Origin of the sequence: Nocardioides sp. 503, from assembly GCF_004522095.1 — a bacterium.
Taxonomy (GTDB): Bacteria; Actinomycetota; Actinomycetes; order Propionibacteriales; family Nocardioidaceae; genus Nocardioides.
Window position 1 is genome coordinate 1 of sequence record NZ_SPUI01000013.1, and the last position, 44,740, is coordinate 44,740.

At 72.2% G+C, this 44,740-nt stretch carries 44 protein-coding genes, 1 tRNA gene, 1 rRNA gene and 1 other RNA gene; 22 read left to right on the forward strand and 25 right to left on the reverse strand.

Features of this window, described 5'->3' with window-relative positions:
* The first annotated feature begins 179 nt into the window (after positions 1-179).
* The 3 genes from rrf (at position 180) to E4622_RS22335 (ending at position 2,050) form a co-directional block, all read left to right on the forward strand.
* A 5S ribosomal RNA gene (rrf, locus tag E4622_RS22325) occupies positions 180-296 on the forward strand.
* Between the two features lie 95 nt (positions 297-391).
* Positions 392-1,369 carry a tetratricopeptide repeat protein gene (locus E4622_RS22330; RefSeq protein WP_245156161.1) on the forward strand — a complete coding sequence of 326 codons (978 nt, stop codon included), beginning with the start codon at positions 392-394 and terminating at the stop codon, positions 1,367-1,369.
* Between the two features lie 159 nt (positions 1,370-1,528).
* Complete coding sequence (locus E4622_RS22335; RefSeq protein WP_134742445.1) at positions 1,529-2,050, forward strand: DUF3145 domain-containing protein; 522 nt, start codon at positions 1,529-1,531, stop codon at positions 2,048-2,050.
* Between the two features lie 30 nt (positions 2,051-2,080).
* Here E4622_RS22335 and E4622_RS22340 read toward each other — a convergent pair whose 3' ends face one another.
* The 7 genes from E4622_RS22340 to E4622_RS22370 all read right to left on the reverse strand — a co-directional run bounded on the left by E4622_RS22340 (position 2,081) and on the right by E4622_RS22370 (position 9,060).
* On the reverse strand, positions 2,081-2,536 hold the full coding sequence (locus E4622_RS22340) for a hypothetical protein (protein WP_134742446.1): 456 nt from the start codon (positions 2,534-2,536) through the stop codon (positions 2,081-2,083).
* A 62-nt stretch (positions 2,537-2,598) separates the two neighbouring features.
* Positions 2,599-4,041 carry a carboxyl transferase domain-containing protein gene (locus E4622_RS22345; protein ID WP_134742447.1) on the reverse strand — a complete coding sequence of 481 codons (1,443 nt, stop codon included), beginning with the start codon at positions 4,039-4,041 and terminating at the stop codon, positions 2,599-2,601.
* Positions 4,041-5,294 carry a beta-ketoacyl-[acyl-carrier-protein] synthase II gene (locus E4622_RS22350; RefSeq protein WP_134742448.1) on the reverse strand — a complete coding sequence of 418 codons (1,254 nt, stop codon included), beginning with the start codon at positions 5,292-5,294 and terminating at the stop codon, positions 4,041-4,043. The genes E4622_RS22345 and E4622_RS22350 overlap by 1 nt, the downstream gene beginning before the upstream one ends.
* Before the next feature lie 11 nt (positions 5,295-5,305).
* Complete coding sequence (locus E4622_RS22355) at positions 5,306-5,551, reverse strand: acyl carrier protein (protein ID WP_134742449.1); 246 nt, start codon at positions 5,549-5,551, stop codon at positions 5,306-5,308.
* A gap of 39 nt (positions 5,552-5,590) precedes the next feature.
* Positions 5,591-6,592, reverse strand: coding sequence for a beta-ketoacyl-ACP synthase III (locus E4622_RS22360; protein WP_134742450.1), 1,002 nt, complete (start codon positions 6,590-6,592; stop codon positions 5,591-5,593).
* Positions 6,592-7,776 (reverse strand): acyltransferase domain-containing protein, encoded by a 1,185-nt coding sequence (locus tag E4622_RS22365; RefSeq protein ID WP_134742451.1) that lies wholly within the window; start codon positions 7,774-7,776, stop codon positions 6,592-6,594. Before E4622_RS22365 ends, E4622_RS22360 begins: the two co-directional genes overlap by 1 nt.
* Positions 7,777-7,854: 78 nt before the next feature.
* Positions 7,855-9,060 carry a helix-turn-helix domain-containing protein gene (locus E4622_RS22370; protein WP_245156162.1) on the reverse strand — a complete coding sequence of 402 codons (1,206 nt, stop codon included), beginning with the start codon at positions 9,058-9,060 and terminating at the stop codon, positions 7,855-7,857.
* Positions 9,061-9,236: 176 nt separating this feature from the next.
* On the opposite strand from E4622_RS22370, the gene E4622_RS22375 reads away from it, so the two are divergent.
* The gene (locus E4622_RS22375; protein ID WP_134742452.1) at positions 9,237-10,199 is read left to right on the forward strand and encodes an alpha/beta fold hydrolase; all 963 of its coding nucleotides are present in this window, start codon (positions 9,237-9,239) and stop codon (positions 10,197-10,199) included.
* Positions 10,200-10,453: 254 nt separating this feature from the next.
* Here E4622_RS22375 and aceE read toward each other — a convergent pair whose 3' ends face one another.
* Complete coding sequence (aceE, locus tag E4622_RS22380) at positions 10,454-13,177, reverse strand: pyruvate dehydrogenase (acetyl-transferring), homodimeric type (protein WP_245156163.1); 2,724 nt, start codon at positions 13,175-13,177, stop codon at positions 10,454-10,456.
* A gap of 265 nt (positions 13,178-13,442) precedes the next feature.
* On the opposite strand from aceE, the gene E4622_RS22385 reads away from it, so the two are divergent.
* The 6 genes from E4622_RS22385 (at position 13,443) to E4622_RS22410 (ending at position 20,595) form a co-directional block, all read left to right on the forward strand.
* Positions 13,443-13,883 carry a DUF3052 domain-containing protein gene (locus E4622_RS22385; RefSeq protein WP_134742453.1) on the forward strand — a complete coding sequence of 147 codons (441 nt, stop codon included), beginning with the start codon at positions 13,443-13,445 and terminating at the stop codon, positions 13,881-13,883.
* A gap of 73 nt (positions 13,884-13,956) precedes the next feature.
* On the forward strand, positions 13,957-15,576 hold the full coding sequence (locus E4622_RS22390) for an AMP-binding protein (RefSeq protein WP_134742454.1): 1,620 nt from the start codon (positions 13,957-13,959) through the stop codon (positions 15,574-15,576).
* On the forward strand, positions 15,573-16,037 hold the full coding sequence (locus tag E4622_RS22395; protein ID WP_134742455.1) for a peroxiredoxin: 465 nt from the start codon (positions 15,573-15,575) through the stop codon (positions 16,035-16,037). Before E4622_RS22390 ends, E4622_RS22395 begins: the two co-directional genes overlap by 4 nt.
* 166 nt (positions 16,038-16,203) lie before the next feature.
* Positions 16,204-16,278, forward strand: a tRNA-Val gene (locus tag E4622_RS22400).
* A 60-nt stretch (positions 16,279-16,338) separates the two neighbouring features.
* On the forward strand, positions 16,339-18,834 hold the full coding sequence (locus E4622_RS22405; protein WP_167736206.1) for an Ig-like domain-containing protein: 2,496 nt from the start codon (positions 16,339-16,341) through the stop codon (positions 18,832-18,834).
* Between the two features lie 204 nt (positions 18,835-19,038).
* Entirely contained in the window at positions 19,039-20,595 is a 1,557-nt protein-coding gene (locus E4622_RS22410; RefSeq protein WP_134742457.1) for an AMP-binding protein, read from the forward strand.
* A 199-nt stretch (positions 20,596-20,794) separates the two neighbouring features.
* Here the strand turns inward: E4622_RS22410 and E4622_RS22415 are convergent, their stop codons facing one another.
* Positions 20,795-21,115 carry an antibiotic biosynthesis monooxygenase gene (locus E4622_RS22415; protein WP_134742458.1) on the reverse strand — a complete coding sequence of 107 codons (321 nt, stop codon included), beginning with the start codon at positions 21,113-21,115 and terminating at the stop codon, positions 20,795-20,797.
* Between the two features lie 117 nt (positions 21,116-21,232).
* Here E4622_RS22415 and E4622_RS22420 point away from each other — a divergent pair, with 117 nt between their 5' ends.
* The gene (locus E4622_RS22420; RefSeq protein ID WP_134742459.1) at positions 21,233-22,351 is read left to right on the forward strand and encodes a Nif3-like dinuclear metal center hexameric protein; all 1,119 of its coding nucleotides are present in this window, start codon (positions 21,233-21,235) and stop codon (positions 22,349-22,351) included.
* On the opposite strand, the gene E4622_RS23275 is transcribed toward E4622_RS22420, so the two are convergent.
* Complete coding sequence (locus tag E4622_RS23275) at positions 22,323-22,667, reverse strand: hypothetical protein (RefSeq protein ID WP_245156164.1); 345 nt, start codon at positions 22,665-22,667, stop codon at positions 22,323-22,325. The genes E4622_RS22420 and E4622_RS23275 overlap by 29 nt on opposite strands.
* Between E4622_RS23275 and E4622_RS23280 the strand changes: the two genes are divergently transcribed.
* On the forward strand, positions 22,659-23,105 hold the full coding sequence (locus E4622_RS23280) for a C4-type zinc ribbon domain-containing protein (RefSeq protein WP_245156165.1): 447 nt from the start codon (positions 22,659-22,661) through the stop codon (positions 23,103-23,105). The two genes, E4622_RS23275 and E4622_RS23280, sit on opposite strands and share 9 nt — an antisense overlap.
* Positions 23,102-24,319 carry a bifunctional RNase H/acid phosphatase gene (locus E4622_RS22430; protein ID WP_134742461.1) on the forward strand — a complete coding sequence of 406 codons (1,218 nt, stop codon included), beginning with the start codon at positions 23,102-23,104 and terminating at the stop codon, positions 24,317-24,319. Before E4622_RS23280 ends, E4622_RS22430 begins: the two co-directional genes overlap by 4 nt.
* An 8-nt stretch (positions 24,320-24,327) precedes the next feature.
* On the opposite strand, the gene E4622_RS22435 is transcribed toward E4622_RS22430, so the two are convergent.
* Positions 24,328-25,785: an MFS transporter gene (locus tag E4622_RS22435; protein WP_134742462.1), complete on the reverse strand. Its 1,458-nt coding sequence runs from the start codon at positions 25,783-25,785 to the stop codon at positions 24,328-24,330.
* Positions 25,786-25,883: 98 nt separating this feature from the next.
* On the opposite strand from E4622_RS22435, the gene E4622_RS22440 reads away from it, so the two are divergent.
* Positions 25,884-26,621 (forward strand): TetR/AcrR family transcriptional regulator C-terminal domain-containing protein, encoded by a 738-nt coding sequence (locus tag E4622_RS22440; protein ID WP_209022060.1) that lies wholly within the window; start codon positions 25,884-25,886, stop codon positions 26,619-26,621.
* Between the two features lie 6 nt (positions 26,622-26,627).
* Here E4622_RS22440 and E4622_RS22445 read toward each other — a convergent pair whose 3' ends face one another.
* Positions 26,628-28,208: an MFS transporter gene (locus E4622_RS22445; protein ID WP_134742463.1), complete on the reverse strand. Its 1,581-nt coding sequence runs from the start codon at positions 28,206-28,208 to the stop codon at positions 26,628-26,630.
* 108 nt (positions 28,209-28,316) lie between these two features.
* Here E4622_RS22445 and E4622_RS22450 point away from each other — a divergent pair, with 108 nt between their 5' ends.
* The gene (locus E4622_RS22450; RefSeq protein WP_134742464.1) at positions 28,317-29,177 is read left to right on the forward strand and encodes a MarR family transcriptional regulator; all 861 of its coding nucleotides are present in this window, start codon (positions 28,317-28,319) and stop codon (positions 29,175-29,177) included.
* Here the strand turns inward: E4622_RS22450 and yaaA are convergent.
* A complete protein-coding gene (gene yaaA / locus E4622_RS22455) occupies positions 29,174-29,953 on the reverse strand; it encodes a peroxide stress protein YaaA (protein ID WP_134742465.1) in 780 nt (259 codons plus the stop codon). The genes E4622_RS22450 and yaaA overlap by 4 nt on opposite strands.
* A gap of 38 nt (positions 29,954-29,991) precedes the next feature.
* Here yaaA and E4622_RS22460 point away from each other — a divergent pair, with 38 nt between their 5' ends.
* The gene (locus tag E4622_RS22460) at positions 29,992-31,455 is read left to right on the forward strand and encodes an RNB domain-containing ribonuclease (protein ID WP_134742466.1); all 1,464 of its coding nucleotides are present in this window, start codon (positions 29,992-29,994) and stop codon (positions 31,453-31,455) included.
* Here E4622_RS22460 and E4622_RS22465 read toward each other — a convergent pair.
* From E4622_RS22465 to E4622_RS22470, 3 genes are read right to left on the reverse strand one after another with little or no spacing between them, the layout of a single operon-like run.
* A complete protein-coding gene (locus E4622_RS22465; RefSeq protein ID WP_134742467.1) occupies positions 31,452-31,898 on the reverse strand; it encodes an NUDIX hydrolase in 447 nt (148 codons plus the stop codon). The genes E4622_RS22460 and E4622_RS22465 overlap by 4 nt on opposite strands.
* Before the next feature lie 46 nt (positions 31,899-31,944).
* On the reverse strand, positions 31,945-32,100 hold the full coding sequence (locus E4622_RS22990) for a hypothetical protein (RefSeq protein WP_167736207.1): 156 nt from the start codon (positions 32,098-32,100) through the stop codon (positions 31,945-31,947).
* A 58-nt stretch (positions 32,101-32,158) separates the two neighbouring features.
* Positions 32,159-32,746: a sugar O-acetyltransferase gene (locus E4622_RS22470; protein WP_209022061.1), complete on the reverse strand. Its 588-nt coding sequence runs from the start codon at positions 32,744-32,746 to the stop codon at positions 32,159-32,161.
* A gap of 83 nt (positions 32,747-32,829) precedes the next feature.
* On the opposite strand from E4622_RS22470, the gene E4622_RS22475 reads away from it, so the two are divergent.
* The 3 genes from E4622_RS22475 to E4622_RS22485 all read left to right on the forward strand — a co-directional run bounded on the left by E4622_RS22475 (position 32,830) and on the right by E4622_RS22485 (position 35,434).
* Positions 32,830-33,669 carry a phosphatase PAP2 family protein gene (locus E4622_RS22475; protein WP_134742468.1) on the forward strand — a complete coding sequence of 280 codons (840 nt, stop codon included), beginning with the start codon at positions 32,830-32,832 and terminating at the stop codon, positions 33,667-33,669.
* An 81-nt stretch (positions 33,670-33,750) separates the two neighbouring features.
* Positions 33,751-34,281: a SigE family RNA polymerase sigma factor gene (locus tag E4622_RS22480; protein ID WP_134742469.1), complete on the forward strand. Its 531-nt coding sequence runs from the start codon at positions 33,751-33,753 to the stop codon at positions 34,279-34,281.
* A gap of 1 nt (position 34,282) precedes the next feature.
* Positions 34,283-35,434, forward strand: coding sequence for a hypothetical protein (locus tag E4622_RS22485; protein WP_134742470.1), 1,152 nt, complete (start codon positions 34,283-34,285; stop codon positions 35,432-35,434).
* Here E4622_RS22485 and E4622_RS22490 read toward each other — a convergent pair.
* Positions 35,431-36,282, reverse strand: a complete 852-nt coding sequence (locus tag E4622_RS22490) for an NAD(P)H-binding protein (protein WP_134742471.1) — start codon at positions 36,280-36,282, stop codon at positions 35,431-35,433. The genes E4622_RS22485 and E4622_RS22490 overlap by 4 nt on opposite strands.
* 268 nt (positions 36,283-36,550) lie before the next feature.
* Positions 36,551-36,921: RNase P RNA component class A (gene rnpB, locus E4622_RS22495), an RNA gene on the reverse strand.
* An 83-nt stretch (positions 36,922-37,004) separates the two neighbouring features.
* Here rnpB and E4622_RS22500 point away from each other — a divergent pair.
* Entirely contained in the window at positions 37,005-37,529 is a 525-nt protein-coding gene (locus E4622_RS22500; RefSeq protein ID WP_245156166.1) for a tetratricopeptide repeat protein, read from the forward strand.
* Here E4622_RS22500 and E4622_RS22505 read toward each other — a convergent pair.
* Genes E4622_RS22505 through E4622_RS22515 form a run of 3 tightly spaced genes read right to left on the reverse strand, consistent with a single transcriptional unit; the run spans position 37,459 to position 40,816 of the window.
* Positions 37,459-38,298 carry a transglutaminase family protein gene (locus tag E4622_RS22505; protein WP_209022062.1) on the reverse strand — a complete coding sequence of 280 codons (840 nt, stop codon included), beginning with the start codon at positions 38,296-38,298 and terminating at the stop codon, positions 37,459-37,461. The genes E4622_RS22500 and E4622_RS22505 overlap by 71 nt on opposite strands.
* Entirely contained in the window at positions 38,298-39,221 is a 924-nt protein-coding gene (locus E4622_RS22510) for an alpha-E domain-containing protein (protein ID WP_134742472.1), read from the reverse strand. The genes E4622_RS22505 and E4622_RS22510 overlap by 1 nt, the downstream gene beginning before the upstream one ends.
* A complete protein-coding gene (locus E4622_RS22515) occupies positions 39,215-40,816 on the reverse strand; it encodes a circularly permuted type 2 ATP-grasp protein (protein WP_134742473.1) in 1,602 nt (533 codons plus the stop codon). Before E4622_RS22515 ends, E4622_RS22510 begins: the two co-directional genes overlap by 7 nt.
* Before the next feature lie 104 nt (positions 40,817-40,920).
* Between E4622_RS22515 and E4622_RS22520 the strand changes: the two genes are divergently transcribed.
* Both E4622_RS22520 and E4622_RS22525 read left to right on the forward strand, forming a co-directional pair.
* A complete protein-coding gene (locus tag E4622_RS22520; RefSeq protein ID WP_134742474.1) occupies positions 40,921-41,106 on the forward strand; it encodes a hypothetical protein in 186 nt (61 codons plus the stop codon).
* A gap of 80 nt (positions 41,107-41,186) precedes the next feature.
* Positions 41,187-41,402: a hypothetical protein gene (locus E4622_RS22525; RefSeq protein WP_134742475.1), complete on the forward strand. Its 216-nt coding sequence runs from the start codon at positions 41,187-41,189 to the stop codon at positions 41,400-41,402.
* A gap of 8 nt (positions 41,403-41,410) precedes the next feature.
* Here E4622_RS22525 and E4622_RS22530 read toward each other — a convergent pair whose 3' ends face one another.
* The 4 genes from E4622_RS22530 to E4622_RS22995 all read right to left on the reverse strand — a co-directional run.
* Positions 41,411-42,586, reverse strand: a complete 1,176-nt coding sequence (locus E4622_RS22530; protein ID WP_167736208.1) for a PQQ-dependent sugar dehydrogenase — start codon at positions 42,584-42,586, stop codon at positions 41,411-41,413.
* A 43-nt stretch (positions 42,587-42,629) separates the two neighbouring features.
* A complete protein-coding gene (panB, locus tag E4622_RS22535) occupies positions 42,630-43,502 on the reverse strand; it encodes a 3-methyl-2-oxobutanoate hydroxymethyltransferase (RefSeq protein WP_134742477.1) in 873 nt (290 codons plus the stop codon).
* A gap of 123 nt (positions 43,503-43,625) precedes the next feature.
* Positions 43,626-44,087, reverse strand: coding sequence for a VOC family protein (locus tag E4622_RS22540; protein ID WP_134742478.1), 462 nt, complete (start codon positions 44,085-44,087; stop codon positions 43,626-43,628).
* A gap of 142 nt (positions 44,088-44,229) precedes the next feature.
* On the reverse strand, positions 44,230-44,740 hold a 511-nt coding region (locus tag E4622_RS22995; protein WP_167736209.1), incomplete at its 5' end, for an HNH endonuclease signature motif containing protein.

A 44,740-nucleotide genomic window follows, 5' to 3' on the forward strand; every position in this document is an offset into this window, starting at 1 on the left:
TACTAATAGGCCGAGGGCTTGCCCCACAAACCCTCAACCAAAACCACAAGCACCCACTGCGTGCACGCGTCCACTACAAGACCACCCCACCACCCGGGGAACACGGTCACCACACCCCCTCACAAAGAGGTCGCTGGTGAGCCGGTATCACCCCGGGCGGCATACTGGGGTCATAGAGTTACGGCGGCCATAGCGGCAGGGAAACACCCGGACCCATCCCGAACCCGGAAGTTAAGCCTGCCAGCGCCAATGGTACTGCAACCGAGAGGCTGTGGGAGAGTAGGACGCCGCCGGACAAACACCTCGTAGAGGCCACCGTCATGGTGGCCTCTACGCTATTTCACACACGTTCATGCGGCCGGGACGGTCGCAGCCGAAAGGGATGACAATCGTGGCTGAGGATCGTCGAGGCCAACGGCCCGCTCGCAGCACCGGGGGCGGTCGCCCCTCCTCGGGCAAGCCCTCGTCGGGGAAGCCGGCCAGCGGCGGCTCGTCGTCGGGGAGGCCGGCCGGTGGCCGAGCCTCCGCGTCCGGTGACCGTCGCACCGGTGGCAAGCCCACCGGCGACCGCCGGGGCGGCGGCAAGCCGTCGGGCTCGCGGCAGGGCTCCGGTCAGGGTCGCCCCGCACGCGCCGGCGACTGGAAGCGCTCGTCGGACGACCAGACGCCGCGCACCCAGGAGCAGTCCCTGTACGACGGTCCCGACCTGCCGCCGGAGATCACCGGTGAGGAGCTCGACCGCGCGATCGGCGCCCAGCTGAAGGGCCTTCCCGAGAAGCTCGCCAACCGCGTGGCTCGTCACATGGTGGCGGCCGGTCTCCTCGTCGACGAGGACCCGGAGACGGCCTACCAGCACACCCTGGCCGCTCGTGCCCGCGCGCCGCGGCTCGCGGTCGTGCGCGAGGCCGCCGGCGAGGCCGCCTACGCGGCCGGTCGCTACGCCGAGGCGCTGGCCGAGCTGCGCGCAGCCAAGCGGATGAACGGCGCCACGGCGTACCTGCCGATCATGGCGGACTGCCACCGCGCCCTCGGCAACCCCGAGCAGGCCCTCAAGCTGGCCAAGAGCCCCTCCGTCGCGAACTTCGTCCCGGAGGCCAAGGCGGAGATGACGATCGTCGAGGCCGGTGCCCGGCGCGACATGGGTCAGCTCGACGCGGCCCTGCGCACGCTGGAGCTCGCCCCGCTGACGTCGAAGAGCCGTGCCCCGTGGGTGACGCGCCTCCGCTACGCCTACGCGGACATCCTCGAGGCGGCCGGTCGCGAGACCGACGCGCTCACGTGGTTCCACCGCACCCACGCGGTCGACAGCGACGAGATGACCGACGCCGCGGAGCGCGCCGAGGCGCTGGAGAAGCGTCTCGGCGTCTGAGTCGGCGCTTCGTCCGAACGCTTCGGGGCGCCCTCTGGTGCTCAGGGGGCTCATGAGTCACAATGGGGACATAACTACACACGTGTCACACGATTGATCCGTTCATCGCATGCGAGATCGCTGGGGAAGGCGTAGCTCGCGCCGACGATGAAGGAGGTCATGGTGACCACACGCACTGCCACCCACGCGGCGACGAGGGGCGTTCTCTACGTCCACTCTGCGCCTTCCGCGCTGTGCCCCCACATCGAGTGGGCGGTCGGGGGCGTCCTCGGCGTCGCCGTGAACCTCTCCTGGACCCCGCAGCCCGCACAGTCCGGTGCCTACCGCGCCGAGATGTCGTGGGCGGGCTCCGCCGGCTCGGCGGCGCAGATCGCCTCGGCGCTGCGCGGCTGGAACCACCTCCGCTTCGAGGTGACCGAGGAGCCCACGTCGGCGACCGAGGGCACCCGGTTCTCCTACACCCCCGAGCTGGGCGTCTTCCACGCGGTCACCGGCCTCCACGGCGACATCATGATCCCCGAGGACCGGCTCAAGGCCGCGGTGGTCAAGGCCGCCCTCGGCGACACCACCCTGCTGGTCGAGATCGACCGGCTGCTCGGCAAGCCGTGGGACGACGAGCTGGAGACGTTCCGGCACGCGGGCGACGGCGCCCCCGTGCGCTGGCTGCACCAGGTGGTCTGAGGACGCACCCTCCGCTCGGCCGCGGCCGGGTTAGCGCGGACGCCGGAGCCGGAAGTGGGTGGGCCGGACGTGGGCCTTGCTGCCCTGGTCGAAGGTGCCCGCATAGCTGGTCACCAGCATCCTGAGGGTGAACCGTCCCGGAGCCACCGCGGCTCGGCACACCCGGAACCGGCGTACGGCGGCAGCAGGGTCCGACTCCGAGACGAAGGTCCGGGAGGCGACCGCCCGCCCGCGCGGGGAGAGCACCCGCACCTCGGCCGTCCAGGCCGTGCCGGGTGGGGTGACGCGGTAGGCGAAGCGGTAGCTGCGGCAGCCCCGGCGCAGGGTCTGGTCCGGCGCACGCACCCGGCCCCAGGTCGGCTCGTAGCCGACCGTCGAGCGCTCGCTCGAGGCGTCTGGAACGGCTGAGGAGGGCGCGGACGCGCTCGCGAGGCCGAGGGCCAGCAGGACCGGAGTCACCAGGGCGGCCAGGGCGGTGCGCACCATCGAGGCCTCCCGGCGTGTGGCGGACGTGAGGTACAACGTCGCGCCACGCGCCCGGTTATGCCTCAGAGGGGGATGTTGCCGTGGTTGCCGTGCAGGACGCCGTGCGTCTGCACCGCCTCGTCGATGGCCCGCGCGATCGCCGAGCGGGTGCGGTCGGGGGCGACCACCTCGTCGACGACGCCGATCTCCACGGCCTTGTCGACGCCACCGGCGATGCGCTCGTGCTCGGCGGCCAGCTCGGCCTCGACCTGGGGGCGGATGTCGGCGGACACCTCGGCCAGCTTGCGCCGGTGCAGGATGCGGACGGCCGCGACGGCACCCATGACCGCCACCTCGGCGCCCGGCCAGGCGAAGACCTTCGTGGCGCCCAGCGAGCGGGCGTTCATGGCGATGTAGGCGCCGCCGTAGGTCTTGCGGGTCACCAGCGTGACCCGGGGGACCACGCACTCCCCGAACGCGTGCAGCAGCTTGGCGCCGCGGCGCACGACGCCGTCCCACTCCTGCCCGACGCCCGGCAGGTAGCCCGGGACGTCGACGAGGACGATGAGGGGCACGCCGAACGCGTCGCACATGCGCACGAACCGCGATGCCTTCTCGGCCGAGAGGGAGTCCAGGCACCCGCCGAGGCGTAGCGGGTTGTTGGCGACGACGCCGACGGTGCGGCCGCCGAAGCGCCCGAGCGCGGTGACGATGTTGGGCGCCCACCGCGCGTGCAGCTCCTGGGTGGTGCCCTCGTCGAGCACCGAGTCGACCAGGGGGTGCACGTCGTAGGCGCGCTTCTTGGACTCCGGCAGCATCGACTCCAGGTCGCGGTCCTCGACGTCCTCGACGCGCAGGCTGCCCTGGGAGCCGAGCAGCGACGCCACGTCGCGGGCCCGGTCGAGCGCGTCCTGCTCGGTGTCGGACACGATGTGGACGACCCCCGAGCGCCGACCGTGCGGCTCGGGGCCGCCCAGGCGGAGCATGTCGACGGCCTCGCCGGTGACGGAGCGCACCACGTCGGGTCCGGTCACGAAGATCCGGCCCTCGGGCCCCAGGATGACCACGTCGGTCAAGGCGGGCCCGTAGGCGGCGCCTCCGGCCGCGGGACCCAGCACCACCGAGATCTGCGGGATCTTGCCCGAGGCCTGGGTCATGACGTGGAAGATCCGGCCGACGGCGTGCAGGGACAGGACGCCCTCGGCGAGACGCGCCCCACCGGAGTGCCACAGCCCGATGATCGGCAGCTGGTCGGTCATCGCGCGGTGGTAGGCGTCGACCACGACCCGGCAGCCGACGTCGCCCATGGCGCCGCCCATCACCGTCGCGTCCGAGCAGAACGCGACGACGCGGGTGCCGTCGACCAGGCCGATGGCCGCGATCATGCCGGAGTCGTCGTCGGGCGTGATCAGCTCGAGGGTCCCCTCGTCCATGAGCGCACGCAGGCGCGTGACGGGGTTGCGGGGGTCCTCCTCGCGGGGGACCTTGACCGGCTTGGGGACCCGCTCGGCGGTGGGCGCGCTCATCAGACCGAGCCGAACGCGACGGCGACGTTGGCGCCGCCGAAGCCGAAGGAGTTGTTGAGCGCCGCGATGTCGCCCGCCGGCAGGTCGCGCGGCTTGATGGCGATGTCGAGCTCGACCTGGGGGTCCAGGTCGTCGAGGTTGATCGTCGGGGGCACGACGCGGTGGTGCAGCGCCAGGACCGTGGCGATCGACTCGAGCGCACCGGCGCCGCCGAGGAGGTGGCCGGTCATCGACTTGGTGCTGGTGACCACGACGTTGTCGACGTGGGCGCCGAGCGTGGCGTGGAGCATCAGGCCCTCGGCGATGTCGCCCAGCGGCGTCGACGTCGCGTGCGCGTTGACGTGGAAGATGTCGCTGGCCGAGATCTCCGACTCGGCGAGCGCGCGCAGGATGGCGCGCGAGCCGCCGCGTCCGGCCGGGTCGGGCTGGGCGATGTCGTGGGAGTCGGCGGTGATGCCGGCACCGAGGACCTCGGCGTAGATGGTGGCGCCGCGGGCACGGGCGTGCTCCTCGGACTCCAGGACCAGCACGCCGGCACCCTCGCCGAGCACGAAGCCGTCGCGTCCGGTGTCCCAGGGCCGCGAGACCGTGGTGGGGTCACCGGCGTTCTTGGACAGCGCCATCATGTTGGCGAAGGCGGCCATCGGCAGCGGGTGGATCGCCGCCTCGGTGCCGCCGGCCACGACGACGTCGGCCCGGCCGAGCCGGATCTGGTCGAGGGCGAGGGCGATGCCCTCGTTGCCCGAGGCGCAGGCGGAGACCGGTGTGTTGACCGCCGCCCGCGCTCCGACGTACAGGCTGATGTTGGCCGCGGGGGCGTTGGGCATCAGCATCGGCACCGCGAGGGGGGAGACCCGGCGGGGTCCCTTCTCCTTCAGGATGTCGTAGTTGGCCAGCAGCGTGTTGACGCCGCCGATCCCGGAGGCCATGGCCACGCCGACGCGGTCGCCGTCGACGCTGCCCTCCTGGACGGAGCCCTCGAGGCCCGCGTGCCGCCAGGCCTCCATGGCCGCGACCATCGCGAACTGCGAGGACCGGTCCAGGCGGCGCGCCTTGACGCGCTCGATGACCTCGGTCGGCTCGACGGCCACGCGGCCCGCGATCTTCACGGGCATCTCCGCAGCCCACTCGTCGGTCAGCTCACGGATGCCGGAGCGCCCCGCGACCAGGGACTCCCACGTGCTCTCGACGTCACCGCCGACAGGGCTGGTGGTGCCCAGACCGGTGACCACGACTCGGATGCGGTTGCTCATGATGTGCTCTCTCAGGCCTGGGCGCGCTCGATGAACGCGACTGCGTCACCGACGGTCTTGAGGTTCTTGACCTCGTCGTCGGGGATCGAGACGCCGAACTTCTCCTCGGCGGCCACGACGACCTCGACCATGGACAGCGAGTCGACGTCGAGGTCGTCCACGAAGGACTTGTCGAGCTGGACGTCGTCGGCGTCGATGCCGGCGACCTCGTTGACGATCTCGGCCAGGTCGGAGCGGATCTCTTCGGTGGTTGCCATGGGGCTTCCTTCTCTTCGGTGGGTGGTGGGGTGGTGCGATCAGGGGACGACGACGACCTGGGCCGCGTAGGCCAGGCCGGCGCCGAAGGCGATGAGCAGGGCGGTGTCGCCCGACTTCGCCTCGCCGTCGGCGATCATCCGCTCGAGTGCCAGCGGCACGGAGGCCGCCGACGTGTTGCCCATCTGGGCGATGTCGCGGGCGATCTTGACGGTGTCGGGGAGCTTCATGGAGCGCGCCAAGGCGTCGATGATGCGCATGTTGGCCTGGTGGGGGACGAAGCAGTCCAGCTCGGAGGCCGGGACGCCGGCGCGGTCGAGCGCCTCCTGGCCGACCTTGGCCATGGAGAACGCCGCCCAGCGGAAGACGGCGTTGCCCTGCATCGTGAGGTGGGGCATCGACGGCTGGTCGCTGGCGATGACGTCGCGCCAGTCCTCGACCTGCCGGATGTGGTCGAAGTGCTCGCCCTCGGAGCCCCAGACGACCGGACCGATGCCGGGGGTCTCGCTCGGTCCGACGACCACGGCGCCGGCGCCGTCGGCGAAGATGAAGGCCGTGCCGCGGTCGGTGAAGTCCGTGATGTCGGAGAGTCGCTCCACGCCGATCACCAGCACGTGCTGGGCGGTGCCGCCCCGGACGAAGTCGTTGGCCATGCCGACCGCGTGGCAGAACCCGGCGCACGCGGCGGAGATGTCGAACGCCGCCGCGTGGTCGGTGCCGAGCTCGTGGGCGATCGCCGTGGCGATGGCGGGGGTCTGCATCATGTGGCTGACGGTCGCCACGACGACGCAGTCGATCTGGCGGGCGTCGATGCCGGCGCGCTCGAGCGCGATCCGGGAGGCGGCCACGGACATGGACTGCACCGTCTCGTCGGGCCCGGCGATGCGGCGCTCCTTGATGCCCGAGCGCTGCTGGACCCACTCGTCGCTCGACTCGATCGCGTCGACGATCTCGGAGTTGGGGACGATGCGGGTGGGGCGGTAGGCGCCGACCCCGAGGATCGCGGCGTGCGACGTGCCGGTCGTGGTGGCGAGCGTGGCCATCAGTAGCTCCCCACCGGGTGGATGCGGACGAGCGGCTGACCGGGGGAGACCGGGTCGCCGTCCTCGACGAGCCACTCGACGATCTCGCCGCCGTGGGCGGACTTGATGACGACCCGGTCGCGCGTGCTGGCGACGTCGCCCAGCGTGGCTCCGGCCTCGAGCACGTCGGTCTCGGCGGCGGCGCTGTCGAGGTGGAAGGTGCCCTTGCTGGGGGAGACCACCATCCGCCAGGTGGGCGTGGTGTTCATCAGCGAGCCCTCACCGTGCTTGTCGCAGAAGGCGCGGGCGTCGTCGAGCTGGTCGGGGGTCTTGAGGGCGAACGTCTCGACGCCCTTGAGCGCGCGCTTGGCGATGCCGGTGAGCGTGCCGGCGGGCGGCATCTCGAGGATGCCGGTCACGCCGAGGTCGGACATGGTGTCGAGGCACAGGTCCCACCGCACCGGGTTGGCGATCTGGCCCACGATGCGGCGCAGGACCTCGGCGCCGTCGTGGATGACGTGGCCGTCCTTGTTGGAGATCACCGGGATGCGCGGGTCGTGGACGGAGACCGAGCGGGCCAGCGCGGCGACGTGACCGACCGCCGGCGCCATGTGCTCGGTGTGGAAGGCACCGGCGACCTTGAGCGGCATCAGCCGTGCTTTGGCGGGCGGCGCCTCGGCGAAGGCGGCGAGCTGCTCCATGGTGCCGGCGGCGACGATCTGGCCCGGGCCGTTGTCGTTGGCCGGGGTGAGGCCGTGCTGGGCGATCGCCGCGAGGACCTCGTCGCGGTCCCCGCCGAGGACGGCGGTCATGCCGGTGGGGGTGGTGGCGGCCGCGCGGGCCATCGCCACGCCGCGCTCGCGCACCAGGACCATGGCCTGCTCGGCGGTGATCGTGCGGGCGCCGGCTGCGGCGGCGAGCTCGCCCACGCTGTGGCCGGCGACCGCGCCGACGCGCTCGAAGGCGTCCATCGGGTGGGGGAAGAGCTCCAGCGCGGCGATCAGCCCGGTGGCGACCAGGAGCGGCTGGGCCACCTGGGTCTCGCGGATGGCGTCGGCGTCGGCCTCGGTGCCGTAGTGGGCCAGGTCGAGACCGGCGACGGCCGAGAGCCAGTCGATGCGCGAGGCGAAGACGCGGTCCTCGAGCCAGGGAGTGAGGAAGCCGGGGGTCTGGGCCCCCTGGCCGGGAGCGACGATGACGAGCACACGTCCACTGTGCCGGGACGGGGCGGTCCGGCGCGTCTCCGGCACCCACCAAAGAGACCGTCGAGGTTTGTAGGGTTCCTACAAGTTTGCCGGACCCGCGTCGCGACCCGACTGGCGCCCGAGCACCAGCGCGATCTGCAGGGCCAGGGCGTCGCGCGGCACCGAGGGTGTGTAGCCGGTGGCGTCGGCCACCTGGCCGAGCCGGTAGCGGACGGTGTTGGCGTGCACGAACAGTGCCCGCGCGGTCGCCTCCAGCGAGGAGCCGGTGGCGAAGTAGGAGGTGAGCGTCTCGATGAGGGTGCCGCGCGCCCGCAGGAGCGGTACGTAGACCTCCTCGACCAGGTGCCGCCGGGCGTGACCGTCACCGGCGAGGACCCGCTCGGGGAGGAGGTCGCTGCTGCGCACCGGGCGCGGGGCCTCGGGCCAGCCGGCGGCCGCGCGGTAGGCCGAGAGCGCGGCCCGCGCGGACAGGTAGGCGTGGCTCAGGTCCTCGGTCACGGGTCCCACGACGATCGGCCCGTCGGCGACCAGCTCCACGAGCGCCTCGGCCGCTCGTTTCTCGTCGTCCACCCCGCCGAGCAGCACCACCAGCCGGTCACCCTGCACGGCGCAGAGCGCGTCGAGCCCCGCGACCCGGGCCCTGCGCCGTACCTCCATGAAGAGGTCGGTCTCGGTGCGCCGCTCGGGCATCGCGGCGAGCACCACCGCGACCCGTCCGCTGGTGCCCCACCCCACGGCACTGGCGCGCGAGAGCACCGACTCGTCGGTCTCGGCACGCAGCACCGCGTCGACGACGAGCGCCTCGAGGCGGGCGTCCCAGGCGCCGCGTGACTCCGCTGCCCGGGCGTAGACCTCCGCGGTGGCGAAGGCGACCTCGCGGGCGTAGCGCATCACCGCGGCATGGACGTCGGGTGCGTCCTCGGGCTCCAGCACGTCGTCGATGTTGCTCTCGACCACCTCGATCGACAGCCGCACCAGGTCGACGGTCTGCTGCAGCGTGATGACGCCGGCCAGTGCCCGGGGGGCCGCGCCGAAGACCGAGGACGCCAGCGCGGTGCCGCCGCTCTCGGCGGCCGCGTCGTCGGAGGGGTACCAGTCCACGAAGCCCTTGATGCCGGCCTGGATGATCGCGGCGACCCAGGACCGGTCCTCGGCGCTGAGCTCGCGGAACCACGCCATGTCGGCCTCCATGCGGGCCATGGCGGCGGTGCTGAGGGCGCCCGTCGACCGGCGCAGTGCGGTCGCGGCACGCGCACGGGGGTTGTTGGTGGAGCGACGGGGCACGCGAGGAGCCTAGGCCGTGGTCGTCCCCGACTCACCTCGCAGGGGGAAGCGCTCACGCGAGCAGCGGCGAACCCCCGTGCCGCAAGGGAAATTGCGGGTTTCTGGAGGTGGCCGACCTACCAACGGGGTCGGTCCTCTGGTTGAATCCTGCACAACGCCGAACCGAGGAGGCTCCGGTGGGGGGACCCCAGCACGAGGTGCAGTTCGTCACGATCCACGGACATCGGCGTGCCTACGTCAAGGTAGGACACGGGCCGGCGCTGCTGCTGCTGCACGGCCTGGGCTGCGACCACACGAGTTGGGAGCCGGTCATCTCGACGCTGGCCAAGCGCTACACCGTCATCGCGCCCGACCTGTTGGGCCACGGGCGGTCGGACAAGCCGCGGGCGGACTACAGCCTCGGCGGCTACGCCAACGGCATGCGCGACCTGCTGACCGTGCTCGGCGTCGACAAGGTCACCGTGGTGGGCCACAGCTTCGGTGGGGGCGTGGCGATGCAGTTCGCCTACCAGTTCCCCGAGCGCACCGAGCGGATGGTCCTGGTGGCCTCCGGCGGTCTCGGCCCCGAGGTGTCGACGTTCATCCGCGCGATCACCACTCCCGGCTACCACCAGCTGATGGGCGTCCTCACGCTCCCGGGGGTGCGGCACGTCGGCCTGGCCGGCATGCGCGCCCTCTACGGCACCGGCTGGAAGCTCACCCGCGACCTGCGCGAGGTCGCCGAGATCTACGACTCCTTCAAGGACCCGGCCGCGCGGGCCGCGATCCGCCACGTCGTGCGGGCCGTCGTCGACTGGGAGGGCCAGATCGTCACCATGGCCGACCGCGCCTACCTCACCGACGCGATGCCGATGTGCGTCGTGTGGGGCCGCGACGACCAGGTCATCCCGGTGCGCCACGCCAGCAACGCCGCCGCGCTCGCCCCCAAGGCGCGCGTCGAGGTCATCCCGAACGCGGGCCACTTCCCGCACAAGGACCACCCCGAGCGCTTCGCCAAGGTGCTCCACGAGTTCATCCGGAGCAGCCAGCCGGCGTCGTACAGCCGGTCGAAGTGGCGGGGCCTGCTCCGCAACGGCCAGGTGGGACCGCAAGGCCCCGTCGCCGCCCCGGTGGCGACCGTCACGGACATCACCGGCTAGGGCTGGTCGTCGGCTCACGGGGTTTCGAGACAGGCGCTGCGCGCCTTCCTCAACCCCCGGGGAGTCCGGGGTCGAGGAGGTTGCGCAGCAACCGTCTCGACACCCAGTGAGCCGGACGCCCCCTGGACGCGGGGGATCCGGCTCACCGTCGGTCGTTCGTCTCACCGGGTCTCGACACGCGCGGACGCGACCTCGTTCCTTGGTCGCGCGCGCTGCTCGACCACCATCGATCGGATCCGCTGAAGCGGCTCCGATCAGGCGTCGCCGCCCTCCTGCTTGACGCCGGCCACCGCGGTGGGGTCGTCGATGCGGTACTTCTCGAACGCCTTCACCACGACGTCGCGGTCGATCTCACCGGCGTCGGCCAGGGCCTGGAGGGCCTGGACCACGACGGACTCGGCGTCGATGTGGAAGAAGCGGCGCGCCGCCGGACGGGTGTCGGCGAAGCCGAAGCCGTCGGCACCCAGGACGCGGTAGTCGCCGGGGACCCAGCGCGCGATCTGGAGCGGGACCGCGCACATGTAGTCGGAGACCGCCACGACCGGGCCGCTGACGTCGGCCAGCTTGTCGCTGACGTAGGCCGTGCGCGGCGCCTCGCCGGGGTGGAGGAGGTTCCACTCCTCGGCGTGGACGGCGTCGCGGGCCAGCTCGTTCCACGACGTCACCGACCACGTGTCGGCCTGGACGCCCCACTCCTCGCGGAGCAGGTCGGCGGCCTTGGCCACCCACGGGAACCCGACGCCGGAGGCGAGCAGCTGGACCCGCGGCCCGTCGCCCTGGGCGTCGGCGACCTTGTGGATGCCGCGCAGGATGCCCTCGGCGTCCACGCCCTCGGGCTCGGCCGGCTGGTGCACGGGCTCGTTGTAGACGGTGAGGTAGAAGATGATGTCCTCCGCCTGCTCGCCGTACATCCGCTCGAGCCCGGACTTCATGATGTGCGCGACCTCGTAGGCGAACGCCGGGTCGTAGTGCACGACCGCAGGGTTGGTCGCCGCGAGCAGCGGCGAGTGGCCGTCGGCGTGCTGCAGGCCCTCGCCGGTCAGGGTCGTGCGGCCGGCGGTGGCACCGATCAGGAAGCCGCGCGCCAGCTGGTCGGCCATGGCCCAGATCGAGTCGCCGGTGCGCTGGAAGCCGAACATCGAGTAGAAGATGTAGAACGGGATCATGTGCTCGCCGTGCGTGGAGTACGCCGAGCCCGCCGCGGTGGCCGAGGCCATGGCGCCGGCCTCCGAGATGCCCTCGTGGAGCATCTGGCCCTGCTTGGACTCCTTGTAGGAAAGCAACATGTTGCGGTCCACCGACTCGTACTGCTGACCGCCGGGGTTGTAGACCTTCGCGGACGGGAACATCGCGTCCATGCCGAAGGTGCGGTACTCGTCCGGCGCGATCGGCACGACGCGCTGCCCGATCTCGGGGTCCTTCATCCAGTCCTTGAGCAGACGGACGACGGCCATCGTGGTCGCCACCGAGTGCTTGCCGCCGCCCTGCTTGAGCTCGGAGTAGATCTTGTCGTCGGGCAGCTTGAGGCTCTTGGCGCGCAGCACCCGCTGGGGCACCGACCCGCCGAGGGCCTGGCGGCGCTCCATCATGTACTCGAACTCGGGGGAGTCCTGGCCGGGGTGGAAGAACGGCGCGGCGCCGGTCTCCTCGTAGGAGCGCTCGAGGTCGCGGTCGGAGATCGGCAGGTAGAGGCGGTCGCGGAACTTCTTGAGGTCGTCCGGCGTCAGCTTCTTCATCTGGTGGGTGGCGTTCTTGCCCTCGAGGGCGTCGATCGTCCAGCCCTTGATGGTCTTGGCCAGGATCACCGTCGGCTGGCCGACGTGCTTGGTCGCGGCGTCGAAGGCGGCGTAGACCTTGCGGTAGTCGTGACCACCGCGCGGCAGCTTCTGGATCTGCTGGTCGCTCATGTGCTCGACCATCTTGCGCAGCCGGGGGTCGCCGCCGAAGAAGTTCTCCCGGACGTAGGCACCGTCCTCGACCGAGTAGGTCTGGAACGCGCCGTCGGGGGTGGTGTTCATCTTGTTGACGAGCACGCCGTCGACGTCGCGCGCCAGCAGCGGGTCCCACTCCTGGCCCCAGACGACCTTGATGACGTTCCAGCCGGCACCGCGGAAGTTGGCCTCGAGCTCCTGGATGATCTTGCCGTTGCCGGTGACCGGGCCGTCGAGCTGCTGCAGGTTGCAGTTGATGACCCAGGTGAGGTTGTCGAGCTCCTCGCGCGCCGCGATGCGGATCGCGCCGAGGGACTCGGGCTCGGCCATCTCGCCGTCGCCGAGGAAGGCCCAGACGTGCTGCTCGCTGGTGTCCTTGATGTTGCGGTTGGCGAGGTAACGGTTGAAGCGGGCCTGGTAGATCGAGTTGATGCCGGTCAGGCCCATGGAGACGGTGGGGAACTCCCAGAACTCCGGCATCAGCCGGGGGTGGGGGTAGGACGGCAGGCCCTTGCCGGCCCCGTGCTGGACCTCCTGGCGGAAGCGGTAGAGCTGCTCCTCGCTCAGGCGCCCCTCCAGGAAGGCGCGGGCGTAGACGCCCGGCGAGCCGTGGCCCTGGATGTAGATCTGGTCGCCGCCCCCGGGGTGGTCCTTGCCGCGGAAGAAGTGGTTGAAGCCGACCTCGTAGAGGCTCGCCGAGGACTGGTAGGTCGCGATGTGGCCGCCGACCTCCAGGCCCTTGCGGTTGGCGCTCGACACCATGACGGCGGCGTTCCAGCGCAGGAACGCGCGGATGCGTCGCTCCACCTCGAGGTCGCCGGGGAACCACGGCTCGCGCTCGGGCGGGATGGTGTTGATGTAGTCGGTGCTGCGCAGCGCCGGGACGCCGACGTTGCTCTCGCGGGCCCTCTCGAGCAGTCGCAGCATGACGTAGCGGGCGCGTTCGCGGCCGCGCTCCGTGACCAGGTCGTCGAAGGACGCCAGCCAGTCGGAGGTCTCGTCGGGGTCGATGTCCGGCAGCTGGGTCGGCAGTCCCTCGTGGATCACAGAGAGGGGGGTGCCGGTGCGGGTGCCTGAAGTGGAGGGTGTTTCTTCGGTCACCCGTCCATCGTCCCATGTGGGTGCGCGCAACCAAATCTACCCATCGGTAGTCCCACCAGGCGTCGCCTCGCGCGGGCTTTGGTGCCTCACCGGGTGTCCATGAGACGGTCCTGGTGTCCGCGAGAGGTTGCGCCCCTGGGCCAACTCCGGTGGACTACTCCCCAACCTGGTCCGCCTGGCGGGCCCCATCGTTCCAAGACTGGAGGAACCAGTGAGTTCGACCGCGGGTGGCGGGTCCACCCAGACAGGCTCTGTCACCGGACCGGCCGAACGGCTGGGCTTCAAGCCCGGCATGGTCATCCAGGAGCTCGGCTGGGACAACGACACCGACGACGACCTCCGGATCGCGATCGAGGACGCCCTCGACGCCGACATGGTGGATGCCGACTACGGCAACGTCGTCGACGCGGTCATCCTCTGGTGGCGCAGCGAGGACGGTGACCTGGTCGACGGTCTGGTCGACTCGCTGACCGACCTGGTAGGCGGGGGCGCCATCTGGCTGCTCACGCCCAAGATCGGACGGCCCAACGCCGTCGACGCCGCCACCGTCGCCGAGGCCGCGCCCGTCGCCGGCCTCGCGCAGACCACCACGGCCGCGGTCAGCAAGGACTGGGCCGCGACGCGGCTCGTCGCCCCCAAGACCCCTGCCTGAGGCGAGCCTGGCGCGACGACCCGCACGGGTCCGTCGTACTCTGCGACCGTCGTCTCCCGCTAGGACCCTCACCGTGCTCCAGAAGCTTGTCCTCCGTGCGTCCTCCCTCGGCGTCAGCGCCAAGGTGCTGGCGGGATCCGGGGTGGTCCGGCCGTACTCGCCGCGGGTCCTGGCCGACCTGCTGAGGACCGTCGTGACGTGGGGGACCGGACCCGCAGGCGGCTTCGCGTCGCTGGCGGTCCGCGCGCCCCACCAGGTGGGGCTGGTCGACGAGCTGGGCGAGCTCACGTTCGGCGAGCTGCACCAGCGGTCCAACGCGCTCGCGCGTGCCCTGCGCGCCCAGGGCGTCGAGGAGGGCGACGCGGTCGCGCTCATGTGCCGCAACCACCGCGGCTTCGTCGACGCCAGCATCGCCGTGGCCAAGCTCGGCGCCGACCTGCTCTACCTCAACACCGCCTTCGCCGGGCCCCAGCTGGTCGACGTGCTCGAGCGCGAGAAGCCGACCGTCGTGATCCACGACGAGGAGTTCACCGAGCTGCTCGCCGGCGCCGATGCCGGCCGGCGGGTGCTGGCCTGGACCGACAGCGACGAGGTCGACGCACCCACGGTCGAGGGGCTGATCTCCTCGGAGTCCACCGACGACCTGGACGCGCCGTCGCGGCACTGTCGGATCGTGATCCTGACCTCCGGCACCACCGGTACGCCGAAGGGGGCGCCGCGCAGCGAGGCCGGCATCGACGCCGCGGTCTCGCTGCTCTCGCGGATGCCGCTCCGCGCCGGCTGGCGCACGCACATCGCCGCGCCGCTGTTCCACACGTGGGGCTTCGCCCACCTCGCCCTCGCGATGCTGCTCGGCTCGACGGTCGTGCTGCGCCGCAGGTTCGACCCCGAGGGGGTGCTGGACGTCGCCGAGTCGGAGCGCTGCGACTCGCTCGTGGTGATCCCGGTGATGCTGCAGCGGATCCTGGCGCTGCCCGAGGAGACGCTGGCTGCCCACGACCTGTCGCGGGTCAAGGTGGTGGCGGCCTCCGGCTCCGCGCTGCCAGGCGACCTGGCGACCGCCTGGATGGACCACTTCGGCGACCACCTCTACAACATCTACGGGTCGACGGAGGTGGCGTGGGCCTCGATCGCCACGCCGGAGGACCTCCGCGAGTCGCCGACGTCGGCGGGGCGACCGCCGTACGCGACGGTGGTGAAGATCTTCGACGCCGACGGCCAGGAGCTGCCGGTGGGGGAGTCGGGTCGGATCTTCGTGGGCAACAGCCTGCTCTTCGAGGGCTACACCGGCGGTGGCGGCAAGGACATGATCGACGGGCTGATGTCGTCCGGCGACGTCGGGCGCTTCGACACCGACGGCCGGCTGCACGTCGAGGGCCGTGACGACGAGATGATCGTCTCCGGTGGGGAGAACGTCTTCCCCAAGGAGGTCGAGGACTGCCTCGCGCGCCACGAGCACGTGGTCGAGGCGGCCGCGGTCGGGGTGGACGACGAGGAGTACGGCAAGCGGCTCAAGGCCTTCGTCGTGGTCGACGACGACGCGGTCGGCGAGGACGACCTCAAGGACTGGGTGAAGCAGAACCTCGCCCGCTACAAGGTGCCCCGCGAGGTGGTGCTCCTCGACGAGCTGCCCCGCAACTCCACGGGCAAGGTGCTCAAGCGCGAGCTGGCGAAGGACGAGAGGGACTCATGAGCGGTATCGAGTGCGGCGGGCAGGCGCCCGACTTCACGCTGCGCGACCAGTTCGGCCAGGACGTCACGCTGTCGTCGTACCGCGGGAACAAGGCGGTCGCCATCTTCTTCTACCCCTACGCGTTCTCCGGCGTCTGCACCGGCGAGATGGCCGGGATCCGCGACCGGCTGGCCGACTTCCTCACCTTCGACACCGAGGTCCTGGCGATCTCGTGCGACCCGATGTTCGCGCTGCGGGCCTTCGCCGACCAGGACGGCCTGAACTTCCCGCTCCTCAGCGACTTCTGGCCGCACGGCGAGGTGGCCCGTGCCTACGGCGTCCTCGACGAGACCACCGGCGCCGCCCACCGCTCGTCGTACGTCATCGACAAGAGGGGGACCGTCCGCTGGGCGACCCACAACGCGATGCCGCAGGGCCGCGACCTGGACGAGCACCTGCGGCAGCTCACGTCGGTCGTCTAGACCGATCTCGCCGATTTCCGCAGAACGGGTGACGGACGGCGAGGGACTCCTCTAGTGTCGTCCACGTTGAACCGCTGGTGACCCGAGACGCCAGCGGTTCAACTTCCATTTCGGGCCCTTTCGCGCGTCGGCCAGTGGTCACGTAGTCTGCTCCCGCTTCGAGCACGGGCGTATAGCTCAGCGGTAGAGCCCCTCGCTTACAACGAGGTGGTCGGGGGTTCGATCCCCTCTGCGCCCACCAACCGGCTCCAGTTGCGGCGTTTCGCCCCGCGAGACGCACGACGCGGGCATGCTTGACGGCGTGTTCCGGAAGACACCTCGGCTCGCCCGCCCCACCCCTGCGTCGTCGACGACCCTTCTCCTCTGCGGCCTGCTCGTGGCCGGGAGCGTCGCGCTGGCCGCACCCGCCTCTGCCGCCTCGCCAGTGGCGGTGGACGACAGCTACACGGTGACGCGCGGGGGCACCCTCAACGAGGCGGCGCCGGGCGTGCTGGCCAACGACTCCGACCCGGACGTCGGCGACTCGCTGTTCGCCACCGGGCTCACCGTCGCGCCGCAGCACGGCACCCTGACGTTCGGGGTCAACGGCTCCTTCACCTACGTCCACGACGCCGGCGCGGCGACGAGCGACACGTTCACCTACCTCGTCACGGACGGTCACGGAGGGGTCGACACGGCCAATGTGACCATCACGGTGACCACCCCCAACGGGGCCCCGGTCGCGCTCGGCGACAGCGTCACGGTCGCGGAGGGCGGCACCGCGACGACCCTCACCGGCGGCGCCACGAGCGTGCTGACCAACGACACCGACCCCGAGGGCGACGTGCTGACCGCGGTGCTGGTGACGGGTCCCACCAACGGGACGCTCACGCTCAACGCCAACGGGACGTTCGGCTACACCCACCACGGCTCGGAGACGACGTCGGACTCGTTCACCTATCGCACCTCCGACGGGACGGCACTCTCCAACGTCGTCCCCGTCACGGTGACGGTGACGCCGGTCAACGACCCGCCGGTCGCAGTGGGTGACGCCTACAGCGTGGCGGAGGACTCGGTGCTGACGGTCACGGCGGCCAACAAGGTGACGCTCAACGACACCGACGCGGAGAGCAGCGCGCTCACCGCGGTCCTGGTGAGCGGGCCGTCGCACGGGACCCTGACGCTCAACGCCGACGGCACCTTCACCTACACCCCGCAGGCGGGCTACGACGGCGCGGACTCCTTCACCTATCGCGCCGACGACGGGTCCAGCAGCTCCAACGTGGCCACCGTGTCCCTGACCGTGACGGAGGTCGACGACGCTCCGGTCGCGGTCGGCGACAGCTTCATTGTCGCGGAAGGCGGCACCGCGACGACCCTCACCGGCGGCGCCACCAGCGTGCTGACCAACGACACCGACCCCGAGGGCGACGTGCTGACCGCGGTGCTGGTGACGGGTCCCACCAACGGGACGCTCATGCTCAACGCCAACGGCACGTTCGGCTACACCCACGACGGCTCGGAGACGACGTCGGACTCGTTCACCTACCTGGCCTCCGACGAGACGTCGTCCTCGAACACCGTGACGGTCTCGGTGACAGTGACGCCGGTCAACGATGCCCCGGTGGCGGTCGGCGACGTCTACAGCGTGGCCGAGGACTCGGTGCTGACGGTCACGGCGGCCAACAAGGTGACGCTCAACGACACCGACGCGGAGAGCAGCGCGCTCACCGCGGTCCTGGTGAGCGGGCCGTCGCACGGGACCCTGACGCTCAACGCCGACGGCACCTTCACCTACACCCCCCAGGGCGGCTACGACGGCGCGGACTCGTTCACCTACCGCGCCGACGACGGGTCCGACGGCTCCAACGTCGTCACGGTGACGCTGACGGTGACGGGGGTCAACGACGCGCCGGTCGCAGTGGGTGACGCCTACAGCGTGGCGGAGGACTCGGTGCTGACGGTCACGGCGGCCGACAAGGTGACGTTGAACGACACCGACGCCGACGGCGACGCGCTCACCACGACGGTGGCGAGCGCGCCCGTCCACGGGACGCTGTCGTTGAACCCCGACGGCACGTTCGTCTACACCCCGGCGGCGGACTTCCACGGGACCGACTCGTTCACCTACGTCGCGAACGACGGTCAGGACGACTCGGTGCCCGGCACGGTCACCATCACCGTCGCCGACCTCGACGACGCACCGACCATCGGGCGCATCGCCAACCGGGTCATCGAGCGGAACCGGCGTACCGGTCGGCTCTCCTTCACCGTCGCGGACGATCGCACCTCGGCCACGGGCCTCGAGGTGTCGGCCACGTCGAGCAACGCCCGCCTCGTGCCGGCCTCGGCCATCCAGCTCACCGGCACCGCGGGTCGCCGTCAGGTGTCGATCACGCCGCGACGCGACCGCGTCGGCTCGACGGTGATCACGCTGACCGTCACCGACGGTGAGGGCGGGCGGGCTCAGTCCCGGTTCACCCTGACCGTGCGGCTCGGCCCGCCCTGCACGGTCAGCGGGACCAGCGGGGACGACGTGCTCGTCGGTACGCCGGGCCGTGACGTCATCTGCGGCCGTGCGGGCAACGACGTCCTGCGCGGCCTGGGCGGCGACGACGTGGTCCGGGGCGGCACCGGTGACGACCGGATCCTCGGCGGGGCCGGTGACGACGTCCTGCGTGGCTTCGACGGCGACGACGTGATCCGCGGCGAGGTGGGCGACGACCGACTCTTCGGAGGCCTCGGGAGGGACGTCCTCCGGGGCGGCGCGGGCCACGACCGGCTGGTGCAGGACCGCCCACCCGGCCGGGTGGCCTAGCAGCCGGGCTGGAGCCCGAGCTCCCGCCGACGTATGGGTGGCCGGGCCATCCCCCGATCGGCCCGGCCACCAACGAGGTCAACGGGCGAGGTGACGTCGGGTCACGGCTCACGTCGAAGAACTTCCGAGCGTCCGCTTGTCGAGGGGATCCGAGCGGGGTCATTACAGTGAGGCGGTCACAGCGTCACCTCCAGGAGGATTGCGTTGATCGTCCCCTTCAGCATCTCCGACTTCATCGACCGAGCGGTCCAGGTGTACGGCGCACGCGTCGGCGCCGTGGACGAGCCGGACCAGCCGGCCGCGCCGCTGGGCGACGAGCGCGGCGAGCTCACCTACGCCGAGATCGGCGCCCTCGCGCGCCGTCAGGCCGCCAGGCTGGACGAGCTCGGCATCGGCGTGGGCGATCGCGTGGCCGTGGTGAGCCACAACAGCTCGCGGTTGCTCACGTCGTTCTTCGGGGTCGCGGGCTCCGGGCGGGTGCTGGTGCCGGTGAACTTCCGGCTGAGCCCCGACGAGGTCCGCTACATCGTCGAGCACTCCGGTGCGCGCGTGCTGATCGTCGACCCCGAGCTGGACGACACGCTGAGGGACGTGACCGCGGAGCACCGCTTCGTCATCGGCGACGACGACCTGCTGTTCGCGCCCGAGGGCGTCGAGCCGCAGCTGTGGGAGCCGGACGAGAACGCGACCGCCACCATCAACTACACCTCCGGCACGACCGCCCGGCCCAAGGGCGTGCAGATCACCCACCGCAACATCTGGGTCAACGCGGTCACCTTCGCGATGCACGCCGGGGTCACCGACCGCGACGTCTACCTGCACACGCTGCCGCAGTTCCACGCCAACGGCTGGGGGATGCCGTTCGCGATGACCGGGCTCGGGGCCAAGCAGGTGATGATCCGCAAGATCGACGGCGCCGAGATCCTGCGCCGCGTGCGTGACCACGGCGTGACCGTGATGTGCGCGGCGCCTGCCGTTGCCGCCGCGGTGCTCGAAGCCGCGCAGGACTGGGAGGGCGAGATCCCCGGGCGCGACCGGGTGCGGATCATCATGGCCGGCGCACCGCCGCCGACGAAGACCGTCGTGCGCGTGCAGGAGGAGCTGGGCTGGGAGTTCATCCAGATCTACGGCCTCACCGAGACCTCGCCCCTGCTGACGATCAACCGCTCCCGCGAGGAGTGGGACGAGCTGTCGGCGGAGGACCGCGCGGCCAAGCTCGTGCGGGCCGGCGCGCCGGCGCTCGGCGTACGCCTGGAGACCGACGACTCGCCCGAGGGCGGGGGAGAGGTGCTGGCGCGCTCCAACGTCGTGCTCGAGGGCTACTGGGAGCAGCCGGAGGAGAGCGCGACGGCGCTGCGCGACGGGTGGTTCCACACCGGTGACGGAGGCGCGATCGGCGAGGACGGCTACCTCACGATCCAGGACCGCAAGAAGGACGTCATCATCACCGGAGGTGAGAACGTCTCCTCGATCGAGGTCGAGGACGTGCTGTTCTCCCACCCCGCCGTGGCCGAGGTCGCCGTCATCGGCGTCCCCAGCGAGAAGTGGGGGGAGACGATCAAGGCTCTCGTGGTGCTGGGCGAGGGCGAGCAGGTCACCGAGGCCGAGCTCATCGCATGGTGCAAGCAGAAGGCCGCCGGCTACAAGGCGCCGACGTCGGTGGAGTTCCGCGACGAGCTGGCGCGCACGGCGACCGGCAAGCTGCAGAAGTTCAAGCTGCGCGAGGCCTACTGGCAGGGCTACGACCGTCAGGTCAACTGACGGACGGGCTGCTGCGCGGTGGCGCGACCGCGTGGAGGAGTTTCACCGGGTACCCGGTGAAACTCACGCTTCCGGTACGAAGTTTCATGCCGGGAGCGTGAGTTTCGTCGGGGCAGTGTGATCGCTGGGGCGCAAGGGTCCCGGGCGATGGGGACGCCGAGGTCCGGGGCTCGCGCCTCGACTGCGGCCGCGTGTCCGGTCAGCTCGGCCTGACGTCCAGCACGACCTCGAACTCCAGCAGGTCCGCGCCGCTGGCGACCGGCTTCGGCCGCTCGCCGCCGTCAGCCGGTCCGGCGTGCGCTGCGCGGGCGTCGCCGTCGCGCCAGGCCGCGAAGGACTCCTCGTCCTCCCATTGCGTCACGACGAAGTAGCGCTCCTCGCCCTGCACCGGCCGCAGCAGCTGGAAGCCCAGGAAGCCGGGCGTGCCGTCGATGGTGCCGGCCCGCGCGGCGAAGCGCTTCTCGAGCTCCTCGTGGGCCTGCGGGGGGACACGGATGGCGTTGATCTTCACGACGGGCATGGGTCGAGCCTAGGCGGGGGCCCCGAGGCCCTGCGCCGGTGCAGGGCCTCGACGTGCGCTCGTCGCTGGCGCTCCTCGCTGCTCGACCACCGAGCGCGGGCCACTACCCTGGCGCGCATGCCGACTCTCCAGGACGTCATGGACCTGCTGCACGGCTGGTACCCGCCGAGCACGGCGGACCAGTGGGACGCCGTGGGGCTCGCGTACGGCGACCCAGCCGCGCCGGTAGCGAAGGTGATGTTCGCCGTGGACCCGACGGCCGAGGTGGCCCTCGAGGCGGCCGAGTGGGGCGCTGACCTGCTCGTCGTGCACCACCCGCTGTTCCTGAAGCCCGTCCACGGCGTCGCGGCCACGACGCCCAAGGGGCGCACGCTCGCGACGCTCGCCGGGGCGGGCTGCGCGCTGCTGACGGCGCACACCAACGCCGACCGCGCCGACCACGGCGTCTCCACGTCGCTGGCCGACGCGCTCGGGCTCACCGACGTCACGCCGATCGTGCCCAGCACGGGGCCGGCCCGCGACAAGCTGACCGTCTACGTGCCGGCCGACGCCGCAGCCCCGCTGCGCGCCGCGATCGCGGAGGCCGGTGCGGGACGCATCGGTGCCTACGACTTCGCGTCCTTCTCCTCCCCGGGCCAAGGCCGCTTCCGTCCGCTGGAGGGGGCGAGCCCCGCGGTCGGCACGGTCGGCACCATCGAGACCGTCGAGGAGGTGCGGATCGAGGTGGTGCTGGACCGCGAGCTGCGCGCCGACGTCGTCCGCGCCGCGCTCCGCTCGCACCCCTACGAGGAGCCGGCCTACGACGTCGTGGAGCTCGCCGACATCGGCGACGCCACGACCGGGACCGGACGCATCGGGTCGGTCGCGCCGACCACGCTGGGCGAGTTCGCCGCCCACGTCGCCGCGGTCCTGCCCGAGACCGCGCACGGCGTGCGGGTCGCGGGCGACGCCGAGCGCGTCGTACGCCGGGTGGCGGTGTGCGGCGGAGCCGGTGACTTCCTGCTCGACGACGTCCTGCGCACGGACGCCGACGTCTACGTCACCAGTGACCTGCGCCACCACCCGGCGAGCGAGTTCGTCGAGCAGGGCGGGCCGGCGCTGGTGGACGTGGCCCACTGGGCGGCGGAGTACACGTGGCTCCCGGTGGTGGAGGCGAAGGTGCGTGCGGCGCTGGGCGATACGGTGGGGACCCGCGTGAGCACCATCGTCACCGACCCGTGGACCACCCGCCTCTGAGGAGCACCCGCTGAAAGCCGACCCGTTCGCCCAACTGAAGCTGCTCGACGTCCAGGCCCTGGACGCGAAGGCCGACCAGCTGCGGCACCAGCGCTCGCACCTGCCCGAGCTGGCCGAGATCGCCACGCTCACCGAGCAGCGCAAGGAGCTCGACGACCAGGCGCGTGACGCACGGATCGTCGTCGACGACCTGACCGCCGCCCAGGCGAAGGCCGACGCCGACGTCGAGCAGGTCAAGGCCCGACGCACGCGCGACCGCGACCGCATGGACTCCGGTGCGATCACCAACCCCAAGGACCTCGAGCGCATGCAGCACGAGCTCGCGTCCCTGGAGCGACGGGTCTCCACGCTGGAGGACGAGGAGCTGGAGGTCATGGAGCAGCTCGAGCAGGCCCAGGCCGCCCTGACGCGGGTCACCGAGCAGCTGAGCGCGGTCGACATCCGGATGGCCGACCTGGTCGCCGTGCGCGACGAGAGGACCGCCGCGATCGACGTGGAGCTCGGGGCGGTCGTCGCCGAGCGGGTGCCGGCCGTCGAGGGGATGCCCGAGGACCTGCTGGCCCTCTACGACCGGCTGCGCGCGAGCAAGCACGGCGTGGGCGCGGCCGAGCTGCGCCAGCGGCGCTGCAGCGGCTGCCAGCTCACCATCGACCACGCCGAGCTCGCCGTCATCCGGGCCAAGCCGACCGACGAGGTCATCCGCTGCGAGGAGTGCCAGCGGATCCTGGTGCGCACCGGCGAGTCAGGCCTGTGAGCGAAAGCCCCCGCCGCGTCGTGATCGAGGCGGACGGCGGCTCGCGCGGCAACCCCGGCCCGGCGGCGTACGGCGCGGTGCTGCGCGACGCCGACACCGGCGCGGTGCTCGCGGAGGACGGCACCACGATCGGTCGGGCGACCAACAACGTGGCGGAGTACTCCGGGCTGATCGCCGGGCTGCGCCTCGCGCAGGAGCTCGCGCCACAGGCGCAGATCGAGGCGCGGATGGACTCCAAGCTCGTCGTGGAGCAGATGTCGGGTCGCTGGAAGATCAAGCACCCCGACATGCGCCCGCTGGCCGCGGAGGCGACGAGACTGGCGCCCGAGGGCACGACGTACACCTGGATCCCACGCGGTGACAACGCCCACGCCGACCGCCTGGTCAACGAGGCGCTCGACGGCGTCCGCGAGGGCGTCACGGTCACGGCGCCCCCCGACGACGCCGACGAGGACTCGCTGATCGAGGAGATCGAGTCCCCGGCGGCCGGGGAGGCACCCGCCTCGGTGCAGCGCCAGGCCCGGGGCTGGTCGGCCGGCGGGGGAGTGACCACCACGCTGGTCCTGGTGCGCCACGGCGTCACCGCCCACACCCTCGAGAAGCGCTTCTCCGGCGGCCTGGCCAGCGCCAACCCGCCGCTCAGCGACGAGGGGCGCGACCAGGTGCGCGCCACGGCCGAGTGGCTGGCGCCCATCGCCGGCAGTGTCGAGGCGGTCGTCCACTCGCCCGTACGCCGCACGCGCGAGTCGGCCGAGATCCTCGCCGAGGTGCTGGGCAGGCCGCTCGAGGTGGAGCCGGGCTTCGCGGAGATGGAGTTCGGGATCTGGGACGGCCTGACCTTCGCCGAGGTGTCCGAGCAGCACCCCGACGCCCTGAAGCAGTGGCTCGGCTCGCTGGACGCCGCCCCCGAGGGCGGCGAGTCGTTCCGGGTCGTCGAGGAGCGGGTGCTCGCGGGGCTGCGGCGGGTGCTCGACGAGCACGCCGGCGAGACGGTCGTCGTGGTCAGCCACGTGACGCCCATCAAGACGCTGGTCGGCCATGTCGTCGGTGCGCCGCTCGACTCGGTGTTCCGCATGGAGCTGACCCCGGCGTCGGTCACGGTGATCTCGTTCTTCTCCGCCGGGGCCGAGGGTGAGGAGCCGCGCACGTCGCTGCGCCTCTACAACGCGCTGCCACCGGCCCGCGACGCCTTCTCGGACCCGGCCGCCTGGTAGCGCCCGCCTCAGTGGTGCTCGTCGGTGCTGCGGGAGTCGGTGAGGGTGAGCGCACCGCCGGCCGCGACGAGACCGACGACCACCGCGAGGAGGGCGTAGGTCACCCGCTCGCCGTGGAAGAACGACGCCACCAGCTCGTGGCTCCACGTCCCGGCGGGCAGTCGGGTGGTGACCAGGACGGCGATGAGGGTGCCGACCACGGCGGTGCCGATGCTGGTGCCGACCTCCTGGGCGGTGTCGTTGAGCGCCGCGCCGATCGAGGTCCGGTTGCTCGGCATCGCGTCGACCAGCGCGACCGCGCAGATCGTCATGACCGTGCGGAGGCCGATGGTCATGACGACCATGCTGGCCGCGATGGCGGCGTACCCGTGGTCGACGCCCCAGGCGAGGCCACCGAGGGCGCCGGCCATGAGGCCGGCCCCGACCAGGCAGGCGATGCGGTGGCCGAACTGCCGGGCCAGCCACTCCGAGACCGGGGTCGCCGCGATCATGGTCACGATCAGCGGCAGGTTGGCGAGGCCCGCCTTCACCGGGCTCCAGCCGTAGGCGTACTGGAAGTGCAGGATCAGCCCGAACATCACGCTCGACATGGCGATGGACGTCCCGAGCTGCGCGATGGCGGCGCCCCGGACGGTGCCGGAGGAGAAGAGGCCGAGGTCGAGCATGGGCGAGGCCGTACGACGCTCGTGCCACACGAAGGCGACGCCCGCGAGCACGGCTCCGACGACCGAGCCGAGGGTGGCTGCGGACAGCCAGCCGTGCTCGACGCCGCTGGTCAGCGCGTAGCAAGCCAGGCCGATCGTGACGATGCTGAGTACGGCGCCGGGCAGGTCGAGCCGGTCGCGCGTGAGGTCCTCGGGCCGGTCGGCGGGGACGCCGAGGCGCACGCCCACAAAGGCGATCAGCGCGATCGGCGCGTTGACGACGAGCAGCCACTCCCAGCGCACGTGCGCCAGTGCGGTGCCACCCAGCAGCGGGCCCAGGATGAACCCGGACATGCCGACGACGATCATGACGGTCATGGCGCGCATGCGCAGGGCGTCGTCGTCGAACAGGCGGAACACCAGCGAGTTGGTGATCGGCGCCATCGCCGCGGCGGCGAGGCCGAGCACGGCGCGCAGGGCGATCAGCTGACCGCCGCTGTCGACGGCGACCACGAGGGCGCTGATCGAGCCGAAGGCGACGAGACCGACGAGCAGCACCCGGCGACGTCCGAGCCGGTCGGCCATCGACCCGGCGGTGAGCAGGAGCCCGCCGAAGGTGAGCGAGTAGGCGCCGGTCACCCACTGCAGGGCGGTCGTGCCGCTGCCCAGGTCGCGACCGATCGTGGGCAGCGCGATCGTGAGCAGCGTGTTGTCCACCATCTCCACGAAGAAGGCGAGGCACAGCGCGGCGAGGGGGATCCAGGCCGCCCGGAGGGAGGCGTAGGTCCGGGTGGGGGCGGTGGTGGTCGGGGTGGTGGTCATGGCCGGCTCCTGTCATCGAACGACGTTCGACAATCGAACGATGTTCCATAAACTAGAACATTGTTCGATGCGGCGCAAGATGTGATGGACTGTGACTCATGGCACCCCCACCCGCCGCCCCGGCGTCCCGCCCCTCACGACGCTCCGCGTCGCGCCCCGACGGCACCCGCCGCCGGGCCTCGCACTCGATGGAGGCGGTCCTCACCGAGGCCGTGGCGCTGCTGGACGAGGCGGGGGAGGGCGCGCTGACCTTCCGCGCGCTGGCCGCCCGGCTGGGCGGCGGCGTCGCCAGCATCTACTGGTACGTCGCCAGCAAGGAGGAGCTGCTCGACCGGGCCGCCAACCACGTGCTGGCCGACGTGCTCGCCGACGCCGAGCTGCAGGTCGAGCGCGAGGACCCGATCGACGGCATGCGCGCGATCGCCGTGACCCTCTTCGACGCGGTCGCCGACCGGCCGTGGCTGGGCGCCTACTTCATGCGCGACACCGAGCTGCAGCCCCACGGCCTGCAGCTCTACGAGCGGCTCGGCCAGCAGACGCTGCGGCTGGACCTCACCCCACGCCAGCGCTTCCACGCGGTGTCGGCCGTCATCGGCTTCGTCGTCGGCACCGCCGCGGACATGGGCCAGGAGCCGCCGCGCGAGGTGCTCGAGGGCGAGATCACCCGCGAGGAGTACCTCGCCCGCTGGGCCGAGGAGTGGCGCTCGCTCGACGCGGACTCCTACCCCTACGTCCACCACATCGTCGACGAGTTCGCCACCCACGACGACGCCGAGCAGTTCCGCGCCGGCCTGGAGCTGATCCTGGCCGGGCTGCGGCTCCAGGCCGGGGGCTGAGGGGGCCTAGCCGTCCTGGGGCTGCTGCTCCCGGGCCGCGGGGCCCTGCGGCACGAAGTCCTTCTGCCGGATCAGCACCAGGCAGCACGCGCCGGCGACGTAGGCGATGACGGCGCCGATCACGATGATGTGGTTGAGCGCGTCGACGAAGCTCGAGGTCGCGACGGCCGCGAGCTGGTCACGTACGGCGGCCGGGGCCTGCGCCAGCACGGCTTGGATCTGACCTCCGGTCACCGCCTCCGCGATGCCGTCCGACTGGCCCGCGGCGGGGGTGCCGGCCAGCCCGTCGCGCACGCCGTCGGCGACCTGGTGGCTGAACAGCGAGCCCAGCGCCGCGATGCCGGTGGCGATCCCGACCTGGCGGAACGTCGAGTTGATGCCCGACGCCATGCCGGAGCGCTCGACGGGCACCACGCCCACTGCGGTCGAGGCGAGCGGGGTGTTGATCATGCCGATGCCGACCCCGGCCACGAGCAGCCCCGGGATCAGGTGGGTCCACGACGAGTCGGGCTCGAGGCCGCCCATCAGCAGCAGCCCGGTGCCGGTCAGCGCGAAGCCGGGCACGATCAGCCACTTGGCCGGGATGTGGGCGGTGAGCCGGCCCGCGATCGCCGCGGCCACGAAGGACGCGCCGGAGAGGAAGAGCACCCGCACGCCGGTGCCGACGGCGGAGTAGCCCTGCACGTTCTGCAGGTAGAGCACGAGGTAGGTGAGCAGCGAGAAGATCGAGGCCGAGACGCCGAACGCCGCGATGAGGCCGCCGGTGAAGGTCGGCTTGCGGAGCAGGGTGAGGTCGAACATCGGGTGCTCCTGGAGCAGCTGGCTCACCACGAACGCCGCCAGCAGCACGGCCGCCGCGACCAGGCAGACCAGCACCCGGTCGTCGCTCCAGGACTCCTGCCCCGCGCGGATCAGGGCGTAGACCAGCGACGCGAGCGCGACGGAGAACGTCACGAAGCCGATCCAGTCGGGGCTTCCCGCGCGCGGGTCGTGGGACTCCTTGACCCGCCACAGCCCGATGGCCATGGCGGCGAGGCAGATGGGGATGTTGACGAAGAAGATCCAGCGCCACGACAGCCCCGAGGTCAGGACACCGCCGAGCACGGGGCCGATCGCGACGGCCACCCCGGTCGTCGCGCCGAAGGCGCCGAAGGCCACGCCGCGGTCGCGGCCGGTGTAGGCCGAGGCGATCAGGGCCAGGGCGGTGGCGAACATGGCGGCGCCGCCGATGCCCTGGAACGCGCGGGCGACCTGGAGGAAGAACACGTCCTGCGCGGCCCCGCACGCGATCGAGCCGAGCATGAACAGCCCGGTGCCGATGACGAAGACCATGCGGCGTCCGTAGAGGTCGGCGAGCGACCCCGCCGTCAGCAGGAGGGCCGCCAGGCTCAGGGCGTAGGCGTCGATGACCCACTGCAGGTCCGACAGCGAGGCGTCGAGCTCGGTCTGGATGTCGGGCAGGGCGACGTTCACGATGGTGATGTCGAGCAGCAGGATGAACACGCCGGTGCAGACGGCGATCAGCGTCCACCACTTGGGGTCGCGCGCGCCGGCTCGTTCGGGTGCCGAGGTGGCCTGGTCGGTCATGGTTGGACCTCTCTGCGATTCATCACGTGCCTCACGATTACCCTGTGAACGGTATCCGAGTTCCGCGATCCGTCAAGTACCTAACGATTCAGTGAGAGAGGGATCACCGTGACGCTGCTCCCCGCCCTCGCCGGCTCGCTCGGCCACGTGGTGTGGCGAGCGGCCGCCCGGGTGACCGGTGCCCTCGACGCCACCCTTCCACTCGGCGTCGACATCCACGGCTACGCCGTCCTGACCGCGCTCGCCGACGGGGCGCCGCGCTCCCAGCAGTGGCTGGCCGACGCCGTCGCGGTGAGCCGCACCACGATGACCAAGGTGGCTGCGCAGCTGGTGGAGGCGGGGCTCGTGGAGAGGGACCGCAACCCGGTGGACCGGCGGGCCTACGCCCTGACCCGGACGCCGGCCGGCGCCGCCGCCGTGGAGCAGTGGGCGGACCACGTGGTCGCCGTCGAGGACGCGCTCGTCGCCGGCCTCAGCCGCTCCGAGCGCTCCGAGCTGCACGCGCTGCTGGTCGCCCAGGTCGGTCAGGACCTGGGGGAGGACACGCCGGCGCCGCTGCTCGCCAGCACGGCCTTCCTGGTCACGCGCCTGCACGCGCGCCTGCACGTCGAGGTCGCGGCGGCCCTGCGCGAGCTCGACGTCGAGCCGCGCCACCTCGGCACCTTCCTCGTGCTGCACGACCGCGGTCCCGTCGCGCAGTCCGAGCTCGCCCGCCACCTGGGCATCAGCGGTCCGAGCGTGGTGGAGATCGTCGACCAGCTGGAGCGGCGCGGGGCGCTCGAGCGCCGCCGCTCCGACACCGACCGACGGACCCAGCTCCTGCACCTGCTGCCGCTGGGGGAGGAGCTGCTGCCCGTCGTCCACCGCCGCGGGGCGCAGGCCGCCGACCGGGTGCTGGGGCGGCTCTCGGCGCGAGAGCGCGACCGCCTCCGTCTGCTGCTGGTCAGCTTCGTCGCCGGCGGCTCCTAGAGCTGCGCCACGACCACGTCGAGCTGGGTGCCCTGGGGCGTGGGTTCGCCGACCTCGACGACCCAGCCGAGGTCGCGCAGGACCTCGGCCAGCCGTGCCGGGGTGCGCGGGTCGCGGCCGTCCTCCAGCAGCGCCCGCACGATCCGCCCCTTGGTCGCCTTGTTGAAGTGGCTCACGACCTGGCGGCGGCCGTCCACCTCGTGGAGCACCCGCACGGTCGCCACCCGGCGGGCCAGCGCGGGCGACGGGCGCCAGAAGGCGGCGTACGTCCCGGAGCGGAGGTCGACCAGCAGCCCGGTGCCCATCGCGGCGGTCACCGCGTCGCCGAGGTGGGCGCGCCAGTGGGCCGCGACGCCGCCCAGCCCGGGCAGCGAGGCGTCGCCGGAAAGCCGGTAGGCCGGGATGCGGTCGGAGGGACGGACCAGCCCGAACAGGCTGCTGGTCACCGCGACCCGGCCGGTCGCGCGCCGCTTGGCCGCCGTGGAGAGGGTCGCGAAGTCGAGGGCCTCGTAGACCACGCCGCGGTAGACCTGGTCGCCGCGGGCCGTGGGCGTGCGCCGTACGTCGGCGTTGAGGCGGACCAGCTCGAGCTGGGTCTTGGGGACCCCGAGCGTCTTCGCCGCGACCTCGACATCGCCCTCGCAGAGCTCCACCAGCGCGTCCAGCACCTGCTCGCGGGCGGCCGTCAGACCGGGGCTGCCGAGGGTGGTCAGGTCGAGAGGCCGGCCGCGGCGCGGTGCGGCCTTGCCCTCGCTGGGCGGCAGCAGGATGAGCACCCCGCAACCCTAGGGGGCGGTGATCTAGGGTCGAGCACATGCCGAGCAACCGGGTCGTCCACATCAAGGTCGCCGACGACAGCGCCGCGGACGGCGCCGTCGTCGCGACGCTGCGCGCGGGCATCGAGCGGATCCGCGCCGAGCTGGACGTGAGCCCGGACTTCCCGCCCGAGGTCGAGGCGGCCGCGGAGGCCGCCGCGGCCGCACCGCGCCTGCCCGACCTGGACCGCACCGACATCCCGTTCGTCACCATCGACCCCGAGGGGGCGATGGACCTCGACCAGGCGCTGCACATCGAGCGCGCCGGCGACGGCTACGTCGTCCACTACGCCATCGCCGACGTGGCCGCCTTCGTGAGCCCCGGCGACCCGATCGACCTGGAGTCGCACCGGCGGGGGGAGACCCTCTACGGCGCCGACTCCAAGGTGCCGCTGCACCCCAAGGTCATCTCCGAGGACGCCGGCTCCCTCGTGGCCGGCCAGGTGCGGCCGGCGCTGCTCTGGACGATCGCGGTCGACGACACCGGCGAGGGCACCGACGTGCGCGTCGAGCGGGCGCGGGTGCGCTCGACGGCCAAGCTCTCCTACGAGGCCGCGCAGGCCGCCGTCGACGACGGCAGCGCCGACGAGGTGCTGCAGCTGCTGCAGGAGATCGGCGAGCTGCGGCTGGCGCGCGACGCGGCGCGCGGCGGCGTCTCGCTCCCGCTCCCCGAGCAGGAGATCGACATCCAGGGCGGCCACTGGAGCCTGGAGTTCCGCAGCCTGCTGCCGGTGGAGCTGTGGAACTCCCAGATCTCGCTGCTCACCGGCTTCGGCGCCGCGACGCTCATGGTCTACGGCCGCGTCGGGCTGCTCCGCACCCTGCCGGCCCCCGACCCTCGCGACGTGCAGCGGCTCCACCGCACCGCCCGCGCGCTGGGCATCGAGTGGCCGGCCGAGATGCTCTACCCCGACTTCATCCGCTCGCTGGACCCGACGCGGCCCACGCACGCCGCGATGGTCGTGGCCAGCGCCCGGCTGTTGCGCGGCAGCGGCTACGTCGCCTTCGACGGCGAGGTGCCCGCCGAGCCGCTGCACTCCGCGCTGGCCTCGGAGTACGCCCACGTGACGGCGCCCCTGCGGCGCCTGGCCGACCGCTACGCCGGAGAGGTGTGCGTGGCGCTGTGCGCCGGCGAGCCCGTGCCGGACTGGGTCCTGGCCGCGCTGCCCGACCTGCCCCGGACGATGCAGCAGTCGAGCCAGCGCGCCAAGGGCTACGAGCGGGCGGTGCTCGACCTGGTCGAGGCCGGCCTACTGGCCGCCCGGGTCGGGGAGGAGTTCGACGGCGTGATCGTCAGCGTCGACGAGAAGCGGCCCGACCACGGGGTGGTCATGCTCGCCGAGCTGGGGGTCGAGGCCCGCATCGTGGGCGAGGACCTGCCGCTCGGGACCGACGTACGCGTGCGGCTGGAGAAGGCCGACGTCGACACCCGCAAGGTCGAGCTGAGCCTGGTCCGCTCCTAGGACGCCGCGACGAACTCCGCGAGCGCGGAGCCGGGCGCCGACCAGGCCTGCCGGAAGCTCGGGTGCAGCGGGAGGTCCTCGACCTCCGACGCCGGGACCCAGGCGTGCCCGTCGCTCTCCGACAGGTCGCTGAGCTCCAGGCGGCCGGTGGGCACCGCGAGCACCGTCTCGTAGGTCCACCCGCCGCAGCTGGCGGTGGAGGAGCCGCGCACCTCCACGTCGTGCGAGGCGACGCCGAGCTCCTCACCGGCCTCGCGGAGCGCGGCCTGGACCCAGCTCTCGCCCCGCTCGCGCGCCCCGCCTGGGATGGACCAGGTGCCGCCCTGGTGCGCCCAGCGGGCGCGCAGCTGCAGCAGCACCCGACCGCCCTCGGCAAGCAGCAGGCCGGCGGCGCCGCGGCGGCCCCAGTGGGCGTGCCCGCGGTCGCACGTCGCCCAGCTCATGGCCCCAGCCTAGGGGCGCGCGAAAGGCGAGCTCGGTCCTCCCGGGTCAGGGGAGCACGGGCTCGGTGTCGGGGAGCGTCGGGTCCGCGGGAGTCTCGCCGGGGCCGGGGTCGGGCGTGATGACGGGGTCGCCCGGGCTGGTGGGCCCGGGGCTGGGCACCACGTCGGGGTCCGGCAGGGGCTCGGTCGGTGTCGTGGTCATGCCGTTCCGTTACCCGGGCGCGCCGCCGTCCATGCCCGACCGCATCCTTCCGGGCCGCTCAGGGGAGCGGCTTGACGACGCGCGCGGGGTTGCCGACCGCCACGACGTCGGCGGGGAGGTCCTTGGTGACCACCGAGCCTGCGCCCACGACCGTGTTGGCGCCGATGCTCACGCCGGGGCAGACGATGACCCCGCCGCCGAGCCAGACGTTGTCGCCGAGGGTGATCGGCCGGGCGGCCTCCCACTTGTCGCGTCGCGGGCCGGGCTCCAGGGGGTGGGTGGGAGTCAGGAGCTGGACGTGGGGGCCGATCTGCACGTCGTCACCGATCGTGATCGGGGCGACGTCGAGAGCCATGAGGCCGTAGTTGACGAAGCAGCGGGCGCCGATGGTGAGGTGGCTGCCGAAGTCGACGTAGAGCGGCGGACGGATCGCGGTCTCCTCGCCGACCGAGCCCAAGAGCTGCTCCAGCAGGGCCCGGCGCAGGGGCCGCTGTCGCGAGTGGGTCGCGTTGTAGGCGCCCATCAGGTCCTGGGCGACATGGCTCTCCTCGTCCAGCTCGGGGTCGTCGGCGAGGTAGAGGTCGCCGGCGACCATCCGCTCGCGCATCGAGCGGTCGTCGGTCGGGTCGACGGGGGAGTCAGCCATGGCCGCACGCTACCCGCACGCGGCGCCGCGATGCCCGGCCCAACAAGTGGAGCACCCCTCCGGTTAGGGGCTATCCTGAGGTGGTGGTGACGCTGGATCAGTGCCGGAGAGCCCCCGGCGAGCGGCTGCGCGACCGAGCCCGGGACGCCGTGCCGGAGCGTGTTCCGGCGACGGCGTCACGGCTGGTGTCGGCCCTCCGGGCCCACTGGGTCGTCGAGCTCGGGGTGCTGGCCGGGCTCTTCGCCGCCTACAACCTGATCCGCGCCGCCCAGGGCGACGACGCCGGTGCGGCCATGGCGCACAGCCGCTGGGTGCTCGGCCTCGAGGGGGACGTCTTCCGCCACGTCGAGGTGCCGCTGAACGCATGGATGGGCACGTCGCCCGTCGTCGCCGTCGCGGCCTGCTACTTCTACGCGCTCATGCACTACGTCGTGACGCCGACGGTCCTGCTGCTCACGCGCCGCGCCGGTGGGTGGCTCTACTGGCGCGGCTACTGGGCGATCGTCCTCGCGTCGGCGATCGCGCTGGCCGTCTACGCCGCCTGGCCGATGGCGCCGCCTCGTCTCGTCCCCGACCTCGGCATCGCCGACGTGATGCGCGACTACTCCGCCTACGGGTGGTGGGGCTCGGCGGCCTCCGCTCCACGCGGCATCGGCGACGCCACCAACCAGTACGCCGCGATGCCGTCGCTGCACTTCGGGTGGTCGCTGTGGTGCGCCGTGCAGCTGTGGGGACTGCCGTCGCGTCTCTGGCGGGTCCCCGCCGTGGCCTACCCCGTGCTGCAGGTCCTGGTCGTGCTCGCCACCGGCAACCACTTCCTCCTCGACGTCGTCGGCGGCGCCGCCGTCGTGACCCTGGCCTACCTCGCGGTGGCTCTCGGGCGCCACCTCCTGCTCTCCCGCGACGAGCGCGCCAGGATCTGACACCACATCCGAGCAGGTGCGTGTCGGACGCAACCTTCCGCGCGGAGGTGTCGTCAAGTGGGGTACGAAAGGGGTGCCCCGATGGCCTTCTCGACCACCAAGCAAGCACCAGCCGCGCCGGCGTACGACGAGTACGCGGCGTCGGCCTGGCCGTGGCTCTACCGCTGCGCGTACCTGCTCAGCGGCAACCACGCGGACGCCGAGGACCTGGCGCAGCAGACGCTGCTGCAGGCCTACCGGTCCTGGTCCAAGGTGAGCCGCGCCGACGAGCCGCGTGCCTACCTGCGACGGATGCTGACCAACCTCTACATCTCCCAGCGCCGCCCCCAGGCGCGCCGCCTGGAGCTGCTCACCGACGCCCCGCCCGAGCCGCGGACGGCGTCGGGGGACGCGGGCCCCGAGGACCGGATGGTCCTGTGGCCGCACGTCGCGTCCCTGCCGCCGAGGCAACGGGCGGTGATCGTCCTGCGCTACTACGAGCAGCTCAGCGAGCGCGAGATCGCCGATGCGCTCGACTGCTCGACCGGCAACGTCAAGTCCACGGCGCACCGTGCGCTCCAAGCCCTGCGAGCCGCCGTCGGCCCCGAGGCACACGACGGAGAGGAGGTCTGACATGGCCACCGAGATCGAAGAGATGCTGGCCCGCGAGCTGCACGAGGTCGCGGGTGGAGTCCGGGTGCCGCCCCTGCCGGCCCTGCCCACCGAGGCGCCGAAGGCGGCCGCGTCGTGGGTCGTCAGGCCGCTGCTGGCCGCCGCGGTCGTGGCCCTGGTCATCGGGCTCGTGGCCGTGATCGCCGGCCGCGGCGGTGACGACAGGCCGCAGCCCGCTCCCTCCCCGAGCCCGACCGTGACCGAGACCGACGTCTCGACCGCGGCGCCGACGGTGCCCTACGTCGTCGACGGTCGGCTCTACTCCGGCGGCGAGCAGGTGCCGGGGGAGTGGTGGGGGTTGCAGACCGGCGGCGAGGTGTGGCTCGCGGTGCAGTCGGACGGCTCCTGGTGGTGGGGCCGGCCGGGTGCGGAGCCGCGCCGTCTCGAGGGCGAGGTGCAGCAGTCGCCGGCCCTCTCGCCCGACGGCGGCTACGTCGCCTGGATCGACGTCAGCAGCGGGAAGGCGGTGCTCACCGGCGCCGACACCCAGCCCGCGGGGGAGGGCTTCGGGGACGCGCCGATCGAGGACCTGCCGACCTCCGAGGACGGTGTCGGCCTCACTGTCCCCGCCGTCACCGACGAGGGCGACGTGTTCGTCACCGGCATGCGCACCCGCCTGATGTGGCGCGCGCAGTTCGAGGACCAGCGGACCGTCGTGGACCTCACCCAGACGGCCCCGGCCCAGCGCGTCCTGCAGGCGACGGTGGCCGGGCTGGTCGTGGTCGACGAGTCCGACGGTCCCACCGACTCCGCGGAGACGGCGCCGTACCTCGCCACCGTCTCAGGCGAGGGCCGGATCGACGAGGTGTCGCCGCTGCCGACGTTCGACTCCTTGGAGGTCAGCACCGCAGGCACCTGGCTGGTGCGCTCGGCTGGTGGGACCACCGTCGGCGACGTCATGGGCACGGCGACGCTGCAGGCCCAACCGACCGTGGGTGGCGACGAGGTCGTCCTGCGAGCGCCGCAGGGCGGAGCCTTCGGCAACTCCAGCTGGCACTGGGAGGACGACGACAACCTGATCGCCTGGGTGACGCCCGCAGGGCGGGACGACGGGGGACAGGCGACCCGCTGCAACGTCAGTCTGGGGAAGTGCGTGCTCCTGCCCGACGCCTAGCCGGTCAGGATCTCGCGGTGGTCGTCGAGGAAGGCCCGCAGCGTGCGGGCCGGGCGGCCGGTGACGCGCTCGACCGTGTCGGTGACCACCGCGAAGGTGCCTGCCTGGACCCGCTCGAAGGTCACGCGGGTGAGGTCCCGCTCGAAGCCCTCGGTGCCCTCCAGCGCCGCTTCGAGCGGGATCTCACGGTGCGTCACGGGCCGACCGGCGGCCTCGGCGAGCAGGCCGGCGGTGTCCTCGAGGGTGACGGCCTCGGGACCGGAGAGCTCGTGCACCTGGCCGCCGTGCCCGTCGTCGAGCAGCGCCCGTTCGGCCACGGCCGCGATGTCGCGGACGTCGATCCATGCCACGGACGCACCGCCGCTGGAGAACCGCAGCTCCCCGGTCTCGGCGATCTCGTCGAGGTAGAAGCGCGGGTCGGTGAGGACCTGCATGAACCAGCTCGGCCGCAGGATCGTCCAGGGCCGCCCGCTGTCGCGCACCGCGCGCTCGGCCCGCACCGCCCAGCCGGCTGTGCCCTCCGGCACGTCTTCGGCCGCCCTCTCCGACAGCAGCACGATGCGGGTCGAGGGCACGGTCTCGGCGACCAGCGCCGCGATCAGCTCCGGGGCATCGGCGCGGTCGGGCCGGACGACGTACACCGCGTCGACGCCGTCGAGCGCCCCTGCCCACCCGTCGGGGTCGTCCCAGGAGAAGGAGGTGGGGCGTACGCCGTCAGCGGTCACGGTGGACGGCGTGCTGCTGCCGCCGAGCACCTCGACGTCCGGACGCGCGGCGAGCAGCTCCGCCAGCGGCACGCCGGTCTTGCCGCGGACACCGGTCACCAGGACACGCGTCGATGCAGTCATCCAGCCAGTCTGTCGGTCCGGGCATGGACAGCGGCATGAGAGTGCGGAGCCGTCAGCGGGTTCGGGTCCGTGAGTAGACCAAGACGCCGATGAAGATTGCGCCCAACGCGGCTTGCATCACAGCACTGGCCCAGTCTTGTCGTGCCACCTGGTAGACGGCGCTCGCCACCAAGAGCACGGCGAGCGCGCTGACGCCGATGAGTCCCCACGAGTCTCGCAGGCGGCGCTGCGTTACGGCTGTCACGCCCGAACCATACTCAGCCAGGGACGAACGGGCTGGCCTGTAGGCCGGGTTCTGTCCTCGGTCGAGACCGAGGGGCGACCATCCATCTACGGCTGCCGTTGCCGCCAGCCTCCAGCGATCTACCCGTGCACTCGGGCGAGCAGCCCTCGGACGTGCACTGTCTGATCTTGCTCCAGGTGGGGTTTGCCGAGCCAGTCCGGTCGCCCGGGCCGCTGGTGGTCTCTTGCTCCACCGTTTCACCCTTACCGACTCCCTCCCGGAGGAGAGGGCCGGCGGTCTGTTCTCTGTGGCACTTTCCCGCGGGTTGCCCCGGGTGGGTGTTACCCACCACCTCGCTCTGCGGAGCCCGGACCTTCCTCGGGGAGTCTCCTCCACGCGGTCGCCCGGCCAGCCCGTTCGCACCTCGCACTGTAGGGCAACCGGCCCGTGGGCGTCGCGTCGCCAGGAATGACCGCGTCGGTGGGGCTGTTGAGCAGGCATGAACGACGACAGCATCCTCCAGGCTCCTCCGGTGGTGTTCCCGGGGCAGCAGCACGCACCCGAGTCCGCCTACGGCACGGCCTACGACCTGCTGTCGCGCCGCGCCCCGCGGGAGGCGATGGCGGTGCTCGAGCCGGCACTCGAGGCCGAGCCGGGCAACACCGGGCTGCGGCTGCTGCGCGCCTGGGCCTACCTGATGCGCGCCCAGCTGCGACGGGCGGAGGCGGAGCTGGCCGGGCTGGTCGAGGAGTACCCCGACGACGTGTGGGCCCGCCACGCCCTCGGTCGCAGCCTGGAGCGCCAGTCGAAGCTGGCCGAGGCGCTGCCGCACCTGCGCCTGGCCGCGGTGATGAGCGGCGAACCCCGAGCACGAGCTCGCCGTCCTGCGCGTCGAGCGGCTGCTCGCCGAGCGCGGCGAGAAGCGCTGGGACGAGCTCGCCTGAGGCGGCCGCCTACGCGATCCGCGTCAGCGTCACCTCGACCGACATGCGCGAGGTCGAGGAGCCGGAGTAGATGCCGCTGAGCGGCTTGACGTCGCGGTAGTCGCGGCCGGTGGCGATGACGACGTACCGGTCGCCGGGCACGGCGTCGTTGGTCGGGTCGAAGGCGTGCCAGCCGTCGTCCCACCACTCCACCCACGCGTGCGACTCGCCGGGCACGGTCTCGCCGAGGACCGGGTCGTCGTTGGGGTGGAAGTAGCCCGAGACGTAGCGCGCCGGGATGCCGACCGAGCGCAGCCCGCCGATGACCAGGTGGACCATGTCCTGGCAGACGCCGGCGCGCTGCTGCCAGGCCACCGCCGCATGGGTCTGTACGTCGGTCGCGCCCGGCAGGAACTCCACCTCGTCGTGCACCAGCGCGCAGACGTCGCGCGCGGCCTCGCCGGGCAGCTCGTAGTCGGCGGCGATCTGCTTGACCCGCTGGGCGAAGTCGGCCGGCGGCTCGACGATGTCGGGCAGCGTGAGGTACTCCGTCCACCGGTCGGCCACCTCGCGGGTGGTGAGCGACTCCCACGAGGCCGACGGCGGCGGGGGAGCCGGGCGGTAGGTCTGCACCGTGGCCGTGGCGGTGACCGTCATCGCGTCGTGCGGGTCGACGACCTCGAACGCCGTCACCAACGTGCCGAAGTAGTCGCGGTACTCGTAGGTCCACGGCGGTGGCGACACCTCGAGCCGGCTGTGCAGCACGATCTGCTCGGGGGTCGTGACCGGGGTCAGGCGCGCCTGGTTGTAGGAGGCGACCGCCTTGCCATCGTACTCGAAGGTGGTGGTGTGCACGATCCGGATCTGCATCAGACGACTCCCTGCCAGGTCAGTGCCTCGGCGCCGGCGAAGTAGCGGCGGGTGACGGCCTCCGTGGCCAGCGCGCACGCCCGCTGGAGCCGCTCCATCTCCGTGGGCAGGTCGTGCAGGACGTCGGACAGGGAGCGGTACTCCAGCTCGGCGCGCATCCGGCCGAGCAGCCGCTGCGCCTCGTTCTGGAAGCCCGCGCGCGGGCCGGCCGACTCGAGGTTGTCGAGGCACTGCTCGGCCCGGTTGAGCGAGAACACCACCGAGCGCGGGAACAGCCGGTCCAGCAGCAGGAACTCCGCCGCGCCCCGGTCGGTCTCCAGACCGCGGTAGGTCCGCAGGAACGCCTCGTAGGCGCCGCACGCGCGCAGCGTCGAGGTCCACGGCGAGCCGTGGGAGAGCGACGCGGTGGCCACCAGGCGCGAGGTCATGTCGGCGCGCTCGACGCAGCGCCCGAGCATCAGGAAGTGCCAGCCCTCGTCGCGGGTCATGGTGGCGTCGGCGGTGCCGTTGATCAGCGCCGCCCGCTCGCGCACCCACTGGAAGATCCCCGGCGCCCGCTGGGCGTGGAACTGCCCGCTCGGGATCGCCCGGTACGTCGTGTTGATGGCCTCCCACATCGGGACCGAGAGCGTCTCTCGGGCCCGCCGGGCGCTCTCGCGTGCCGCAGCCAGCGCGGAGGCGATCGAGACGGGGGAGGAGGGGTTGTAGGCGAGCTGGTCGAGCACCATCGTGACGCCGACCGCGCTGGTCGGCTCGTCCTCGACGCCCATGATCGACAGCAGCCCCCGGCAGGTGGCGTCCTCGTCGAGCGAGCTGTCCTCGAGCAGCAGCTGGGTCTGGACGTCGAGGATGCGGGCGGTGTCCTCCGCGCGCTCGACGTAGCGGCCGATCCAGAACATCGACTCCGCGATCCGGCTCAGCATGACGCCCCCTCGAGGTCGACGCGGCTCTTGCCCTGCTGCTGCTGCTCGGCCTGGTTCTTCAGGTCGAGGATCGCGGGCCCCTCGTCGGAGGGTTGCGAGGGCGGCGGCGAGGGAGGGGCGGCAGGCTCCTCCGGTGCGGCCGGAGGCGCGGGAGCCGGCACCTTCGGCCCGGCCAGCACCCAGGTGTCCTTGGAGCCGCCGCCGCGCGAGGAGTTGACGATGAGCTCGCCCTCCGCGAGCGCGACCCGGGTGAGGCCGCCGGGCAGCACCCAGACGCGGTTGCCGTCGTTGACCGCGAACGGCCGCAGGTCGACGTGGCGGGGGCCGAGCTTGCCGTCGACGAACGTCGGGACCGTCGAGAGCTGCACCACCGGCTGCGCGATCCAGGAGCGCGGGTCCTGCAGCACCTTGGCCCGCAGCTCGTCGAGCTCCGCGCGCGAGGCGGCGGGCCCGATCACGATGCCCTTGCCCCCGGAGCCGTCGACCGGCTTGCAGACCAGCTCGTCGAGCCGGTCGAGCACCTCCTCGCGGGCGTCGTCGTCGCCCAGGCGCCAGGTGTCGACGTTCTTCAGCACCGGCTCCTCGCCGAGGTAGTAGCGGATCAGGTCGGGCAGGTAGGTGTAGACGAGCTTGTCGTCGGCCACGCCGTTGCCCGCGGCGTTGGCCAGCGTCACGTTGCCGGCGCGGGCGGCGTCGATCATGCCCGGGCAGCCCAGCATCGAGTCGGCGCGGAAGTGCACCGGGTCGAGGAACTCGTCGTCCACGCGCCGGTAGATCACGTGCACCGGCTCCAGGCCCTTGGTGGTGCGCATCATGACGCGGCCGCGGTGGCACTCCAGGTCGCGGCCCTCGACGAGCTCGACGCCCATGGTGCGGGCGAGCAACGCGTGCTCGAAGTAGGCGCCGTTGTAGACGCCCGGGGTCAGCACGACGACCGTCGGGTCGGTGACGCCGGCCGGGGCCGCGGCGCGCAGCGCGGCCAGCAGCCTCTGGGGGTACGCCGCCACCGGGCGGATCCGGTGGGCCGCGACGGTCTCGGGGAGGGCCGCGGAGATCGCGCGCCGGTTGGTCATCACGTAGGAGACGCCCGAGGGGACCCGCACGTTGTCCTCGAGCACCCGGAACTCGCCCTGGTCGTCGCGGATCAGGTCGATGCCCGACACGTGCACCCGCACCCCGTTGGCGGGCCGGACACCGGCCGCCTCCCGGTGGTAGTGCGACGAGGTGGCGATGACCGAGCGCGGGATCACGCCGTCGTCGAAGACCTGCCCGGCGTCGTACACGTCGGCCAGGAAGGCCTCGAGGCAGCGCACCCGCTGCTGGACGCCGCTCTCGATCGTGGTCCAGGTGTCCATCTCGATGACCCGCGGCAGGATGTCGAGGGGGAACGCGCGCTCCTCGCCGCCGATGTCGAACGTGACGCCCTGGTCGAGGTAGGTCGCCTGCAGCGCCTCGACCCGCGCCACGAGGTCGGGCGTGGTCATGGTCCCGAGGGAGTCGCGCAGACGGAGGTACGGCGGGCGCAGCTCGTCGCCGTCGAACATCTCGTCGTACGCCTGGCCGCCCGAGCCGTAGCCCTGGAACATCGCGTTCATGGCGCACAACCTACAAAGGGCGTATGTCGCTCACGTGACGCGCCGCGCATGCTGGACCGACGACCTCGTCGGCGATCCCGGGCGCCGCGTGTAGTTTCGGCCGCATGAGCCAGTTCTGGTACTGCATCAAGCACAGCCGCGTCGAGGGCGAGGACGGTTGCCCCAACAAGGACCGCCTCGGCCCCTACGACACCGAGGACGAGGCCGCCCACGCGCTGGAGAAGGCGGCCGCGCGCACCGAGGAGTGGGACCACGACCCCGACTGGAACGACGACAAGCTCGAGGACTGACGACCCGGGTGTTCTCCCGTCGTCGCCGCGCCACCGCGCCGCGCACAGTGTCCCCGTGGCCGTTCGTGGGGATGGGGCTGATGGCCGCGTCGTTCTTCCTGTACGCCGCCAGCGGGCTGCTCGCGCCCGCCTGGGGCGTCGTCGTGCTGCTGGTGATCTGGCTGGCTCTGCTGCTGCTCTGCTTCGCCTGGTGGACACCCCACCCGCGGCGGCTGCCGTGGGTGGGGGTGTTCGCCGTGGCGTTCTGGTTCGCCGCGCTCAACGCCGGCGGCGCCTTCCTGGGCTGGACGGCGTAGGCCGCGACCTAGCGGGCCGGGCGGACCCGCAGGACCAGGCCGGTGCCGTCGTCGCCGTCGGTGGTGACCAGCAGGTCGCCGTTGGGGGCGACCGTCACCGAGCGGAGCCGCCCGTAGCGCTTCAGCGCCGCCGGCACCCGCTTGCGGACCAGGTTGCCCCGAGGGCCGAAGGTGAGGAAGAGCATCCGTGAGGCCTTGAGCGCCGCGACCGCCATGGTGCCGTTGAGGGCGCCCCACTTGCGGCCGTAGACGAAGGCGGCGCCGGACGTGGCGATGGTGGGGTCGCCCGAGCGCCACTTGGCGCCGATCTGCTGTCCCGGCAGGCTCTGGTCGGTCATCGGCACCGACTCGTCGTAGCCGGGGACGGGGTTCCAGCCGTAGTCGCCGCCGTTGACGAGCTTGTTGACCTCGTCGTCGCGCGAGGAGCCGTGCTCGACCGACCACAGGCTGCCGTCGCGGCGCTGGGCGAGGCCCTGGACGTTGCGGTGGCCGTAGGTGTGGACGAAGCGGCGGGGACGGTCGGAGCCGGCGTACTTGTTGGTCGGCCAGGGCCGCCCCGTGAAGCGGTTGAGGCGCAGCGTCTTGCCGCCGAGCGAGTCGAGGTCGCGCGGGTTCGTGCCCACCGCGGCGTCGCCCGTGCCGACGAGCATCGAGCCGTCGTCGGTGATGAGCAGGCGGCAGCCGCCGTGGCGTCCGCTGGTGGTGGGGAAGCCGCCGATGAGCTTGCGCACGAAGGCCGCGCGGGTCATCTTCTTGTTCAGGCGCCAGACGTTGACGCGCACGTCGTGGCCGCCGCCGGACAGGAAGCCGCCCGAGCAGGTGTAGAAGCGGCGGTTGGTCGCGAAGCGGGGATCGACCTCGAGCGACATGAGGCCGGTCTCCCCGGAGTGCCACACCTTGCTGGACGGGAACCGCACGACGCGCTTGCCGCCGCGCTTGCCGGCGACGATCACGCGCGCGGTCTCACGCTCGGTCACCAGCAGCCGGCCTCCGGGCAGCGGCTTGACGTCCCACGGCTTGCTGAGGCCGGCGACCCGCTTGGTCACGACGAGGCGGGGCACGGCGCGCCGCTGAGCCTCGGCGAGCGTGATGGTGTCCGTGGCACGTGCCGAGGCGGCGACGGGTCCGGCCTCCGCGGCGGAGGCGCCGCCCGCGGGGGCGGCGGCGAGGACCAGGCTGAGCATGACTCCGAGTGTGACGATGCGCATGCCGCACGGTAACCGGTGGTCAGAAGGTGTGGTCGGGTCCTGGGAAGGTGCCGCCCTTGACGTCGGCGTCGAACGCGCGCGCCGCCTCGAGCAGGACGGTGTGGAGGTCGGCGTACTGCTTGACGAAGCGCGCCATGCGTCCGGTGCGCAGCCCGAAGGCGTCCTGCCAGACGAGCACCTGGCCGTCGCAGTCGGCGCCGGCGCCGATCCCGATGGTGGGGATCGAGAGCTCCTTGGTCACCTGCGCGGCCACGTCGCCGGGCACCATCTCCATCACGACCGCGAAGGCGCCGGCCTCCTGCACGGCGAGCGCGTCGGCGAGCACCCGCGTCGCGGTGTCCCCCCGGCCCTGCACGCGGTAGCCGCCGAGCGTGTGCTCGGACTGCGGGGTGAAGCCGATGTGGGCCATCACCGGGATGCCGCCGCGGGTCAGCTTCTCGATCTGCGGCGCCATCTCGACCCCGCCCTCGAGCTTGATCGCGTGCGCTCCGCCCTCCTTCATGAAGCGGACGGCCGTGAGGTAGGCCTGCTCGGGCGAGGCCTGGTAGGAGCCGAAGGGCAGGTCGCCGACGACCAGCGCCCGCTGCACGGACCGGCTGACCGCCCGCGTCAGCGGGATCAGCTCGTCGACGGTGACCGGCAGCGAGGTCTCGTTGCCGAAGACGTTGTTGCTGGCGGAGTCGCCCACCAGGAGCACCTCGATGCCGGCCTCGTCGAAGGTCTGCGCGGCGTACTGCTCGTAGGCCGTCAGCATCGAGAAGCGCTCGCCGCGCTCCTTGAGCTCGCGCAGGTGGTGCGTGCGCACCCGCTTGATCGCGGTCGGCGCCTGCGCCTCGGGCTTGGTCGGGCCGCTGCCGTAGGGCGCGGTCTCCTCCGGGGTGGGAGTGCTCATCGTCGAGCTCCGTTCACGTCATCTCGCAGCTCCCTGATGGAGTCCACGGACCGCTGTCCAGGCTAGCCCCGCAACACCGCTCCCGGCGCTGTGTCGCCGGTCACGCCGGCTGGGCTCGCGCGCTCAGCCGGCCGCGTCGGCCGCGGCCTCCAGGTCGGCGACCACGATCCGCTGCATGCCGAGCATGGACTGCGACGCCGCCTGCGCCCGGGCGGGGACGGGGTCCGACAGCAGCTCGTACAGGCGCTCCGGCACGATCTGCCAGGACAGCCCGAAGCGGTCTTTGAGCCACCCGCACATCGACTCCTCGCCGCCGTCGACCAGCGAGTCCCAGTAGTAGTCCACCTCCGACTGGTCCTTGCACGTCACGCTGAACGACACCGCCTCGGTGAAGTGCGCATGCACCGGACCGCCGTTGATGCCACGGAAGGTCAGCCCGTCCAGGTCGAACTCACCTGCCATCGCGTCCCCGCTGGGCAGCCGCGCGAGGTAGCGCACCGAGGAGCGGGGGAAGATCCGTGTGTAGAAGGTCGCCGCCTCCTCGAGGTTGTCGTCGAACCACAGGCAGGGCGAGATGCTGGTCATGGGTTCCCCCTCGGGACGGGTGCGATGACGGTGAGACCGGCCTGAGGCCGCTGACTCATCGTTGAGGTGCGTGGCGAGGCTCCCTCGAGGGCCGCGGGCGTGCCGATGCCCCGCAGGTGGCGTCCGGCGGGGTGTGGGGCGTTCAGGGTCGTCGTCGGTGGTCGAAGGGTTGGGTGCCGGTGTGGTCGCGGCGGTAGAGGTGGCCTTGGGGTGAGTGCCACAGGTAGGTGCCGCGGTCGAGGACGTCGTAGGTCCAGCGGCTGTGGGTCTTGAGGCGGTGGTGGCTGCGGCACAGGGGTGCGCTGTTGCAGGAGCAGGTGGGTCCGCCGTCGTGGTAGGGCACGACGTGGTCCTTGTCGCAGCGTTGGGCTGGGCGGGTGCAGAAGGGGAAGGTGCAGGTGAGGTCGATGAGCTCGTCCTGCTCGATGAGGCGGTGGGGGTGTTCGTAGGCGGCGACGTGGACGTGGTCGGCGAGGTCGCGGACCGGTCGGACGCGGATGATGGTGTCGGGGTTGTGGCACCACTGGCGGACGGTCTCGGCGTTGATGGGGGATCTGGTGGTCTCGCAGCGGGCGACGTTGGCGGCGGGGTTGCCGAAGACGGTCTCGGCGTGGAGGTGGACGACGAGCTCGACGGTCCGCTTGACCCTCGGC

Excerpts from the sequence above, each read along its gene's own strand:
- E4622_RS22335 (WP_134742445.1), top strand. The coding sequence starts at position 1,529 with ATGGTGACCACACGCACTGCCACCCACGCGGCGACGAGGGGCGTTCTC.
- E4622_RS22340 (WP_134742446.1), bottom strand. The coding sequence starts at position 2,536 with ATGGTGCGCACCGCCCTGGCCGCCCTGGTGACTCCGGTCCTGCTGGCC.
- E4622_RS22345 (WP_134742447.1), bottom strand. The coding sequence starts at position 4,041 with ATGAGCGCGCCCACCGCCGAGCGGGTCCCCAAGCCGGTCAAGGTCCCC.
- E4622_RS22350 (WP_134742448.1), bottom strand. The coding sequence starts at position 5,294 with ATGAGCAACCGCATCCGAGTCGTGGTCACCGGTCTGGGCACCACCAGC.
- E4622_RS22355 (WP_134742449.1), bottom strand. The coding sequence starts at position 5,551 with ATGGCAACCACCGAAGAGATCCGCTCCGACCTGGCCGAGATCGTCAAC.
- E4622_RS22360 (WP_134742450.1), bottom strand. The coding sequence starts at position 6,592 with ATGGCCACGCTCGCCACCACGACCGGCACGTCGCACGCCGCGATCCTC.
- E4622_RS22395 (WP_134742455.1), top strand. The coding sequence starts at position 15,573 with ATGAGCGGTATCGAGTGCGGCGGGCAGGCGCCCGACTTCACGCTGCGC.
- E4622_RS22415 (WP_134742458.1), bottom strand. The coding sequence starts at position 21,115 with ATGCCCGTCGTGAAGATCAACGCCATCCGTGTCCCCCCGCAGGCCCAC.
- E4622_RS22420 (WP_134742459.1), top strand. The coding sequence starts at position 21,233 with ATGCCGACTCTCCAGGACGTCATGGACCTGCTGCACGGCTGGTACCCG.
- E4622_RS23280 (WP_245156165.1), top strand. The coding sequence starts at position 22,659 with ATGCAGCACGAGCTCGCGTCCCTGGAGCGACGGGTCTCCACGCTGGAG.
- E4622_RS22435 (WP_134742462.1), bottom strand. The coding sequence starts at position 25,785 with ATGACCACCACCCCGACCACCACCGCCCCCACCCGGACCTACGCCTCC.
- E4622_RS22440 (WP_209022060.1), top strand. The coding sequence starts at position 25,884 with ATGGCACCCCCACCCGCCGCCCCGGCGTCCCGCCCCTCACGACGCTCC.
- E4622_RS22445 (WP_134742463.1), bottom strand. The coding sequence starts at position 28,208 with ATGACCGACCAGGCCACCTCGGCACCCGAACGAGCCGGCGCGCGCGAC.
- E4622_RS22460 (WP_134742466.1), top strand. The coding sequence starts at position 29,992 with ATGCCGAGCAACCGGGTCGTCCACATCAAGGTCGCCGACGACAGCGCC.
- E4622_RS22465 (WP_134742467.1), bottom strand. The coding sequence starts at position 31,898 with ATGAGCTGGGCGACGTGCGACCGCGGGCACGCCCACTGGGGCCGCCGC.
- E4622_RS22990 (WP_167736207.1), bottom strand. The coding sequence starts at position 32,100 with ATGACCACGACACCGACCGAGCCCCTGCCGGACCCCGACGTGGTGCCC.
- E4622_RS22470 (WP_209022061.1), bottom strand. The coding sequence starts at position 32,746 with ATGGCTGACTCCCCCGTCGACCCGACCGACGACCGCTCGATGCGCGAG.
- E4622_RS22480 (WP_134742469.1), top strand. The coding sequence starts at position 33,751 with ATGGCCTTCTCGACCACCAAGCAAGCACCAGCCGCGCCGGCGTACGAC.
- E4622_RS22485 (WP_134742470.1), top strand. The coding sequence starts at position 34,283 with ATGGCCACCGAGATCGAAGAGATGCTGGCCCGCGAGCTGCACGAGGTC.
- E4622_RS22490 (WP_134742471.1), bottom strand. The coding sequence starts at position 36,282 with ATGACTGCATCGACGCGTGTCCTGGTGACCGGTGTCCGCGGCAAGACC.
- E4622_RS22500 (WP_245156166.1), top strand. The coding sequence starts at position 37,005 with ATGAACGACGACAGCATCCTCCAGGCTCCTCCGGTGGTGTTCCCGGGG.
- E4622_RS22505 (WP_209022062.1), bottom strand. The coding sequence starts at position 38,298 with ATGCAGATCCGGATCGTGCACACCACCACCTTCGAGTACGATGGCAAG.
- E4622_RS22510 (WP_134742472.1), bottom strand. The coding sequence starts at position 39,221 with ATGCTGAGCCGGATCGCGGAGTCGATGTTCTGGATCGGCCGCTACGTC.
- E4622_RS22515 (WP_134742473.1), bottom strand. The coding sequence starts at position 40,816 with ATGAACGCGATGTTCCAGGGCTACGGCTCGGGCGGCCAGGCGTACGAC.
- E4622_RS22520 (WP_134742474.1), top strand. The coding sequence starts at position 40,921 with ATGAGCCAGTTCTGGTACTGCATCAAGCACAGCCGCGTCGAGGGCGAG.
- E4622_RS22525 (WP_134742475.1), top strand. The coding sequence starts at position 41,187 with ATGGCCGCGTCGTTCTTCCTGTACGCCGCCAGCGGGCTGCTCGCGCCC.
- E4622_RS22530 (WP_167736208.1), bottom strand. The coding sequence starts at position 42,586 with ATGCTCAGCCTGGTCCTCGCCGCCGCCCCCGCGGGCGGCGCCTCCGCC.
- panB (WP_134742477.1), bottom strand. The coding sequence starts at position 43,502 with ATGAGCACTCCCACCCCGGAGGAGACCGCGCCCTACGGCAGCGGCCCG.
- E4622_RS22540 (WP_134742478.1), bottom strand. The coding sequence starts at position 44,087 with ATGACCAGCATCTCGCCCTGCCTGTGGTTCGACGACAACCTCGAGGAG.